This is a genomic window from Chitinophaga agri, assembly GCF_010093065.1.
Classification (GTDB): Bacteria; Bacteroidota; Bacteroidia; order Chitinophagales; family Chitinophagaceae; genus Chitinophaga; species Chitinophaga agri.
Window position 1 is genome coordinate 2,941,244 of sequence record NZ_CP048113.1, and the last position, 57,671, is coordinate 2,998,914.

Annotated in this window: 53 protein-coding genes (2 of these 53 running past the window's edge); 23 read left to right on the forward strand and 30 right to left on the reverse strand. The window is 45.9% G+C overall.

The genetic code is table 11. The annotated features are described in order from the left end of the window. Positions 1-154, reverse strand: the 5' portion of a protein-coding gene (locus GWR21_RS11505; protein WP_238430304.1) for a zinc-dependent alcohol dehydrogenase family protein. Its footprint begins 824 nt before the window's first position; 154 of the gene's 978 nt are visible here — the first part of the coding sequence; the start codon lies at positions 152-154; its stop codon lies off the left edge, out of view. A 491-nt stretch (positions 155-645) separates the two neighbouring features. Here GWR21_RS11505 and GWR21_RS31515 point away from each other — a divergent pair, with 491 nt between their 5' ends. Beyond that, positions 646-786 (forward strand): hypothetical protein, encoded by a 141-nt coding sequence (locus tag GWR21_RS31515; protein WP_238430306.1) that lies wholly within the window; start codon positions 646-648, stop codon positions 784-786. A gap of 87 nt (positions 787-873) precedes the next feature. Then, positions 874-1,209, forward strand: a complete 336-nt coding sequence (locus GWR21_RS31520; RefSeq protein ID WP_238430307.1) for a serine hydrolase domain-containing protein — start codon at positions 874-876, stop codon at positions 1,207-1,209. Between the two features lie 4 nt (positions 1,210-1,213). Here the strand turns inward: GWR21_RS31520 and GWR21_RS11515 are convergent, their stop codons facing one another. After that, a complete protein-coding gene (locus tag GWR21_RS11515; protein ID WP_162331893.1) occupies positions 1,214-1,462 on the reverse strand; it encodes a hypothetical protein in 249 nt (82 codons plus the stop codon). 122 nt (positions 1,463-1,584) lie between these two features. On the opposite strand from GWR21_RS11515, the gene GWR21_RS11520 reads away from it, so the two are divergent. After that, a complete protein-coding gene (locus tag GWR21_RS11520) occupies positions 1,585-2,835 on the forward strand; it encodes a WG repeat-containing protein (protein WP_162331894.1) in 1,251 nt (416 codons plus the stop codon). Between the two features lie 52 nt (positions 2,836-2,887). On the opposite strand, the gene GWR21_RS11525 is transcribed toward GWR21_RS11520, so the two are convergent. From GWR21_RS11525 to GWR21_RS11535, 3 genes are all read right to left on the reverse strand, one after another. Continuing rightward, positions 2,888-3,502 (reverse strand): hypothetical protein, encoded by a 615-nt coding sequence (locus tag GWR21_RS11525; protein WP_162331895.1) that lies wholly within the window; start codon positions 3,500-3,502, stop codon positions 2,888-2,890. Between the two features lie 483 nt (positions 3,503-3,985). Next, complete coding sequence (locus tag GWR21_RS11530; protein ID WP_162331896.1) at positions 3,986-4,981, reverse strand: PorP/SprF family type IX secretion system membrane protein; 996 nt, start codon at positions 4,979-4,981, stop codon at positions 3,986-3,988. A 4-nt stretch (positions 4,982-4,985) separates the two neighbouring features. Next, positions 4,986-9,458 carry a T9SS type B sorting domain-containing protein gene (locus tag GWR21_RS11535; protein WP_162331897.1) on the reverse strand — a complete coding sequence of 1,491 codons (4,473 nt, stop codon included), beginning with the start codon at positions 9,456-9,458 and terminating at the stop codon, positions 4,986-4,988. Between the two features lie 300 nt (positions 9,459-9,758). Here GWR21_RS11535 and GWR21_RS11540 point away from each other — a divergent pair, with 300 nt between their 5' ends. After that, complete coding sequence (locus GWR21_RS11540) at positions 9,759-10,193, forward strand: DUF2147 domain-containing protein (protein WP_162331898.1); 435 nt, start codon at positions 9,759-9,761, stop codon at positions 10,191-10,193. A gap of 136 nt (positions 10,194-10,329) precedes the next feature. Here the strand turns inward: GWR21_RS11540 and GWR21_RS11545 are convergent, their stop codons facing one another. The 7 genes from GWR21_RS11545 to GWR21_RS11575 form a co-directional block, all read right to left on the reverse strand. After that, positions 10,330-11,214 (reverse strand): DUF5777 family beta-barrel protein, encoded by an 885-nt coding sequence (locus tag GWR21_RS11545; RefSeq protein WP_162331899.1) that lies wholly within the window; start codon positions 11,212-11,214, stop codon positions 10,330-10,332. A gap of 7 nt (positions 11,215-11,221) precedes the next feature. Next, positions 11,222-11,764, reverse strand: coding sequence for a YceI family protein (locus GWR21_RS11550; protein WP_162331900.1), 543 nt, complete (start codon positions 11,762-11,764; stop codon positions 11,222-11,224). 11 nt (positions 11,765-11,775) lie between these two features. Further along, positions 11,776-12,171 carry a c-type cytochrome gene (locus tag GWR21_RS11555; protein ID WP_162331901.1) on the reverse strand — a complete coding sequence of 132 codons (396 nt, stop codon included), beginning with the start codon at positions 12,169-12,171 and terminating at the stop codon, positions 11,776-11,778. Between the two features lie 11 nt (positions 12,172-12,182). Then, positions 12,183-12,605, reverse strand: coding sequence for an OB-fold protein (locus GWR21_RS11560; protein WP_162331902.1), 423 nt, complete (start codon positions 12,603-12,605; stop codon positions 12,183-12,185). A 27-nt stretch (positions 12,606-12,632) separates the two neighbouring features. Continuing rightward, complete coding sequence (locus GWR21_RS11565) at positions 12,633-14,351, reverse strand: outer membrane beta-barrel protein (protein WP_162331903.1); 1,719 nt, start codon at positions 14,349-14,351, stop codon at positions 12,633-12,635. Next, positions 14,339-14,881, reverse strand: a complete 543-nt coding sequence (locus GWR21_RS11570) for an RNA polymerase sigma factor (RefSeq protein WP_238430309.1) — start codon at positions 14,879-14,881, stop codon at positions 14,339-14,341. Before GWR21_RS11570 ends, GWR21_RS11565 begins: the two co-directional genes overlap by 13 nt. 237 nt (positions 14,882-15,118) lie before the next feature. Then, entirely contained in the window at positions 15,119-16,357 is a 1,239-nt protein-coding gene (locus GWR21_RS11575; RefSeq protein ID WP_162331905.1) for a FecR domain-containing protein, read from the reverse strand. Between the two features lie 191 nt (positions 16,358-16,548). Between GWR21_RS11575 and GWR21_RS11580 the strand changes: the two genes are divergently transcribed. Further along, positions 16,549-17,361 (forward strand): SDR family oxidoreductase, encoded by an 813-nt coding sequence (locus GWR21_RS11580; protein ID WP_162331906.1) that lies wholly within the window; start codon positions 16,549-16,551, stop codon positions 17,359-17,361. Between the two features lie 126 nt (positions 17,362-17,487). Here the strand turns inward: GWR21_RS11580 and GWR21_RS11585 are convergent, their stop codons facing one another. Continuing rightward, a complete protein-coding gene (locus GWR21_RS11585; protein ID WP_162331907.1) occupies positions 17,488-18,099 on the reverse strand; it encodes a chemotaxis protein CheB in 612 nt (203 codons plus the stop codon). A gap of 100 nt (positions 18,100-18,199) precedes the next feature. Here GWR21_RS11585 and ligD point away from each other — a divergent pair, with 100 nt between their 5' ends. Both ligD and GWR21_RS31525 read left to right on the forward strand, forming a co-directional pair. Continuing rightward, positions 18,200-20,212, forward strand: a complete 2,013-nt coding sequence (ligD, locus tag GWR21_RS11590) for a DNA ligase D (protein ID WP_238430310.1) — start codon at positions 18,200-18,202, stop codon at positions 20,210-20,212. Positions 20,213-20,244: 32 nt separating this feature from the next. Further along, positions 20,245-20,682 (forward strand): DUF6496 domain-containing protein, encoded by a 438-nt coding sequence (locus tag GWR21_RS31525; protein ID WP_162331908.1) that lies wholly within the window; start codon positions 20,245-20,247, stop codon positions 20,680-20,682. 5 nt (positions 20,683-20,687) lie between these two features. On the opposite strand, the gene GWR21_RS11600 is transcribed toward GWR21_RS31525, so the two are convergent. Together GWR21_RS11600 and GWR21_RS11605 are read right to left on the reverse strand one after the other, a co-directional pair. Continuing rightward, complete coding sequence (locus GWR21_RS11600; protein ID WP_162331909.1) at positions 20,688-21,446, reverse strand: LytR/AlgR family response regulator transcription factor; 759 nt, start codon at positions 21,444-21,446, stop codon at positions 20,688-20,690. Then, positions 21,421-22,488 (reverse strand): sensor histidine kinase, encoded by a 1,068-nt coding sequence (locus GWR21_RS11605; protein ID WP_162331910.1) that lies wholly within the window; start codon positions 22,486-22,488, stop codon positions 21,421-21,423. The genes GWR21_RS11600 and GWR21_RS11605 overlap by 26 nt, the downstream gene beginning before the upstream one ends. 145 nt (positions 22,489-22,633) lie before the next feature. Between GWR21_RS11605 and GWR21_RS11610 the strand changes: the two genes are divergently transcribed. The 7 genes from GWR21_RS11610 to GWR21_RS11640 all read left to right on the forward strand — a co-directional run bounded on the left by GWR21_RS11610 (position 22,634) and on the right by GWR21_RS11640 (position 31,398). Further along, positions 22,634-24,955 (forward strand): TonB-dependent receptor, encoded by a 2,322-nt coding sequence (locus GWR21_RS11610; protein ID WP_162331911.1) that lies wholly within the window; start codon positions 22,634-22,636, stop codon positions 24,953-24,955. A gap of 5 nt (positions 24,956-24,960) precedes the next feature. Then, a complete protein-coding gene (locus tag GWR21_RS11615) occupies positions 24,961-25,770 on the forward strand; it encodes a DUF4249 domain-containing protein (RefSeq protein ID WP_238430312.1) in 810 nt (269 codons plus the stop codon). 552 nt (positions 25,771-26,322) lie between these two features. After that, entirely contained in the window at positions 26,323-26,715 is a 393-nt protein-coding gene (gene tssD, locus GWR21_RS11620; RefSeq protein WP_162331912.1) for a type VI secretion system tube protein TssD, read from the forward strand. A 63-nt stretch (positions 26,716-26,778) separates the two neighbouring features. Continuing rightward, positions 26,779-27,264 carry a type VI secretion system amidase effector protein Tae4 gene (locus GWR21_RS11625; RefSeq protein ID WP_202929079.1) on the forward strand — a complete coding sequence of 162 codons (486 nt, stop codon included), beginning with the start codon at positions 26,779-26,781 and terminating at the stop codon, positions 27,262-27,264. 6 nt (positions 27,265-27,270) lie between these two features. Further along, on the forward strand, positions 27,271-28,083 hold the full coding sequence (locus GWR21_RS11630) for a hypothetical protein (RefSeq protein ID WP_162331913.1): 813 nt from the start codon (positions 27,271-27,273) through the stop codon (positions 28,081-28,083). 70 nt (positions 28,084-28,153) lie between these two features. Beyond that, positions 28,154-30,007 carry a type VI secretion system Vgr family protein gene (locus GWR21_RS11635; RefSeq protein WP_162331914.1) on the forward strand — a complete coding sequence of 618 codons (1,854 nt, stop codon included), beginning with the start codon at positions 28,154-28,156 and terminating at the stop codon, positions 30,005-30,007. Positions 30,008-30,018: 11 nt separating this feature from the next. Continuing rightward, positions 30,019-31,398, forward strand: coding sequence for a hypothetical protein (locus GWR21_RS11640; RefSeq protein ID WP_162331915.1), 1,380 nt, complete (start codon positions 30,019-30,021; stop codon positions 31,396-31,398). A 30-nt stretch (positions 31,399-31,428) separates the two neighbouring features. Here the strand turns inward: GWR21_RS11640 and GWR21_RS11645 are convergent, their stop codons facing one another. Then, the gene (locus tag GWR21_RS11645) at positions 31,429-32,289 is read right to left on the reverse strand and encodes a DUF1266 domain-containing protein (protein WP_162331916.1); all 861 of its coding nucleotides are present in this window, start codon (positions 32,287-32,289) and stop codon (positions 31,429-31,431) included. Between the two features lie 330 nt (positions 32,290-32,619). Here GWR21_RS11645 and GWR21_RS11650 point away from each other — a divergent pair, with 330 nt between their 5' ends. Next, complete coding sequence (locus GWR21_RS11650; protein ID WP_162331917.1) at positions 32,620-33,258, forward strand: peroxiredoxin family protein; 639 nt, start codon at positions 32,620-32,622, stop codon at positions 33,256-33,258. A gap of 78 nt (positions 33,259-33,336) precedes the next feature. Then, entirely contained in the window at positions 33,337-33,630 is a 294-nt protein-coding gene (locus tag GWR21_RS11655; RefSeq protein ID WP_162331918.1) for a hypothetical protein, read from the forward strand. On the opposite strand, the gene GWR21_RS11660 is transcribed toward GWR21_RS11655, so the two are convergent. The 3 genes from GWR21_RS11660 to dnaK form a co-directional block, all read right to left on the reverse strand. After that, entirely contained in the window at positions 33,611-34,852 is a 1,242-nt protein-coding gene (locus GWR21_RS11660; protein ID WP_162331919.1) for a DUF6807 domain-containing protein, read from the reverse strand. The two genes, GWR21_RS11655 and GWR21_RS11660, sit on opposite strands and share 20 nt — an antisense overlap. Positions 34,853-34,882: 30 nt before the next feature. Further along, positions 34,883-35,893, reverse strand: a complete 1,011-nt coding sequence (locus GWR21_RS11665) for a dipeptide epimerase (protein WP_162331920.1) — start codon at positions 35,891-35,893, stop codon at positions 34,883-34,885. 86 nt (positions 35,894-35,979) lie between these two features. Then, the gene (dnaK, locus tag GWR21_RS11670) at positions 35,980-37,884 is read right to left on the reverse strand and encodes a molecular chaperone DnaK (RefSeq protein ID WP_162331921.1); all 1,905 of its coding nucleotides are present in this window, start codon (positions 37,882-37,884) and stop codon (positions 35,980-35,982) included. A 248-nt stretch (positions 37,885-38,132) separates the two neighbouring features. On the opposite strand from dnaK, the gene GWR21_RS11675 reads away from it, so the two are divergent. The 3 genes from GWR21_RS11675 to GWR21_RS11685 all read left to right on the forward strand — a co-directional run bounded on the left by GWR21_RS11675 (position 38,133) and on the right by GWR21_RS11685 (position 42,204). Next, the gene (locus GWR21_RS11675; RefSeq protein ID WP_162331922.1) at positions 38,133-39,479 is read left to right on the forward strand and encodes an OmpA family protein; all 1,347 of its coding nucleotides are present in this window, start codon (positions 38,133-38,135) and stop codon (positions 39,477-39,479) included. A gap of 51 nt (positions 39,480-39,530) precedes the next feature. Then, a complete protein-coding gene (locus GWR21_RS11680; RefSeq protein ID WP_162331923.1) occupies positions 39,531-40,130 on the forward strand; it encodes a porin family protein in 600 nt (199 codons plus the stop codon). A gap of 145 nt (positions 40,131-40,275) precedes the next feature. Then, positions 40,276-42,204, forward strand: coding sequence for an arginine--tRNA ligase (locus tag GWR21_RS11685; protein ID WP_162331924.1), 1,929 nt, complete (start codon positions 40,276-40,278; stop codon positions 42,202-42,204). A 76-nt stretch (positions 42,205-42,280) separates the two neighbouring features. Here GWR21_RS11685 and GWR21_RS11690 read toward each other — a convergent pair whose 3' ends face one another. The 5 genes from GWR21_RS11690 to GWR21_RS11710 form a co-directional block, all read right to left on the reverse strand. Then, positions 42,281-42,892: a tetratricopeptide repeat protein gene (locus GWR21_RS11690; RefSeq protein WP_162331925.1), complete on the reverse strand. Its 612-nt coding sequence runs from the start codon at positions 42,890-42,892 to the stop codon at positions 42,281-42,283. Positions 42,893-43,008: 116 nt separating this feature from the next. After that, complete coding sequence (gene cdd, locus GWR21_RS11695) at positions 43,009-43,494, reverse strand: cytidine deaminase (protein ID WP_162331926.1); 486 nt, start codon at positions 43,492-43,494, stop codon at positions 43,009-43,011. A 169-nt stretch (positions 43,495-43,663) separates the two neighbouring features. After that, positions 43,664-44,848: a signal peptidase I gene (lepB, locus tag GWR21_RS11700; RefSeq protein WP_162331927.1), complete on the reverse strand. Its 1,185-nt coding sequence runs from the start codon at positions 44,846-44,848 to the stop codon at positions 43,664-43,666. 212 nt (positions 44,849-45,060) lie between these two features. Next, entirely contained in the window at positions 45,061-45,717 is a 657-nt protein-coding gene (locus tag GWR21_RS11705) for an alpha/beta fold hydrolase (protein ID WP_162331928.1), read from the reverse strand. 116 nt (positions 45,718-45,833) lie between these two features. After that, positions 45,834-47,018 (reverse strand): sigma-54-dependent transcriptional regulator, encoded by a 1,185-nt coding sequence (locus GWR21_RS11710; RefSeq protein ID WP_162331929.1) that lies wholly within the window; start codon positions 47,016-47,018, stop codon positions 45,834-45,836. A 170-nt stretch (positions 47,019-47,188) separates the two neighbouring features. Here GWR21_RS11710 and GWR21_RS11715 point away from each other — a divergent pair, with 170 nt between their 5' ends. Beyond that, a complete protein-coding gene (locus GWR21_RS11715; protein WP_162331930.1) occupies positions 47,189-48,004 on the forward strand; it encodes a serine O-acetyltransferase in 816 nt (271 codons plus the stop codon). Continuing rightward, positions 48,005-48,886, forward strand: a complete 882-nt coding sequence (gene cysM / locus GWR21_RS11720) for a cysteine synthase CysM (protein ID WP_162331931.1) — start codon at positions 48,005-48,007, stop codon at positions 48,884-48,886. It begins immediately after the preceding gene. Positions 48,887-48,985: 99 nt separating this feature from the next. Here cysM and GWR21_RS11725 read toward each other — a convergent pair whose 3' ends face one another. After that, positions 48,986-49,969 (reverse strand): pyruvate dehydrogenase complex E1 component subunit beta, encoded by a 984-nt coding sequence (locus GWR21_RS11725; protein ID WP_162331932.1) that lies wholly within the window; start codon positions 49,967-49,969, stop codon positions 48,986-48,988. 187 nt (positions 49,970-50,156) lie between these two features. Between GWR21_RS11725 and GWR21_RS11730 the strand changes: the two genes are divergently transcribed. Then, positions 50,157-50,801: a hypothetical protein gene (locus GWR21_RS11730; RefSeq protein WP_162331933.1), complete on the forward strand. Its 645-nt coding sequence runs from the start codon at positions 50,157-50,159 to the stop codon at positions 50,799-50,801. 464 nt (positions 50,802-51,265) lie between these two features. Here the strand turns inward: GWR21_RS11730 and GWR21_RS11735 are convergent, their stop codons facing one another. The 4 genes from GWR21_RS11735 to GWR21_RS11750 all read right to left on the reverse strand — a co-directional run bounded on the left by GWR21_RS11735 (position 51,266) and on the right by GWR21_RS11750 (position 55,170). Further along, complete coding sequence (locus GWR21_RS11735) at positions 51,266-52,444, reverse strand: acetyl-CoA C-acyltransferase (protein WP_162331934.1); 1,179 nt, start codon at positions 52,442-52,444, stop codon at positions 51,266-51,268. Positions 52,445-52,517: 73 nt separating this feature from the next. Further along, a complete protein-coding gene (locus GWR21_RS11740; protein WP_162331935.1) occupies positions 52,518-53,177 on the reverse strand; it encodes a hypothetical protein in 660 nt (219 codons plus the stop codon). Positions 53,178-53,209: 32 nt separating this feature from the next. After that, positions 53,210-53,959, reverse strand: coding sequence for a DUF3575 domain-containing protein (locus GWR21_RS11745; protein WP_162331936.1), 750 nt, complete (start codon positions 53,957-53,959; stop codon positions 53,210-53,212). Beyond that, a complete protein-coding gene (locus GWR21_RS11750) occupies positions 53,959-55,170 on the reverse strand; it encodes an LVIVD repeat-containing protein (protein ID WP_162331937.1) in 1,212 nt (403 codons plus the stop codon). The genes GWR21_RS11745 and GWR21_RS11750 overlap by 1 nt, the downstream gene beginning before the upstream one ends. Positions 55,171-55,393: 223 nt before the next feature. Between GWR21_RS11750 and dnaG the strand changes: the two genes are divergently transcribed. Then, positions 55,394-57,373 carry a DNA primase gene (gene dnaG / locus GWR21_RS11755; protein WP_162331938.1) on the forward strand — a complete coding sequence of 660 codons (1,980 nt, stop codon included), beginning with the start codon at positions 55,394-55,396 and terminating at the stop codon, positions 57,371-57,373. Positions 57,374-57,440: 67 nt separating this feature from the next. Here the strand turns inward: dnaG and GWR21_RS11760 are convergent, their stop codons facing one another. After that, positions 57,441-57,671, reverse strand: the 3' end of a protein-coding gene (locus GWR21_RS11760) for a T9SS type A sorting domain-containing protein (protein ID WP_162331939.1). Its footprint extends 2,295 nt past the window's final position; 231 of the gene's 2,526 nt are visible here — the last part of the coding sequence; its start codon lies beyond the right edge, outside the window; its stop codon occupies positions 57,441-57,443.

Consider the following 57,671-nt stretch of genomic DNA (forward strand, 5'->3'; position numbering starts at 1 on the left):
CAAGCTCCGCTTCACCTGCTTTGATCTTCACATCCAGTGGATTCACACCACTTGCCTTTACTCTGATCAATACCTCTCCAAAGTCCGGTCTTGGCCTGTCTATTACCCGATAAACGAACGGGGCGCCGTAATCCTCCAGGATTAGTGCGCGCATGTGCTCACTAGTCATAATTAGTCGATTATTCTTTTATTGTGCTACTTTATATCTCGATAGTTAAGGATACATGACGATATACGACAGTTATTGTCTAAACGGGCAGTATGCTATAGTCAGCTTCCTATCAATTTTATCTATTGCCAAAAGTATTCCAGTTTGCAAATATCTGTAAAACAATACTTTCCACAAACGACAAGTTGACACGCTGACTATATTTCGTCAATTAGTCTATATTTCCACGACATATAACATATGCAAAAGATCATTATCTTACCCATATAAAACGCCTGCTCTCCTGCTTTATACGCTTAAGTATAGTCACGCTGCTTTTTGCACAATCCAAAAATGCTAAAAACTAGTAGTTACTTTCCACCAAAAGACGCCTGGCAGCAACGCTCTCCTCATACACCGGGGCTAAATGCTGCAAAACTGGCAGCTGCCATACAGTTTACATAAGCCAATGAGACGAGAGTCCCCGTAATAGGAAAGTGGCACAGGTACTGAGTTTCGGCAAAGAGCCTTTCAGCAATGGTGTCGGTACTTTCTCTACCCGTGGTGATGCGACAGGCATTATTGTATATAAAGGTTATATCGTGGCTGAATGGGAGCGCCCTTCCGGGTGGACATGACACACAGTGTGACAAAAAGTTTTCTGTCAGAGTTGGTAGGGCTGGCGGTGGCGTAAACCGTTACCATAGGCGCTTAAGAGCAGCATCATGGACGAGACAGGCGCCTCCAATACCTGGAGATGGACGGCGCTGACATTGCACAGAGGTAACTGGAACGGAAAACAGCTGCTTTCCGAACAGTGGGTGAAACAATCCCTGACACCTACCACTGTCAAACCTACCTATGGATACATGAACTGGTTCCTGAATACAGGAAAAGAGTTATTGCCTGGCGCCCCCGCTGATGCTTTCGTCCATATTGGTAACGGAACGAATTTCATCTACGTAGCCCCGGGTCACGATCTCATAGCAATCGTGAGATGGATAGAAAATAGATCGATGGACGAGATGGTAAAACATATACTGGCTGCCATCCCGCAATAGCCCTTTAGCAGGGTATTGCTTCCGGCATCAATAGTTTACCCAGATTGATGCGGGCGATTCTGAAATTACGCCATTGCTGGCTATCGCATTCCAGAGGAGATATTTTACTGATGAGCAGGTCGAGCTGCTCAAATAGTAAACGCTTGTTAGTAGCGATTTCCGCTGCGGCTGATACAATTGCTTCTACTGTCGTGTCGTTAAATGCCTTCTTTATATCTTCAATGACTGACAAAGCCTGTTCACTTGTTCTCATAATTTGTCGATACATTTTCGGCCGCAAATATACCGCTACCTTTTTAACCATCCAACACATTAAAGAGAAGATGAATATATTTATCAAAAACGTTATATTTGCCAGGAACAATCCTATACTTTATGAAAACCATCTACTTTCTCCCTGTTCTGCTCATGAGCGTATGGTGCAAGGCACAGGATGGCCTCTACCCGTATGCTGAAAAAAACAAATGGGGCCTTACAAACAAGAAACATAGTGTTATTGCTGCGCCGCAATTTGACAGCATACACCTGTTCAATGGTGATTATGCCCGTGTGGAAAATAACAGAAAAGTAGGATTGATCCATTCTTCCGGCAGGATCGTCTATGCGTGCAATTATTCGGATATGCCTTTTGTTGCACCTAATGGTATGGCGGTAGCGAAAGTGATGAAAGGATATGTACTGCTGGACCCTGCTACTGGTAAACAGAAAGGATCACTGATATTTGATGAAATACCGGGTATCAATCCGATGTCTAAAGCTACTAACCTGCTGCTCGTTAAAAAAGAAGGTGCAATCGGACTGATTGATATGACAACAGGTGATCTTGTGAATAAAAAGCTGAAATATGACGATGGTGAGTTTTTTGAAGAGAAGTCCCTGAAAGATCTACTGATTGTTGGTGTAGACGGCAAATATGGTGTGATCACTGCGGTAACTGCTAAAGAACTGATCCAACCGGTATACAGCGAAATAAGAGGTATTACGGACGGTACACGTGATTTTATCAAAGCGACTACAGATGATGAAAGAGTTGTTTACTTTGATGCCACCGGCAAGGTAGTACCTGCTGCACAGGCACAGGCAGCTGAGAAAGCAGATGAAAATGCACATGGAGATCATTCATCCTCAAACAATACGGGAGAGAAAAAAGACCTGCATATTTACAAAATGCCGGGTGCTGATAAATGGAGAGTTGTGTTGGAAATGACGGAGTTCCAGCGCCGTGGACGTCCGCTGGATAGTACGGATCTCAATGGCTATTCCAAACTGGAATACCTGTCATACAATGAAACCCTGCCTAAATTTCCGGGTAAGATAAAAGCGGTCAAAGATGGTAAAGCAGGTGTAATTGATATGAAAGGAAATGTACTCGTTCCATTGATCTATGATGATGTGACCTACAGAGAAGATAATATCGGGCACTATGCATTCATCGAAACAAAAGTAGGTAACAGAGTTGGCGTGATTCCTGCAGAAACCATGAAGGAACTGAAAAAGCCCGTACTCGTGCAGGTAATTGATGAAGATGTGAACCGCCAGGCGCTGCTGGTACAAACAGCCAGTGGTACAAGAGGATATATGGATAAGGCCTCCGGCGAAATCTATATCCCTGGTTACAAAGACTAATCAGCAGTCAATATAACCCAAAAGGCCTGTCTGTGACAGGCTTTTTTTATTCCTATTCCTCCAGTAAGGCATTCACGAGCGCCTTCCATTGCAGTTTCGAAATACCAATGGCGCCAGTGGCGCCGACAACGGCATTACGCACCTTGTCCAGCGTGTCTTCCACATCTGTATTAGGCATCTCATTCCTACCATATACGGTCGCCGTCACCTTTTCACCATCCCTTGTAATCACAAACGAACTGGTGGCTTCTTCCTTCAGAAAATGCGCGGTTCCCGCATGTTGCTGCTGCGGATGTCCCGAAGGGCGGGCCCTTATGAAAAATAGCTGCTGTGCATCATTCAGCTGTATTTCTTCCACTTGTTCTATCAGCACCCAGTCATATCCTTTGCCCACACTCGTGCCTGGTGCGGGAATATCAATGCGTATGAACAGTCCGGCATTGGCCGTTTCATCAATTTCTTCTCCCAGTTTATCAACCAGCTGGAAGGAGGAAGATAGCGCACCGCACATTTGTCCCCATTCATTCACTTGTTGCAGTCTTTTCACTGCCCGTTGAAAAATGGCACCAGCGGCCTGTTCGCTGGAAGCAACTCTCTCTGCGGATGTCTCTGTTTCCTCTCCCGTATACTGCACGGGTATAAAAGGCGCTGAAATTGGATCTGCCATATTATAGAGTTATGATAAGTTACCTGTAAAAATTTCATGCCAGAACAAACACTGTTGGAACACACAATGGAAGATGCGGTAGTGGTTATTGAATATACAGAAAGAAAGTCAGAAAAGAGATACAGGCAGTAGCCGGATAGTAATCATATATAAAAAAAACACCGGAATAGGACTATTCCGGTGTGCTGCTTAAACCTACAACTGTTACATTATCTGTAATCAAATATTTTTATGAAACAAAAGTACGGGAGCATTTCTGTACTGCTGCTGTACGAAGTCTGGAATTTATTGGACAAATCACGGTTTTTTACTTTTCGTCAGTTTCTTCATGTGTATTTATGCTTTTTCCTGCAATGAAAAACGCCGGCCCTGTAATGGACCGGCGACTTTCGCGGTGAGCTAAGAAAAATAACATTGATTATCAATCAAATAATGTATTAATAGGTTTTATGCTGCCGAAATCAATACTCTCCGGTTCCACGATTAAAAATACCGCGGACAACGTGCATTATCCACCTTGTTATTATGTGGGAATAATATCCCTATAGACAGCTCATGCGAGCCTCTCTGATATCTGGACATGCCATTGGTGGTAAGATCATAGGAATACCCCAGTCGCATATTATCAGATACAAATACTTCAGCCATTGCACTGATCGCATTGCCCATCCGGAGTTCGGAAGGCAGCGCTGGCTTCCCCCATAAGTTAAAGCCGGCGCGGTAAGATGCTCCAAGCCATAACCGCTCCTGCAACAGCATAAATACGTTGAAGTCGACATTTGTCGGACCTTTGAGATCTTCCTTAATCAGCACTGAGGGTTTCAGTTTGATATCGTTGCTCAGATATACTACAGTCCCCCCACTCAGGTAGATATGGCGGGACTTCCGTAAGGTAGAATAAAGTGTACCATTACCAAAGTAGATCTTTCCTCCTGTATAGGCAGAGAACAGGTCCATTATTGAGAATCCGATGAAAGTCCTGTAGGAATTGTAATAAACACCGAATCGGGCGTCCGGTACCAGGGTACTTTGTTTACCTAATACCAGCGCAGGATCATCAGCGTCCACATATTTCCGGGAACTGCCATCCACCGCATACTGTGTGGCACCTAGGCCCAGGCCGAAGGACAATCTGCTGTCATTCGGCAACGGAATACGATAGGAATAAAAGCCATACAGTGATATCGACTCCTGCGGCCCCAGTTTGTCCCATGTTACCTGTCCGCCCAAGCCGATCTTTTTGGAGTACACATCAGTTACACCATCCATTGCAATGGTGCCTGTCTGCGGAGCTCCCTGAAAACCGGCCCATTGCTGCCGATAGGCACTGTGCAGATACAGCTCCTCCCTGTATCCTGCATAGGCAGGATTCACACTTAAACCGTTAAATACATACTGACTGAACTGAACATCCTGTTGCGCCTGCAACTCACAGTTCGCAACGAGTAAAAAGATGAACAGTAGTAAGCCATTTTTCATAACACTATTTTTGGATCAGTTCTATGTATCCTTTGTAGACCTTTACTGCACGCGCCATATTAATCTTCAGCACGTAGTAATAAATGCCGCCTGACAGTCCTGCACCACTCCAGTTGTTTGAATAATTCACGGTGCGATACACCTGACTCCCCCAACGGTTATAGATTTCCAGCTCTGAACCAGGGTACTGCTCAATCCCTCTGATAAAAAAATAATCATTTTTACCATCTCCGTTTGCAGTGACCACGTTCGGAATGAACAGGTCAGGAGAGATCGTTACAGGCTGAATAGCAGACTCGTTATTGCTCAGGTCCGGATCTGTTTCCCGGCCTGATACCGTGGCCGTATTTTCCAGCATGCCACCATATACGATACGTGTGGTAAAGGATAGCTGCACTGGTTTATTTACATATACCGTATCAATATTCCAGACTACCTGACGTGTACGTGTATTAAAGAAAGCGCTACCTCCGGTAGCAGTCATGTTCACATCACTGATCTCTTCCACCATGCCGGAAATATCATCGGTGACAATCACCTGTGTGGCATGGTCCAGACCTTTATTATTCACCGTCAGTGTAAACGTTACAGGATCACCAACTGTTGGAGCCCGGGCAATCGTCACACTTTTTACAATAGACAGATCAGCTGAAATGCTGTTGCTGTATTCAATATACCTGGTGCAATTCCCCTTACTGGCAGGATCAGTCACTGTAACGATAATACGTCCTGTGCCTACTACATTGGAAGATAGCGTACTAAAGTTGCCCGATGCATCAGTGTGCGTTGTCGTGATGCTGCCATCAGGATAGGTAACCAGTATATCTGCCAGCGGTATAGCCGTACCAGTGATCCGGAGCAGGCCACCGTCCTGCTTGACAGGATCGTTGACAACAAATACCGGAAACAGTTCTGACAGTTGCACTTTTAATGAAGCTGCACAGCCCTTCTGATCGGTCACTGTAACTGAATAGTTACCTGCCGGCAAATTGTTAATCCTGGTATTGGTTGCACCTGTACTCCACGCCACACGGTATGGTGGTGTGCCACCAGTTGCCGATAATGTGAGCGCACCTGAGTTGTCGCCATGACAGGTGATATCTCTTTGAGTCACGATCAGCGCAATGTCCAGCGGAGCAGGCACTTTTACCGTCTGTACAACGGAAACGCACTGCTTTTCGTTCATCACCTGTACGGAGTAATCTCCCCCTCTGAGTCCTGAAAAAGTATTCACATCTTTCCAGTCACCACCATTCAGACTATATTTATAACCACTACCTGGCGCAGGTATGATAATATGTCCATCACTACTGTTAGCACAGGAAGTAGTGGTGGTATTTGTTGTGAATACCGGCATTGGTGGTACTTCTACTATAAAATCAGTTTTATTGCTGCAGCCGTTAACAGTGGTTACTTCATATACCACGTTAGCCGTTCCCGGCCCTATACCTGTTATATGCCCGGCAGCATTCACCCGCAAGATCTGTTCATTACTGCTGCTCCATACCCCACCCTTTGTCAAACAGCTCAGATCTGTTCCCAACGGATCAATACACACCATGTTATTACCTGTTATAGCAGCGATCACCGGCAGGCCCTCTACTGTCAGCGAAGTGGTGGTACTGTTAGAACATTTGCCATCGCTGAACTGATAAGTGACCGTGTAAGTGCCTGGCTGACTATTCACCAGATCGATCGATCCTGTATGCGTATCTATTGCCAGTCCGGTAGCGGCACTGAACATGCCTCCGGTAGTACCTGTCACCGTTACATCCGCCGTACCTACTACACAAAACACCTGTTTGGCATAAGTGATTGTCGCCTGTGGCAGCGGATCTACTGTAACAGTCGTTTGAATGCTGTCCTGACAACCATAGGCATCTGTTACCTGGTAGGTTACAACAGTGTTGCCGGCTGCCAATCCATTCAGCATACCATCATTACCAATGGTGGCTACTGACAGATCATCATTACTCCAGGTGCCACCAGTCAGTGTATTCTGTAATAACAGCTGGTCTCCCTGGCATACGTTCGCCAGGCCGGTAATGGCAGGTATTACAGGAAGATCATGAATAGTCAATGTTGTTGTAGTAGTATTAGTACACTGACCATTAGTAAAAGTATACATCACTTCATGCAGACCAGCAGTGCTATTCTGCAGATCAATCTCACCTGTCACCGCATCAATTGACAGTCCGCCGGAGCCAGTATATGTGCCACCGGCAGTACCTGTTTGCTTAACAGCTGCCGTACCCGTCTTACAGAGATCAGTTGTATAACTGATGGTTGCTTCCGGCAGTGTATATACATTCACCGTATCCGTCATAGCAGAAGCAGTACAACCTCTCGCATCTGTGGCAACGGCGATATATACATAGCTGCTGCCTGGAAAGGCTGGAACAGCTGTCGTTTGTTGTGCATGATCATCAGTAATGATACTTGCTGCCGCTGGCAACACTGACCATCTGAAGGTGTAGGGTGCCGGTGTGTTAGTGGCTGAGACAGATAATACAACCGTATCCACCGGACAAACCGCCTGGCTACCAGTGGTGGCCACCACATCAGGTAATGCATATACCGGCAATGTTGTAATAGCGGTGGCATTACAGCCTGTTGCATCGGTTACCGTATAGGTAATATCTGCATATCCAGGGCTTACTGCAAGCAGACGGCCATTGCTGTCTACTGTTGCTACCGCAGGATTATTGGTAGACCATGCACCACCACCTGTGCCATTAGTAATGATGGCCGTACTTCCTTCACAAATACCCGGTTTCGCCGGATTCAACATACTGGCAGGCAATATACCCGCCATTGGAATAACCGCGATATCATCCAGCGCAAGCTCATTACCATCAATACCTATGGCATTGTTCTGCAAATAGATATCCGCTGTATTGGCAGGGGCAATAAATGTAAACGTGTATTCAGTCCAGTTAGCACTGGTAATAGCTCCGGTCGCAAAACTGGTCACCATACTCCCATCGATAGCAGACATTCCCACCTGTACATCAGGCGCGACAGATGCAGCAGAATTGGTATTCGCTGCCCAGAAACTTAGTTTGTAGGGTTGCCCTATCAGCAGGTTCGTTAACCGCTTCCGGTAGAAATATTCTCTATGAAAAGCAGGTCTGACCAACATCATATTGCCGGTACCTGTTGTATGATCTGTCAATACACCAGCTCTGTCCGTCGGTTGAATAGTATAGTAACCATCGCTGATATCACTGGTGGGTTGATAATGATAGGAAGTCGCATTAAAAGGAACAGCAGCTGATGTACCAAAATCTTCAGTTGATATGACGCCACATGCCTGTGATACTGCCAGCGGATCTAGTAATGCCAGCTGTGCGATAACATGTACTGTTTCACCAGCGCTGACATTGATCGTCGTTCCGGGAGTTCCGGGTACAGGTGCTGAATTATTTCCCGGGTCATACAGTGTAAATCCGGACAAACCCCAGCCACCCGGTATGATGGTTGAAAGTGTATAAGTGCCGGCGTCTACAGGCAGTACGATCGCATTCCCCACCGTATTCAAAGCCGCCCGCTCATCATCGATCCAGCTACCGCCGCTGGTACGGCTAAAGATAATACCACTCCCGACCGGGACTGCGGATGTATTCCATACCTGTGCCGCTGCTGTCGTGCGGCTAAAAGAAGTATATCGGGTAACATCTGCTATCCAGTTCGTTCCGTTCCAGCTGTAACCATTTGCGTAGATAGTACCATCATCTCCGTATGCGACATCTGCTGTTCCCGGCGTACCCAAGCTGACGGCAGTACCTCCGGAAAAAGGTAATGTAAACACCTCGCCACTGAGTGCGCTGTAATAGGCAATATCGCCGGTTGCTGGTAGTAGGTCCAGCCGGGTGGCATTCACTCCCGTTGGAGTCAGTAATGTCCAGTCGTCTGTATAAGGTGCTGACAATCCATTGTTTTTCCAGATGGCGCCATCGTCCGTGACAATCACGATACGTCCTCCTCCAAAACTAATGCCTCTTGCCCTCAGACCACCATGTGTTCCCGGTGTATAAATAAGTTGCTGATCAATACCATCAAAGAAGTATGCATTCCCGTTAGCATCTGTATTCACAAATTGGCCGGGACCAGCACCATCAAGCGCAGTACCCGTCAATCCTGTCGGAACCCATTGACTGCTACCGGCTAACCGGTGACAGATCTGTGCGCCGGCCTGTAATGATATCCACAGTTCACCATCCCCCTGACCATTGGCGGTAACACCATGGCTGGCCCCGATATCATAAATGGCAGTAGTAGTAACAGGCTGGTCGTTGAGATAAAAACCGGGAATAGTAGTGGGACCTCCGTTTATAGAAAATTGAAAATCAGGCGAAGATTCTTCGTTGATCGCGCTGACATGTACATAGATGTATCCCTTTTGTGCTATGGCTGATGAGACAAAAAATAATACGGGCACTGAGATCTTCAATAATCTTATGGCAATTCGGTTCATAGGTACTTTGGGAACTACAGAAAACTGTAGGTGGATATTCACTTACTATACATCAATCCAGCGCGTAATATAGACCATATTTATGATATAAATGTAATATGATATCAAATTAGATACCCGTGACAGTTACGGAATACACGAAATCATTGAGACTGATTGTTTTCCATTTCAGCAGTTACTGATGGTGCTGATTTTAAAAAACCTTAATTTGGTAAGTGCCGTTGTGACTGACCGGCCTGAATATTGTAGTTTAATATGTAGTATCCCGTCTGAGGGAATTAAAACCTTAAAGATTATTCGATGAAAAAGCTCACTCTTCTACTTTTCGTCCTGGCGGTTGCCACAGGTAGTCTTTTTGCACAAAATGCGCCAGCAGATAAAATACTGGGTACCTGGCTCAGTGAAGAAAAAGATGGTAAAATAGAGATCTACAAATCTGGTAACAAATACTTTGGGAAGCTCGTGTGGGGTAAGAACATGTATGAACCAGATGGCAGTTCGCGCACTGATATCAAAAACCCCGATGAAAAGTTGCGCAGTCGCAAGTTGCAGGACCTGGTACTACTGACCAATTTCACCTATGATGACGGGGAATGGGAAGGAGGTAAGATCTATGATCCAAAGAGCGGAAAAACCTACAGTTGTGTAATGAAATTCAAGGGTACTACGCTACAGATACGTGGGTACATAGGCATCTCTCTGATGGGTCGTACAACTGTCTGGACGAGGAGTTAATGAGGAACGGGGAATTAGGAATTGGTCAGCCTTCCATGGTCTCACTATCAGCACCTTCCTTCATCTCTGTTAGAAACAGCCCTTAGCTAAGGTGGAGAGTTGTAAGCTGCAAATTCCTAATTCCCAATTCCTGATCCTATTTCCTGAAATTGAACGATCTGGAGATATTAAATCCGAAGAAAATATCTCCTTTATCCCAGCTGCCGTTTGTTTTAGACAGATAATAAGGTCCGATCATACCATTCGAATTGGTAAATACAAGCTGAAACACGTGTCCTCCAGTTTCAATATCTACGCCGAGGGAAAGTGAATTATATATTTTTGTTGACACTACCTGGTCAGGCAGCAGATAATTATATTCTGCTGTAAGGCTCATTCTTTTGGTAAACTTCATCCTGCCGCCTGCACTGATGGCAAACACGTCATTCTTATCTTCCGGTGTACCTACCAGATTATAATGGGTCCATGAAGGAGCCAGTTGCAGGGACAAGTTCCGTGAGAACTTCCGGGCTATGAGTAACTGAGAAGTATAACTGGTACGGAAACGTCCACTCAGATAAGGTTTGTCTGTATAGCGTTGTGTATAATGAGTCACCAGTTCATAAAGACTCAGTGAAACGGGTGTACCACCTGTGGATTGTTGTAATATCTTATACTTGATGTTGCCGTCAAATGCTTTGTCTACGGAGCTTCTTCCCACACCTGCGGATAACCTGTCAGTTATGCCATAATCCAGGCCAAATCGGATAGAAGCATTGTCCAGGCCAAACAGTTCGTATGCCCCTTCGTTGATCTTACCAAAGCGGTGCATAATCAGGAACTGAAGGCTTTTTTTACCAGGTGATTCTATAGTCGGAACGTTGATCAGCTGTGTTGCTTTGAATGTACCTGTCACGATATGGGATTTGTCCCCAGCGTTTTCAGATTCATTCAGCATTCTCAGCAGACTGGTGTCCTGCGCCGAAGCAGCTGTGTGTCCGAATAATAAACATAATATGATATAACAGGCTATCTTTTGCATATTCAAACTATTTTGCCGGCTGACATACCGCTGCTATTTGTATATTGATTTGTGACGCAATTTTATCCTTCACCAGCGAAGGTATTTTGATATTGTAATCCGATGGCTTTACAGCGAATGCTGCTTTCGCCGTCATCTTCCCTTCGTTCACTTCCAGTTCTGCTGGAATGTTCTGCACCTGTTGTGTTACACCATGTATGGTAAGTTGCCCGCTAACCTGTACTTTATAAGTACCTGGTGTAGTCTTTACATCACCAGTAAAGGTGCCTGCAAACTGTGCTTTGGGAAATTTTTCACTTTCAACATAGTTCTCATTGTAGTGCTCCTGCATCAACTGTTTGGGAAACAGGAAGTTTCTTTGCAACAATGTAAAGGCAACAGATCTCTTTGACAGGTCTACAGCAGCAAAAGCCTGTGTATTCTCTGCCTTGATGTCTTCCAGTGGCGTTTTGGAAAAGAAGCTGACATTGCCGTTCCTGGTCATGTATGTTTGTCCCTGCATAGGCAGATAGAACAGAGAGGCCAGTACAATAAAGCATATGGTTTTCATATTCACGTTTTTTAATTATTCTGTGCTCCGCGCGCAATCCACGCTTTTATTTTATTGATATTACAGTCGGAGAGTTTTGCACCACCCTGTGGCATTGGACTATATCCCGCAGCATGTGTAATAGCACCGATCAGATTACCATTATCTACCTGCGTTTTAACAGAAGCATAGTTACCCAGCGATACACCTCCGCTTACGTTACCATTACCATGACAACTGTAACAGTAGGTCTGTAAAATAGGCTGAACATTGGCACTGTAGGCCATATTTGCAGTATCGCAGGTAGTACCACCACCTCCGCCATTACCGGGGTTGGTAACATCCTGTTCATTATCTTTGGAACAGGAAATGATCAGGGTACAGCAGGTCATCGCTAATGCGATTAGCGTGAAAAACACTTTTTTCATAGTCTGAATTGTTACTTGTTATTTATAATAGTTGCGTCTACAATACTTACATCCATTAGTAAGCCGGTACACAGTCCTTTGATCATTACAGATTGTCCTACTTCCGGAAGAGGCCCCTCCTCTCCTGGCACAAGACTACAATTCACGCCTCCTGCACCATCTGCCTGTCCGGCCAGGAGGACGGACACTACCGCACCGTTTTTCTGCACGTCTGTTACAGTACCTTTTATTTCCAGTACTTTATTCACATACAGGCTATCCGCGTGCTGCTCGTTCATCGTAAATGCATCATACAGTTGTAAGGCAGAGAGATGTTTATCCGTATGCGCATGGGCAGCAGATGTCCTTGGCTTGTTATACAAATAGTATCCCGTACCCGCAGCGATAAGGCATAGCAACGCCGTTGCGAGAATGATCATTTTTCTTCGCGTCATGTGACTACTTATTAAATGTGCTGTTTCTTATTTCAGTCGTAAGGGCCGGGTCAGGCCAATGTTGATACCAACACTTGTTACCGGCAGATCACCTATACCAACACCGCTGGCAGGTATCTTGACATAAGGTTCTACCCGTAAAATGCCCAATATGCCCACTGGTCGTTCGTAACCAACGCCCAGGTGTACAATGGAGAACCAGTCTGCCATCGTCTTTTTATAGGTCCAGTTCCTTGTCTCAGTCTGTCCATAATACTCGTACGTGTAATCGTACTTTTGTCGCTTCATAATATATGAGGACATACCTCCATTCACATACCAGCTGCTTTTCTTACCTGTTGCGAAATTAAATCTCACATTCAGTGGTATTTCATACATGTTACACCAGCCGTCCACATTGAGTACCGTCATATCCTGCGGCCACGGTGTCTTCGTTTTATTAAAGTACTGTCCTGTGGAGTAATAATATTTGCGCTCATACAATACTCCTGTTTCTAAGGACAGTTTTTTCCCAAACCTGTAACCGGCCAGTAATCCTACGTTGTATCCCACATCAGATGTGCGCTGCATTTTGACAGTGGTCAGGTCAGGACTGAATACCAGGCCATAATACAGTCCTTTGTTTAAAAAAGCAGGTACCTGTTTACCCTGCGGCGATGGTGCCACTTCAGAGAGCGTGAATGCACTATCAGCCGGTTGGACGCTTCTGTTGATATGCCGGATATCGGTGGCTGGTGCTGCGTACGTATCTGCAGTACTGTGAATACAGTCGATGGACAGTGGTATACTGACAGCAGTTACCCCGGACCTGGCAGCAGGATAACTGCTGGTAGGAATACCGGTAGTTGCGCTGGTGCGCGAAGTGATATTCCCGTTCTCACTGTTCACGATGGATTGTTCACTGTTTCCTTTTACTGAATGATCTTTATTTCCTGCTACAGCAGTAGTGGTCTGCTGCCTTTTTTGTGCGGCGGCTACACGTTCATTCGTGTTCAGATGATCATCTCCGTCATTGGTAATATTGTTTCCGTTTACCTGATGGTTATAGGCATCGGAGAATTGCTTCCTGTCTGCTAAGGGTACAGGCTTCTGCAGTGTCTTTTTCTGATATGCTGCGTTCTTTTTTCTACCTGTCGTACCAGCTGCTGGTTTACCTGCTAACAGGTTATCAGTTCCCTGCGTAACAACACGGGCATCTTCCGCTTTGTCATTCACAGGAACAGGTGTAGCCGGCTCACCTGCCTGTGCCGGTTTATTTACCGGCGTGATGCTCCTCGCTGGTAATCCCTGATCAGGTGTTTCGGTTTTGCCAGTTGAAACAGTTGCTGCTGCTGGATCAGCTACTGATGTATTCGTGACTGTTGATGTATTTGCTCCGTTGTTTTCTTCAGCAGTAGTGAAACTGGTTCTTGCTTTTTCACTATCACCGCCTGTCAGTTGCGTACTTTTTTCCGCCCCTTGCTCTTGTCTGTGTTGGTCAATATATCCCTCACCAGTATGCTTACGGGCACCGTTGAATAATACACCTACGGCTACGATTAACAAAATAGCGATGATAATAACCAGGAAGTGAGGTCTTGACCACCAGCGCCCTTTATTCCTGTGTATAGCTGTCCCCTGCTGATTGTTATCAGCCTGCTGCAACTTATTCCTCATAGCTTCCCAGTCACCACCTCCTGTATTCAGGGGGTAGTCTGAGGCCGCATTGCGGAACAGTTCATCCATATCGTCATCTAGGAGCTGCATACGTCTATTTCAGGTATATCTGTGTTTAATTTTTTCTGCAAATATGCTCTCGCTTTCGAGAGGTTCGACTTGGAAGTACCGATGCTTATATTCAGTTTATCGGCGATTTCCTGGTGGGAAAATCCGTCAATTATATACATATTGAATACCACCTGGTAAGAAGGCGGTAACTCCTTCACTAATATGATCAACTCCTTATAATATAACTTCTGTTCTGCAGACGGTCCCATATCGGGTACTTCCCATACTTCTTCCGGTATGCCACCGATCTCCGGTATCATATTTTTCCTCCTCAGTTCATCAATGGCTGTATTCACCATGATCCGCCGGATCCATCCCATCAGTATTTTTTCCTGATCTTCTGAATCCTCCACACTGAATTTGTCGAAGCGGGTGAATACTTTTACAAAGCCATCATTTACAACATCTGCAGCATTTTCGTACCTATAGATGTACCGGAACACGATCTTAAAAGCATAGCCATAGTATTGTTCATACAATAACTTCTGGTATTTGGGTTGTTTCCCCATGCACCCTTGTATTATGGTCGAAAGTTGTTCCAATGTTTTTGTAAATAGATCGCAGTGTCCTTATACCTAATAAATACGGAACCTGTCAGGAAAGGTTGCCTTGGGAGAGAAATATTTTCTAATTAATATTTTACAATTAGGCAATGTATTGAAAATCAAAATAATAGAATACTTGTATATTCCAAAGTTGTCGGCATTTTTGTGAACAACATAGATAGGTTGAGGGTATTTCGGCAGCTACTGCAGCACCTGCCGTTTCCAGGCGGCAATATTGGCTGTGTCTGCCACACTTATAGCAATTTTTCCTTCATGGGAGAGTTCTGCCTGTTGCCCCGGAGCAACTGCCAGTTGCTTACTCCCTGATCTCAATGTGACCGGATAATCCATGGCTGTTATAACCAGGCGGGCGGGTGAGGGGTACGTATGTATGTTAAATGAGGAGCCTGTTACATTCACGGCCAATTCATGGGCCCGTACCAGAAAGGGCTGATCCTTATAGCCCGGAACATTAAAACAGGCTTCCCCGGCCACTTCAACCTCTCTGTTGGCTGGCGTGTAAGCGGCGGGATATTTCACGGTACTGGAAGTATTGAGCCAGACCTGTGTCCCATCAGGCAATGTATCTTTTGAAAGTTGATCAGAAGAGGCTGACAGTGTATGAAAAGAGGCCGATTTTTCCGAGCGCATTGTCATCAGATAGATACCGGGACCTATGATCAGGAAGACCAATGCGGCGCCTGCATACAGGTAGTTTAACCGGTTCGAATAGATCCGCCGGATGACGGGCGTACTATCTGCTGGTATAGGACGATCTATTGCCATCGCCTTAGATACCACGGGCATCCAGTGCGGATCAAAGGCTATTGTGACAGGAGGGTTTTCTTCCAGCAGCCTTATTTTTTCCACCACCCAGTTATTATGTCTTGAAGAGACGCTGCTATGCGATGCATCTTTCAGGCATTGTCTTACGGACTGATGAACCGCATTGATAGCATGGGTCACTGTATCTACAGATAGTTGCATGTCGGCTGCTATCCTCGCAGGCGGCATGCCTTTCAACCGGTGCATTTCGTAGATCAGCCTTCTTTGTGCTGGTAACGACAGGATCGTGTCATGGATCATTGACTGGTAGGCCTGATAATGCTGCACTTCCGGCAACTCTTCCTCATACTGGGGCACCGGCATCAATTCCTCAGAGGAGGTATCCTGCAGATAATTATAACACTCCTGTAAGGTGACGGACCGTAAATAGGCATCTATGTCCTTTACATGAGGCAGCTTATCTCTGTGCAACCAGATAATGATAAATGTCTCCTGTAGTACCGCCATTATACATCGGTTATCATTCTTCATAACAACGGCTATATCCGCATGTACAAGGGGAGCTACAGCCCTGAAGAAAAGGGCGAAAGAAGATTCATTGCCATCGGCAATACTTTGGAGCAGTTCTTTGTCGTGATAGTTTATCTCCTGCATAACGCGGATGATCTTGACAGGAATATACGAAGAATAATCAGGAATCAGTAATTAGAATTGTGAGCAATATGGTTTTACAGATCTTCCACATTGTATCTTCCGGATAGTCGAAAGGCGTTTCATTATGAACCGTTATTATCGATAATTACGAATTCTTCTACCTTTGCCACCAATCTTCAATCAATACCCACATGCATTTTGAGAACAAAGTAGTCTGGATCATTGGCGCCTCATCCGGCATAGGCGCTGCACTGGCGAAGCAACTCGCGCAGCAGAAAGCCCTGCTGATCCTTACCGCCAGGGACTCAGACAGATTACATTCTCTTGGAAAAGAATTAAATACGCTGACAAGTTGCGTAGTGCTTCCGGCGGACATAGCCCGCCGGGATACACTACACATTATAGTGCAAGATACTCTCCGTAAATATGGACATGTTGATATCGTTATTCACTCTGCCGGTATTGGTCAACGCTCACTGGCCATCCATACAGATATCTCAGTATATGACCGGTTGATGGAGGTAAATTTCTTCGGGCCACTCACCATTACCCAATTGCTACTCCCACATTTTAAGGAGCGGAGCGGCGGGCATATCGTCGCTGTCAGCAGCATGTCCGGACTAATGGGCTTCCCGGGCCGCAGTGGTTATGTGGCCTCCAAACACGCATTAAAAGGATACTTTGAAACCCTGCAGGTAGAACATGATATTCCTGGTTTCCATATTACAATTGTAAGTCCTGGCAGGATCAATACGCCACTGCCATTATCCGCACTTACGGCAGACGGCCAGCCTTACAACAAAATGGATGATGCACAACTGAACGGTATTCCTGTTAATACCTGCGCAAAAAAAATACTACATGCTGTCCAACACAAAAAACAACACCTCATCATCGCAAAGAAAGAACGGTACCTCTACTGGCTAAGGCTTCTATTACCTGCTGCCTATTACCGGATAGCCAGAAAGGCTGGTGTGAAAGAACGTCATACTGCCAGCATGTAAACGCTTTTCATTTGTCCCTCACAAAAGTATCACTTTCCGCATGTTTCAAGACCTCAGCAAGCAAATGAATAATATTGAACAAGGTGCAAAGCGAGCGAACAGTAATGAATAAATAAACTATTTTTATCAACCTGCCGCCTCAATCTCTTGTCCAGCGCTACTTTCGCCCTTTCTGCAATGTCTTAGCAACGCCTCTACCAACTCAGCCGGCGGCAATATCACATGCGGACTGTTTTGTGTAATCACTGTCATAGGCATTCCCTTAAATACCGCTGATGCCGGCTCCTGCACAAATACACTCCCTCCGGCTCTCTCAATGGCCTTCGCCCCCTCCGTACCGTCCGTTCCCATGCCTGTCAGCACAATGCCTACCGCCTTATTGCCTGCATATGCCGCCAGCGAGGTAAAAAATATATCCACTGCAAAGTTAACTACCTGCTCTAGCGTTCGTGGAATCAACGTCAGTATGCCATCTCTGATCAACAGGAACTTGCCCTCAGGCAGCAAATAAATATGATCCGGTTTGATCTCCATATCCTCCAACACCCGTACAATCGGCAACCTCGCATGTGTCTGTAGTAACTTGTCCAGTATACTCGTATAGTTCCTTGATAGATGTTGTACCACTACGAACGCAATCCCCGTCTTTTGCGGCACGTGTGTAAAGACTGTCTTTAGCACATCCAGACAACCTGCAGAACATCCTAGTCCTACGATAAAAAAATCAGGCTTCACCATCTCTCTTTTACGTTTTCTACAGAGTCATTCAAATTTGGGGCTAAACCGTTCCTCCTGAGGCTGCTTCCCTTACTGGTAAGGTCTTTGCTCTTGTTTTACCATGCGCAGAAAAGCTACGGATATTAAACTCCCCGCAGGTCAACGCAAAAAGCTTCCTGCTACCATCGCACCCATGCTGGCTACGTTGGTTGATGAACCTACAGATGCATCAGGCTGGCTCTATGAGGTGAAATGGGACGGGTATCGCGCTATAGCCCTGCTGCAGAAGGGAAACGTCCAGCTTATTTCCCGCAATAACAAACCTTTCGAAGAGAAATTCTACCCCGTATTTCAGGCTTTACAGAAATGGAAAATTGATGCTGTACTGGACGGCGAAATCGTTGTGCTAAACCCTTCCGGCATTTCCAGCTTTGCCAGTCTGCAAAACTGGCGAAGTGAGGCTGATGGAGAACTGATCTACTATCTATTCGATCTGTTGTGGCTAAATGGGTATGACCTTACACAACTTCCCCTTATTCAGCGACGGGAACTACTGGAACGACTGTTTCCCGCTCCTGATATCATCCGGTTGAGCACTGCCTTCAGAAACACCTCTGCTACTGCATTCCTGTCGGCCGCCAATGACCTGGGGCTTGAAGGCATTATTGCCAAAAACGAAGAAAGCCTGTATCATTCGGGGCTGCGTACCCGTGACTGGCTGAAAATTAAGATCAATAAACGACATGAAGTGGTAATAGGTGGATATACGCGTAATGAAAACTCTTCCAAGCCCTTCAGCTCTTTATTGGTAGGGGTATTTGAGAAAGGTAAACTACAGTATACCGGGAAGATCGGTACAGGCTTCTCCACTGCCCAGCAAAAAGAAATGATGCAGGCATTTAAGCCACTCATTAGAAAAACTACGCCTTTCACCACTACTCCGGATATCAACAAACCTTCCCGCTTCCGGCCTAATCCGCCGAAAGCTGTAGCGACCTGGCTTGCTCCTGAACTGGTATGTGAAGTCAGCTATGCAGAAATCACGGACGATGGAGTGATGCGTCATCCTTCATTTGAAGGCATGCGCATTGACAAAGCGGCGAAAGATGTTGGGAAAGAAGAAGCTATTCCTGTCACTAAAGCTGTTAAACGTACAGCCGATACTATTACCAAACAAATGCTTACCCCTGTGATAAGTGGTGATCGTAAGACCCTGCTTAATCCTTCTGAAGCCACTCAGGTCAGGAAGATCAACCGGCATGAGTTAAAATTTTCTAACCTGCATAAGGTATTCTGGCCGGATGAAAAGTACACCAAACGGGATATGCTGAACTATTACTACCAGGTAGCGCCTTATATTATGCCCTACCTGAAGGACCGTCCTCAGTCGCTGAACAGATTTCCTAACGGCATCAAAGGAAAGAGTTTCTATCAGAAAGATGTAACGGGACAGGCACCTGACTGGATCAAAACATTTCCGTATCATACCAGTACAGGGGAAGATAAAAATTTCATGGTACCGACAGACGAAGCCAGTCTGCTGTACATGGCCAATCTCGGTGCCATTGAAATGAATCCCTGGAACAGCAGGATCTCCAAACCAGATCATCCTGACTGGTGTATTATTGATCTGGATCCAACAGAAAAGAATACCTTTGAGCAGGTAATCAAAACCGCACAGATTACGAAAGACGTACTGGATAGTATCGGTATTCCGGGTTATTGTAAAACGTCCGGCTCAACAGGCATCCATATCTACATACCATTACACGCAAAATATACATACGACGAGTGCCAGTTGTTCGGCAAATGGATCGCTACACAGGTACATCACACCTTACCCGCTTTTACAAGTATTGAACGTATGACACAGAACAGAAAGGGTAAGATCTATGTTGATTATTTGCAGAACAGACCAAAAGCAACACTTGCGGCGCCATATTCGCTCCGTCCGAAACCAGGTGCGACCGTCTCCATGCCGCTGCATTGGGACGAAGTAAAGAAAGGTTTAAAGATGAAAGATTTCAATATTACTAACGCCATAGCCCGTATCAACGAAATGGGCGACATCTTCAAACCGGTATTGGGCAAGGGTATTGATATGAAGAAAGTACTACGTACTATACAACCATAAATAAGTATTTATTAACCTTTAAATTCCACACCATGGCAAAGTATTCAAAAAAGAGCCAGGACAAGGTAGAAGAAAACATGCATGAAATGAAAAAGGGGAAACTGAAAAGCGGCAGAAGCGGCAAAAAGGTAACCAACCCCAAACAGGCCATTGCAATAGGTTTATCTGAAGCCCGCGAATCCGGCGCCAAAGTACCTAAAAAAGCCGCCGCTAAGAAGGCAGCTCCAAAGAAAAAAGCGGCAGCTAAGAAAGCTACGCCTAAAAAAGCCGCAGCTAAGAAAGCGGCACCTAAAAAAGCCACTGCTAAAAAAGCGGCACCTAAAAAATCGGCTGCTAAGAAAGCGGCGCCCAGGAAGAAGGCTGCTGCAAAAAAAGCCGCACCAAAGAAAGCCGCTGCAAAAAAAGCTGCTCCTAAAAAGGCCGCTGCTAAGAAAAGAGCTACTCCTAAAAAACGGGGAACAAGATCGTAACGGAACTACCGTCCTCCCAGCCAGGATAGGAACTGAGGCGTCTTTTCCTTGCTGACCGTAATTACCTCCTTAAAGGACACCGTCAGATTGACACATAACTTGCGTGACAGGTAGTGTGATGCATCTTTTATGGCTTTACGGTTCACAAGAAACTGTCTGTTCACACGGAAAAAATATTCTCCGCAGAGCTGCTCCGCCTCCTCCAGTGTTTTTTTAAGCTGATAGTGCTGCCTGTCGAACGTCATCAGGCATAGTGCTTCTTTTTCAATATAAAACAGCGCTATACTGTCCAGTCTTAACGGAACGATCTTGTCCTTATAGTGAACAAGTATCGCTTCCGGTTTGGGTGCGTGTTCAAAGATCGCCGACAGCGGACTGCCGGCGCTGTTATCTTTTATGGTAAAATTGCGACGCAGGGTGTTGTACTTTCTGATCGCATCTGCAATAGCTGCGTCTGTAAAAGGCTTCAGTATGTACTCAATACCATTTGCCTTAAATGCCTGCAATGCGTATTCATCATATGCTGTACAAAAGATGATCGGCGCCGTCACCTCCACCTGCCTGTAAATATCAAAGCTCTCCCCATCTCCCAGCTGAATATCACTAAAGATCAGGTCAGGCATCGCATGCGATTTAAAATAAGCCACTGCCTCTTTCACGGATTTCAGTACAGCTGTTACCTGCACGTTGTTGTCCACTTGCTGGAGGCTCTCCTGCAGGTCCTCAGCCGTCAATACCTCATCCTCTATGATAACCACCTGCATGTTGTAATATTTTAATTTTTACTGTAAATGTCTTTCCATCATCATCTATCAGGATATCTTCTCCGGCAAGCATCCGGTAACGCTCGGAGAGATTCATCAATCCACTGCCGGTAGACGCTTCAGTGATATTTTTTAACTGCAGATTATTCACCACTTTCAGATAGTCGCCCTCCTCGATCACTTCCAGGTATAACGGCTCCTCTGCTGTCAGTACGTTATGTTTAATGGCATTCTCCAGTAAAGGCTGTAATGAGAATGCCGGTAACCATTTATCAGACATCTGCTGCTGATCAATCCGGATGTCAAATTTCAATGCTGCCCCTGCCCTTACCTGCTGCATTTCCAGGTAGTCCATGCTGATCTTCAGCTCATCCCTGAGTGAGATAATATTCCGTTGCCCATTCGAAATACTTGCCCGTAAAAAATCAGACAGATGGATCAGATACTCCTCTGCCTTTTCAGGATGCCGCCGGATCAGTGACTTCAATGTATTCAATGCATTAAAAAGAAAATGAGGGTGGATCTGCTGACGTAACAACTGGTTAATTGCTTCTGTATTTGCAAACTTCAGACGGGCATTCTCCAGTTCAGCATGATTTTTAGCATGTAATAAAGTAATGTAGTTCTGTAATATCAATACCATGATATTGCCCACAAATCCATGAATGAGAAAAAGTACGGGCCATACAGACCTGTTCCGGATCAGCCCATACCACTCAGGAATCACATAATTCTTTAGCTCCGTCTCCATCACAATTCTGAACAACAGATGGTTAAATAATGCGGCACCGGCGAAACTGAGCGTAAATCTGACTATCTTGTACTTTCGGGAACCATATGCTATCCTGTTGGCAAGCCAGAGCATCAAACCGATGTTATAAAGGCCCATTATCAATATACCGAGAGAAATCAGTCCTGACTTTAACAGTACTATATTAAGGGAATACTCTTTCACTGATGAGGTCAGTGCTACAATTATGGCAACGCCCAGCGGCCCGATGATGCTGACGCGTATAAGACTTCTGACAGGTATATTTTTCATGTGTATCAGACCGCAAATTACACACTATGGACCGGACGGCTTAATTTTTCCCTGTCCGATTCAGCCGTAATTTTGTCTGTTTCAGCCTGGGTACTTTTTGTATATCAGATAAATATTATTTGTTTCGCACTAAATTTAAAACCGGATGAAATCAAGATTGTTGCTGATTGCTGTCTCGCTGATGGCCCTGCAAGCCACGGCACAGCAGAAACACACAATTAGCGGAACCATTAAGTCCAAAGCCAAGGGAGAAACCCTTATTGGTGCTACCGTAAGAGTCAGCGGTGGCGGAGGAACAACCACCAACGAATACGGATTTTATTCCCTAACCATCCCAGATGGCAAACATAAACTGGAGTATACTTCTATGGGGCTCCAGGCTGCCAGCCTGGAATTCACCCTTCGGAAAGATACCACTATCAATATCTCCCTCGAAGACGAGTCCGTTTCCCTCGGGGCAGTGACCATTACAGGTACCAGCACCTCCAAAAGAAGCCTCAGTGCGCCACAAATGGGTCTGGAGAAGCTGACTGCCAAAGAGATGAAGAATGTGCCCGTATTACTCGGGGAAAGGGATGCGATTAAAGTCATCCAGTTACTGCCGGGTATTAAGTCCGCTGGAGATGGTAATGCCGGCATGTTCGTTCGTGGCGGTGCAGCCGACCAGAACCTGATCCTTCTGGACGAGGCACCTGTATATAACGCCTCTCACCTGCTGGGCTTCTTTTCTACCTTCAACTCGGATGCTATCAAGGACATCGCTGTGTATAAAGGTGGTATGCCTGCCCAATATGGCGGACGCCTTTCCTCTGTACTGGATATCAAAATGAACGATGGTAGCAATCAGGATTATGGTGTAAGCGGTGGTATCGGACTGATCTCAGCAAAGCTGAACGTGGAGGGACCTATTCAGAAGGATAAATCGTCGTTCCTGATAACGGGTCGCCGTACCTATGCGGATATGTTCCTGAAATTATCCAATGACTCCAGTCTGAATAATAACAAGCTCTATTTCTACGACATCAATGTCAAAATGAACTATGAGCTGGGTGATAAAGACAAGATCTACTTTTCAGGTTATTTCGGTAAGGATAAACTGGGTGTAGGCGATCTTTTTGGTCTGACATGGGGTAACACAACCGGTACTTTACGCTGGAACCACATTTTCAACAATAAATTGTTCTCTAACACCTCATTGATATACAGCAACTACGATTATACCGTTTCAATTAACAGCGGTTCTGTAAGTGCGGATATCTACTCCAAGATCAGAGACTACAACCTGAAAGAAGAACTGCAATGGTATCCTTCTTCCAACCATAGTGTACGCTTCGGTTTCAATACTATCTATCATACAATTACACCAGGTCAGGTCACTACTTCCGAAACTTCACAGATCAACTCGAGGACACTGGAAGACCGTTACTCATGGGAAAATGCGGTGTATATCACTGACAACTGGAAAATGTCTGATAGGCTCAGTATGACCTACGGTCTGCGTGCATCTGCATTCAGCGTACTGGGTAAAGGTGACTTCTTCAACATCGACCAGGAGGGCAAAATACTGGACACCCTGCACTATAAGAAAGGTGACTTCGTAAAAACCTATGTGAACCTGGAACCAAGACTGGCGATCAGTTACAAACTGAATAACACTTCTTCCCTGAAAGGATCCTATGTACGTAATACCCAGAACCTCCACCTGATATCCAACAGTACAACGAGCAGTCCGACTGATAAATGGGTGGCCAGCACCAACATTATCAAACCAGAGATCTCTGACCAATACGCTGTTGGTTTCTACAAAGACCTGTTGGGCGGGGATTATGAACTGACCGTTGAAACCTACTATAAATCCTTACAGAACCAGATCGACTACCGTGATGGTGCAAACGTGAATTCCGTAAGCAACGCGATCGAATCGGAACTGTTGTTTGGTAAAGGACGTGCCTATGGTATCGAGTGGCTGTTCAAAAAGAGAGTAGGTAAATTCAACGGATGGGTAAGCTATACTCTATCCAAGACAGAAAGAAAGATTGATGGTATCAACAGTAATGAATGGTATAATGCACGTCAGGACAGGACACACGACATCGCGATCGTGGCTATTTATCAGCTGAGCAAGAAATGGACACTGTCTGCCAACTGGATTTATTACACTGGCGACGCGGTGACCTATCCTTCCGGTAAATATAATATCGATGGACAAACTGTTTATTACTACACCGGCCGTAACGCGTATCGTATGCCGGACTATCATCGTCTGGACCTCGGTGCGACCTTACAGCTGAAACAGCGTAAACGCTGGTCCTCCGAACTGGCTTTCAGCCTCTATAATGCTTATGGCAGAGAGAATGCATACACTATTACATTTACTGACGACAAGGACGATCCAAGCAAAACAGTCGCCAAACAGACCGCTTTGTTCAAATTCATTCCTTCCATCTCTTATAACTTTAAGTTCTAATGACCATGCGTAACAGTTTTATATATACCATCCTGGGTTCAGCGCTGTTGCTGGGCACAGCTTGTGAAAAGGAGATCGATCTTAACCTGAATGGCAATGATAATAAGTATGTAATAGAGGGTGTACTTACTGACATTAAAGGGGATTGTTCAGTGAAGATCAGCCGCACTAAGGAATTCAGCAGCGATAACGCCTTCAATGGCGTATCGGGTGCAAAGGTGCAGATCTGGAATGGCGGAGATACGACTTTACTGACAGAAAGCAGTACAGGCGTGTACACCGCACCTGAGCTATCGGGCGGCAACGGTAATACTTACGGATTACTGGTGACTATCGATGGAGAAACATTTACAGCGACGTCCCGCATGCCTAATAAGGTAGCATTTGACAGTCTGGTAGTAGTGGAAGAAGACCTGTTTGGCGACATGACCAAGATTGCCAATGTGAACTTCAAAGATCCTGCGAATGAAACCAATTACTATCGTTTTCGTCAGTACCTGAATGGTGTAATGATAAAAAGCTATTGGGTAAGAAATGACGACCTGACCAATGGTAATAAAATCAGTGCAAGATTGTACATCCTGGGAGATGCGAATGATGATGATGAGAATAAGATTGAATCAGGTGATAAAGTGACAGTAGATATGATGAATATCGATGCGGATGTCTATAAATATTTCTACAGCCTGAGCAACAGCGCTACCGGGGAAAGTAATTCGGCTACGCCTGCGAATCCGGTAAGCAATATCAAAGGTAATGCTATCGGCTATTTCAGTGCGCATACAATAGAAACAAAGACAATAACAGTACCGTAATTAACACAACATAGCAACCATGGTAAGAAGCCGGATCGTTCGCGGTCCGGCTTTACTATTTTATAAGGGGCCATACCTTCGGATTATTGACCTGACAGTAAAAAGCAGACCCTGCTTTAAAAAAGTATTCTAACCCCAAAAAGAAGAGTCTGGCCATAGTTGCAGATATTACAGCTTACCTGGATAGTACAAATCTCATCCTGGATCAAAAAACAAAGACCACCTATCTATCAATGAACTTTTATATTCAGATAATGCTACTACAGCATCTGTTATCCAAAGTAACACTACATCAACAAACAGAACAATAGCATCTTTTATAATCTGTTTTTTTTGATCAAATAATTCACAATATGTACCGAAATCGGTATTTTCGCATAGACCATTTATCTTTAATTGACTAGTATAATCGTTAATCCGGCATTTGAAATGCGTAACGATGGAAAAACCTGCCGTTGTTAATCCGGTCCCCAATTTCCATTCACATCTTCATCTGCTGTACCAATAAAATATTGTTTTTAATACCATATTAATCAAGCTAAACCTCAAGGTATGTCATTCAAAGCAGTTATGCGTTTAGATGGAGAAGAGATCAATGTGCTGGATTGTCACTTTTCATTTGCCCAGCACACCGACCACAATGGGAAGCCCGCTGCCCGTCCGACGGGAGGAGCATTGACTGTGCTACTGGAATCGGACGGTAATACTAATCTATTCGACTGGATGATCTCCAACACGCAGACTAAAAGTGGAAGTATTGTATTCTATCGGAGGGACGCTATGTCCAAAATGAAAGAACTGAAATTCACAGATGCCTATTGCGTAGCATATGAAGAGCATTTCAAGGCTGTAGGCGATAACCCGATGCAGATTAAACTCGTGCTGTCTGCCAGAGAAGTACAGCTGGGTAGTTCCGTGTATCAGAATCCGTGGCCACAATCCTGACCGTATAGTTACCTATAGGTCACATCCGTATGACAGCTGATCACCGCTAAAAACATTGTATTTATGGCCCTGAAAAAATTCCCCGCATTCAGCACATTATGGAGCAGTTATCCACACGATTCCGGCAATCAACATGCCATGCCCTGTGATGAAAAAGATAGGAATGGTGTCTATTACTATGAGAACCAGTGTGCGATCCGGATGTCCTATTGCCTCATCAAAGCCGGCATTACACTGTCCAACTATACGGATCCAAAATGTAAACACGGCTACGCAAGGGGAGCAGAAAGCCTGGCCACCTGGATATGGCGCAACTTTGGTGAACCGGAACAGGTCAACTGCAGTAATGCCAAACAAAAAAATGATTTCCTGATGGACCAATACTGGTCGAAGAATGGGATCATTTTTTTCAAGGATTTCTATGGCACTAATAACACAGGAGATCATATCGACCTGTTATATCATGTAAACAGACAGATCCTGACGGCCACCGGCGATTATACCAATGATAGCAGGGTGAAAGCAATATGGTTCTGGGAAATAAACTGACAGTGTATGAAGCTATTACTTCTCATATGTATCTCACTGCCGGGTATTCTTGCCAGTGCCTGTGCACAAAGCCGGACCGGTAAAAAGGTTACGGTGAAAGATGCCGTATGGATGCCCAGGGCTTACCTGGAAGCCCGTAAGGTCCATCCTCCACAGGATACATTCTGGAAAACGGTTGATTTCGCCAGGTACCTGAGCCCTGTGAGCTCACTCCGCACCAGGACCGTCAACCAGCAACAGGACATCAGCGTGTATACATATGGCGCAGAGAACTTCCCGATTGCTGTTACCGGCACCCGACACGCCGGAACACGAAAAGAGTGGCTGCTCGACAAACCCATCTTTACCGGTGGACAATCCGCCCTGTATGACAGCGTACACTTCAGTCTGATCAGCCATAACAATGATCCGCAGGACCTTTGGATCGGCCTGGCCTATACCGACGGCAAAAGAGATTCTATACAGCTGTCCACTGTTTCCAGAGAAGACAATAATGCACCCCTATGGATGCATGCCAATAACTACCTGTTCTACTATTTCAAAGGTAAACAGTTTGATGTATATGATGATAAAGGTACCTTACTTTACAACGATGTGGTGACCGACGAAAACGGGCACCTGAACGGTCTGCCCGGCTACACCTCCTGGAATATCACTGCCACTAATATATTCCAGGTTACATCCGGCAAACAGGGAGAAGCAGGCATTTCCAGCTTTACAGTGGCATTTAAAGGAGAAGATATTTCGCTACAGCCACAACAGGCAGAAGGCCATGTTAACAGACCATTGGTACTAAAAGAGAAGCATCATAAAAATTAGGAGACGGGCATCAGGCTATCTACTGTTATATCTTTCCTGACGCCCGGATCTGACACCCAAAATTTTTCTTATGGCACTGAACACCAGTACTTCATTTTCCATAGCCGGACAAAGGTTTCAGACGTTCAATACGATCGAACTGAGACAGTCTATTGATAACCATCACGAGTTTGAAATATATGTGAGCTATGACTGGTTTGAAAAACTCGGCGGCGGCATTTCCGGCGCTGCCAATAAATTCCTGGGAGAAGAAATAGAGATCACTGTTGCGCCAGCGGAACAACTGCCTGGTGTGAAAGACCTTATATTTAAAGGGATCGTGACCAACATCACTACAGGTAAGCTGGGTGACGGTACACACGGACATTGCATCATCCGCGGACATAGCCCCAGCATCCTGCTGGATGACGATCCACATATCACACATTACGAAAGCAAGTCCCTCACCGACATCGTTTCTGCTACGGTGAAAAGTTATCCACCCAATATACTGAAGACAGCAATCAGTCCTGAAACAAAGGAGTCGCAGAAATACGTGGTGCAGTATAAAGAGTCGTCATACGATTTTATACGCCGTCTTTCTGAGCGCCATGGTGAATGGTTCTTTTACGATGGACAACAACTGATCTTTGGTAAATACTCTCCACAGAAAGCCACCCTGACACACCAGGTGGATCTGCTGGAATTCAATATTGCACTATCTGTTAAACCTAACAACGCCAAACTGAATGGCTATGACTACCGGCAGGATAAAGTCGTGGAAGACACCACACAGTCTAAAGAAACCGGCAAACTGAATGCCTATTCACAACATGCAAGTGACATCAGCAGCAAATTATTCAGCCGTGAAGGCTTGTACAAAATGAATTATCCATTTAACAGCAGCGCCAAATCGCAGATGGATAAACTGACCACGCTGCAGAAGAAAGGGAAGCTGGCTAAAATGGTCACAGTAAAAGGCAGCAGTACCAACCCTTCATTCAGAATTGGTGATACTGTCAGCATCAAGGAATCGGCGATGGGAATGGAACAGCATCATGGCGAGTTCATGATCACCAGCATCCGTCACTATTGCGGCGCCAATGGCAGTTATCATAACATGTTTGAAGGTATTCCTGCGGATGTAGCCGCACCACATGTCGACCTGTCAAACATTCCCTATACAGAACCTCAATCGGCTGTCGTAACAGAAAACAACGATCCTAAAGGACTGGGACGTATACGTGTACGGTTCCGCTGGATGCAGCAGGGACAAACACCCTGGATCAGGGTTGTATCAGCATCTGGTGGTGGAGATAAGGGTATGTTCATCATGCCGGAAGTTGGAGAAGAGGTGATTACGGAGTTTGAAGGTGGTAATCCCGAACAACCATTTGTGATCGGCGCTACCTATAATGGCGGTGCAAAGAGTAGCTATGGTAATTCAGGTAATGATATGAAAGCACTTAAGACCCGCAGTGGTAATACTATTCTGCTGAATGATGCAACAGGCAGTATCACTGTGACAGATAAGAATGGCAGTTGTATGGCGATGGATGGTGCAGGCAACATTACTGTAAGTTCGCAGACACTGATCACGGTGAAAACGGAAGATCATATTGTTGTCGAGGCCCCTAATAAAATTGAATTCAAATCCAAAGAGATACATATTGTCGGTACAGAGAAGGTGGTGATCGGAGAGAACAACGCCAGTATACTCGTGGATAATGCGGGTAATAATATTGAAAGTGGCGCCAAGACCATTACATCTGCTGCAGAATCAGCCAATACCGTTTCGAGCGGATCTAATCTCTACATCGATACTAAAAACTTCTATGCAGCAGGTGAAAATGTAGTCAACATTGACAGCAGCAAAGGAAATGTAAAAGTAAACGGAAAAGTGACGACGGACATTGTTGGTGGCATGCTGAACCTGAACTGTTAATCCATACATACATGAATGAGCATAATTCTATAGCACAGTTAGTAAATCAGATCCAGCGGGAATGGAAAACGAAGACTGCAGGTAAGCCATCTGCCAGATTTGTACGGTTCATTATCAAACCGGAAGAAGCACGTGTCTATGAGGGATTCTGCAAACTCGAGTCTTCCGAACATGGAAGTTTGCCGGAGGTATTTGTTACACAGCTGACTGACTTTGAAGATGAAGATACTTTCAGTGCTGCTTTGATCAGAGACTGGCTGGATACCTACGACAAAAGTCAGGATCTTCTGGAGAAAGTACAACAGCAAACGGCCTTCACCTGGGATACACAACCTTACCGCCAGGCATTGGAAAAGACCGACGGCACTCCAATGGATGATACATTGCTGGCGATGCTGGCAAGTTTCGTACGGGCATTACCACAGGAACAGAAGGAGCTGGTGCTTGCATTGATACCACGACAGGTCAGTCATACCAGGCAAATGAAAGAATGGATCAGCACATTGCTTAAAAAGGGTATTCCTGCCGGTGTGAAACTACTGGTCATTGATCATGTGAATGCGGAACATTTTGCCTTTCATGAACGGCAGTTCCCCGATCTACTGCTGAACATTCATATTCCCATGGACCTGCATGGCGCTATTAAAAAACTGGCGGCAACCGGTAATCCCAATGACCCCGAGATCATGCTACGCAAGTGTGTTTTTGAGATGGGCGCAGCCTTACAGGACAAAGATGTAAAACGGCTGCATCGCTGGGGGCAGCAGGCATTAGATACCACACAGCGAAGTGGCAACAAGGGACTTTTCGCCACCGCACACATCATGTATGCCGGCATGCTGTTTCATTTCAAAAAAGACCCTAAAATACCTGAACTGCTGGAGCGCGGACAACGTATTGCCAAACAGGGTACACAGCAGGGCGATAATGCCTGTTTGCCACTGATGGTACAGTTTTACGGGTATCATGGCGCTTATGCACAGATACGCCGTCGCTTTACAGAAGCGATCAACTGGTTTATACAACAGGCGGAACTCGCCACAAAACATCAATTTTCGCAACAGGCACTGAATGCCTGGTATCAGGCAGCAGAACTGTGCAGGAGGAAAGACAGCAGCCGCTATTATGATGTGCTGGAAAAAGGCTATCAAACGGGATGGTGCCTGCCGGATGAAGAGATCACCGCATCCATTTATATCTATCTGCTCCGCGATTATTATGATTATGTACAGATAAAACGAAAACACGACATTATAAAGGAGATAGACGACAGAATGATCCGCCTGTTTGGCAAAGAATGGAAAACCGACGTAGATAATATCCGAAAGAAAAGAGAACCATTGATCCTACCATTAGAAACAAACAAAACGCCCGTTACAGCTGGGCTGTAACAGGCGTTGGCAATCAGTTATATCTGCTGTTTATTTCACCGGCATATAGGTATAGATGCTGTATTTACCTTCCAGCATTCCGGCTACTTCCTGTTTAAATGTAGCGTTATCGCTTTCTCCGCCACCCCAGAACTCACGTCCCAGCAGGAAGTCATTAAAGTAAGCGCTCCAGTTACTGTAACGGGACTGTGCTGCCTGCGGTGCTTTCATCAGCCAGGCCATCGCTTCCCCCCTGTTGAAGTAACCTGCCTGATAAGCTACACAGATGTTATTAATATAACGGGCAAGGTCCCAGGCTTTGATACCAGCACTGCTGAACGCGGTATAGTGATCTTTAACGAACTGTATACCTGGCAGATCCTTCTTCGTAAGCTTATATTTAGTCAGGTCAATAGTATTAATATCCGCGGATGCACCACCATTTTCATCCAGTACCTTGCGGAACTGTGCATATTGGGTCTGGTGACCTTCATCCAGTAACCAGGTCAGGGTCTTTTCCAGTTCTGCTACATTGTGAACGTTCCAGTAGTCCGCCAGGGTCGCTTTTGCATCTTTTTCCCCCGCAGCATCTCCCGGTTTGAAAGGGAAGATGAAATAACGGCTGTAGGCAGCGACCATTTCCTTAGAGAAGCCTTCTGTCCCAGGCTCACTCTTCACAGAAGGCTTGATCAGACCATCAAAAGTCTGGGCAGGTCCTCCGTAACCATGTACAAAATAAACACCAGCCAGCATGAACGGATATAACTCATCGTTTTTGATGGTGACCGCTTCTGCTGTGGCAACTGTCTTCTCCTTTTGTTCCTCCTTACCGGCATTGCTGTTGTTGCATCCCGCTGCTGTAAAAGCCAACAGGCTGATAGCAGCAATGATATTTGTATACATTCCTTTCATGTGGTATTTATTTAATAAACAAAGTAGCACCAAATATAGAACTTTTCAAATTTTATAAAATATACACTATGATTATCAACACCTTAATAAATACCCTACAAAAGTAGTAGGGTATTTAAAAAATATACCTATATTTGTGTTGTTAATAACAGGCAATCACATAAATGAAGTTCATATGCCTAATGTTGTCAAGCCAACGATTACTGAATACACAATGACTGTAGCTATTGCCGTCTGTTGTTGCTGTAACTGATTTCAACGTTTCTAAAAATCATTACAACCATTCATTAATTATTCACTGTTTACCAACCATCCCTTAAAAATTATTTTATGTCTATCAACATCAACAGATACGCAGATTTCTTCCCTGAATATGAACTCGAATATGTGAAGAAGCCTTTTAAAGACAGAACGCCGATCAGCCCATTGCATACTGGTGACAGACTGCCTTCTTTTAACATTAACAAGAAAAATATCATTGCTACTTCCGATATATTGAAATCAGTAAATGGCTCGCAGCCGGTAACACAGTTGCTGGACCGTCCGCTGGTAGTCGTATTCCATTCTATTCACTGGAACGGTTATGGTGACAAACTGCTGGCAGACCTGAAAGATATCTATGCAGATATCCGTGTGATGGGTGGACAGCTGTTACTCGTAACTGCAGAAGAAAAGAAATACTTTGATGAGGTTACTGCTGATTTACAGCTGCCGTTTGCTACCATCTGGGACCAGCAGTTCCAGATCGCACGTAAAGCGGGCCTCTACTCTCCTTCTGATCCGATCTGGGACAGACTTTCAGGAGTAAATGAAGATGTACCAACTCCGGCGATCTACGTGCTGACCCCGTCACTGAAGATTGCGTATAGCTCAGTAGATCTGTACATGGAAAAGTCGCTGGAAAAAAGAGATGTACTGTCGGCAGTATATGACGCAAGTCATCAGGATGCTCACGGCATTGCGATCTAAACATATTATGCAGAGAAACAGAAAGGGTTGGACGCTACTGCTGTCCAACCCTTTCTGTTTTTATTTGTAACTTAAAGCATGCAAACTACCCCTGAACAACCCATGTCTGAAGAAAAAGAACCCGCTTCCCGCAGTACATTGATCTGGATGATCGTCATAGCCCTGATTGGTTTCGGATTTGCCATTTTCCGGTTCGTACAGTTCACCACACAGGAGCATCCGCTGAGAAGCGTCAGGCTGACGCGTATAGAGCTCTATATTTACCGCGCTACCGGTTACTGGGGCGTTATTGTCATATTTCTTTTAATGGGCGTCTTTGGGCTCTATAACGCCATTAAAACTTCGAGGGCGCTCAGTTCCAGTAAACCGTAACTTCCGGCGGCTCGATATAATCCTGCCACATATGCTCTATTTCTTCGGTTGTCAGATCGTTCATGAAGGAGACAACGCGGTAATACAAAGCATAAGCCTTGCCGTACTGCAGCGTCCAGGGCTTCATTTTCGTCGGACTATAATTCATCATGATCTCTCCTCTTTCTGAGTTTTCCGGCCATACGCGTACAGGCTGGGGAGAATCGTAATTGCCAGGAAAGTTCATGACCAGGATACCGGCCTTTCCCTTTTCTGTACGTCCGGTGATCTTGATCCAGCGGGCACGGGTACTGTCAGCATTCGCCCGTGTCTTACCTTCGGAAGTCAGCACTTCACTATTATTAGCCGTCCAGGCGGCATTGGTCCTTAATCCGAAGCCACCGCCGTAACGATATTGCAGGAAGGTAATACCCGCTGTGTCTGCGCAATTGAGATAATCGTAAAAGTCCCATATAAACCGGGTGGTATCTGTACCCGCACGGTATGCCCTTACGGCCCATTCTTCACTGATGGCTACCGTTTCCGTTCCACCTGTAAAGGCAATATGATCGTGCAGCACTACAAATCCGGCAACTACCGGCCCCTGCATCCTGGAGACAATTCCTTTAAAACGTACAGTACCTTCTTTCTTCTGTAGATTCCAGAAATCAGTTTCATTTCCTTTAAATGAAGTATGTGTCCAGGGGTTCCAGATACCCATATGATGCCAGTGCCCTTTAGGGTGGATATTGGTGATCACCTGGCCGTCCGGCGCCCATAGCGGATGAATAAAACCACTACGACGATACATTTTGTCAATGCCTGCCGGAGGCTCAACAGTCTGATAGTTATATTGCAATAGCTTACGGGCTCCCTCTCTCAACAATAAGGTGCCCGCAGTATCTTTTACCTGCATATAGGAACTTGCCATCAGTGGTGCGCCTTTGATCAGTTCATAGATACGGGTGGTATCCCGCTCCGTTGTCCCGTCCAGTATCCAGTGCAGCGTGTTGCCGTACAACTGGAATGGTACAGGAATACGCTGGTCATTGCGTACTTCAACCAATCGCAGAGAATCATACATGGGAGAGCGTGTGGTGCGCAGACTGGTAGATACCATTGTATTAACACGCTTAGATGCACCGGACCTTACATCTATCCTGGCGACCACCTGTGCCTGTACTGAAGGGGCGACAACGAACAGCAGGAGTGCAATAACACTCCACATACATTTGTTTTTCATAACAGTGTTCTATTTGAGGGTAATGGGTTCCTATCTTAAAATAGCGCCTGTACCGGGCCTGTCAGCATAGATAATACGGCCGTCCAGGATCTTCACGCCATCAGCAGTATCTTCTGCCAGCAACAAAGGACCATCCATATCCACATAATCAAGGTAAGGCAGGAGGTGCGCAACAGCCGAAGTACCCACAGTGCTCTCATTCATGCTGCCGGTCATGACCTGCATGCCCAGTTGCTTTGCATGTGCGATCATTCTTCTGGCAGGAGTGATACCTCCACATTTGGTCAGTTTGATATTGATGCCATGAAAGAGTCCTTTACACAGAGCGACATCAGCTTCAGTGATACAGCTTTCATCCGCTATCAGTGGTAAAGCTGATTGTTCATATACACGTTTCATCCCTGCCGTATCAGCGGCCGGCATGGGTTGCTCTATAAATTCTACTCCGAGTGATCTGAAAGCAGTGGCATTACGCAGGGTCTCTTCTACTCCCCAGGCACAGTTCGCATCTACCCGGAAGATCGCGTTCGTATGCTTTCTGAGTTCCTGTATGATAGCAATGTCATCTTTCGTGCCCAGTTTGATCTTATAGATCGGCCAGGGAAATTCTTTCAGTTTGCTGACCATATTGTCTACCGTATCAATGCCGATGGTGTAGTCAGTCATTGGGTTATGGGAAATATCCAGTCCCCAGACTTCATACAGCTTTTTACCCTGCTTTTTCGCATAGAGATCATGGGCAGCCAGGTCGATGGCACAAAGCGCGAAGAGATTGTCTTTAAACAGGGGATAAAGCCTTTCCCAGAAGGCCTCCGGGGTATCGAGCATATATCCTTCTATGAGGCTGCGGTGTGCATTGATATCTTCCATCAGGCGGGGTACCGTCATATTATAATATGAGTTATCCGCCGTCTCTCCGAGTCCACTGATACCATCCTGTTCAAGTTTCACTACAAGCAATGGTTGTACATCTTTGGACTTACGCGAGATGGTGAATGTATGCTTAAACTTTAGTTCAAACGGATATAGTGTCAATTGCATACCACAAAATAAAAATAAAGCGGCATAAAAAAAGGGCTATCCACTATATAGCAGATAGCCCTTTTTCTTAAATATTCCTAAGTTACTTACTTAACTTCTTCAAATTCAGCATCAGTTACGCCTTCGTTACCGGCAGCGCTTCCCTGAGGCTTACCTTCTGCACCTGCACCACCGTTAGCCTGGGCTTCCTGGGTTGCTTTGTACAGTTCTTCAGAAGCAGCAGTCCATGCAGTGTTCATCTCTGCAACAGCCGCATCAACCTGTGCTGCGTCACCGCTCTTATGTGCTTCTTTCAGTTTATTCAGGGCAGTTTCGATAGTGCCTTTTTTATCAGCAGGGATCTTGTCACCATATTCTTTCAGCTGTTTCTCAGTCTGGAAGATCAGGCTATCAGCCTGGTTCAGTTTCTCGATCTTTTCGCGCGCTTCTTTATCTGAAGATTCATTAGCTTTCGCTTCTGCTTTCATTTTTTCGATCTCATCTTTGCTCAGACCACTACCAGCTTCGATACGGATGTTCTGGGTCTTACCAGTTCCTTTATCTTTCGCAGTTACGTGCAGGATACCGTTCGCATCGATGTCGAAGATCACTTCTACCTGAGGCACACCGCGTGGAGCTGGTGGGATACCATCCAGGATAAAGCGACCCAATGTACGGTTCTGGCTTGCTAAAGGACGCTCACCCTGCAGTACGTGGATCTCAACGCTTGGCTGGTTATCAGCAGCAGTAGAGAATGTTTCCGATTTTTTGCTTGGAATAGTCGTGTTAGCTTCGATCAGTTTAGTGAACACACCACCCATGGTTTCGATACCCAGAGAAAGCGGGGTAACGTCCAGCAGCAGTACATCTTTCACCTCACCGGTCAGTACACCACCCTGGATAGCAGCACCGATTGCTACAACTTCATCCGGGTTTACGCTTCTGTTAGCTTTTTTACCGAAGAATTTCTCTACTACTTCCTGGATCTTAGGAATACGGGTAGAACCACCTACCAGGATTACCTCATCGATCTCAGAAGGATTCATGCCTGCATCTTTCAGTGCTTTACGGCAAGGTTCCAGTGTTCTCTCCACCAGGGTATCAGCCAGCTGCTCAAATTTAGCGCGGCTCAGTTTTTTCACCAGGTGTTTAGGAACGCCATCAACTGCAGTGATATAAGGCAGGTTGATTTCGGTTTCCTGAGAAGAAGACAGTTCGATCTTTGCTTTCTCTGCTGCTTCTTTCAGACGCTGCCATGCCATTGGATCCTTGTGCAGGTCAACCGCTTCATCCTTCTTGAATTCTTCAGCCAGCCAGTCCATGATCACTTTATCGAAGTCATCACCACCTAAGTGAGTGTCACCGTTAGTAGATTTTACTTCGAATACGCCGTCACCCAGTTCGAGAACGGAGATATCGAAAGTACCACCACCAAGGTCAAACACAGCGATCTTGCTGTCAGCGTGTTTTTTATCAAGACCGTAAGCCAGTGCAGCAGCAGTAGGCTCGTTGATGATACGGCGAACAGTCAGACCTGCAATCTCACCAGCTTCTTTAGTAGCCTGACGCTGCGCGTCATTGAAGTAAGCAGGTACAGTGATTACGGCTTCGGTTACTTCCTGACCCAGGTAATCTTCCGCAGTTTTCTTCATCTTCTGAAGGATCATTGCAGAGATCTCCTGTGGAGTATATAACCTGCCATCAATATCGATACGTGTAGTGTTGTTTTCGCCACGTGCTACTTTGTAGCTCCAGTGAGGAATTTCATTGGATACTTCGTCAAAGTGACGACCCATGAAACGCTTTACTGACATAATGGTGTTCACCGGGTTAGTGATAGCCTGACGTTTTGCAGGGTCACCCACCTTTCTTTCACCATTCTTTAAGAAACCCACAACGGAGGGCGTAGTTCTGCGTCCTTCATCATTGGCAATCACTACCGGTTCGTTACCTTCCATAACGGCAACGCATGAGTTGGTAGTTCCTAAGTCAATACCTATTATCTTTCCCATAATTATAAATATTCTCGCTTGTAGTTGTAGATAGATTTTGTCTCCGATGAACCAAATGTCAATGATTATGCCAACGGATGTGTCATGCAATTATGTCAGTCAACGGTGTCAGTTCACCGCCAGTAACCGACAAAAGCGGCATTCCGACTGAACAATTTTCATGTAAAGGGGTTGTATGGGGTAAATCATGGCACCAACCATGTCTGACGAGTAATGTAAATTCAGTTAATCTTTAACCCTGAACAATTATGAAAAGCTCCTCTTTTTTCCGGGCAGCCTGTATGCTGGCCCTTTTTGCCCCGTTATGCACATTAGCCCAGACCACCGTTAACGGCCCCATTTTTACAGATGGCCCTGGCTACAGAAGATGGTCGGTAGGCATCAATGGGGGATTGCTGGCCCCGGTTGCAGCCAGTGGCGGTAGTAATGATTTCACAAAATGGAAAGCCTCTGCCGGCTATGGGGCGTATATAAAATGGCAATTGTTACATTCCCTGGGTATCCGGGCCGATTATACAGGTGGCAAGCTGGCAGGAAACAATGACCGCAAACTGGGGAACGGCGATGCACCCGGCCGGGCGTTAAACTCCTTTGAGACCAAACTAAAGTGGTCCGCCAGCGTAAGCGCAGTAGTTAACGTAGCTACCATTAACTGGATGTATAAGAAGAACGCCGTACAAATCTATTTGTCTGGCGGTGGTGGACTGGCCGGCTATTCACCAAAGATCAGCACCCAGCTGGAAGGTGGTCTCACAAAATATAGTCAGAACAGTACCATCAAAGAATTCTATGTTCCTATCGGTGCCGGCCTGAAGTTCAAATTGTCTGAAGCCGTTAACCTCGATCTCGGGTATACTATGTATTACGTAGACGGAGATAACCTGGATGGCTTCAATTATGGCCCCGACAAGGATAAATTCTCTTATGGTTATGCCGGTCTTGAATTTCCTTTGGGCAAAAGGACCAAACCTCAGTTAAGCTGGCAGAACCCTGCCAGGGTCATGTATGATGAACTCGCCCAGCAGAAAGCGAACCTGCAACAGGAACTGGAAGCGTCCAGGGCGGCCAACGTCCGCCTCACAGCAGATGTGGATAAGCTGATAGCAGATGCAGATGGCGACGGCGTATCTGATTACTTTGATAAGTGTCCGGGTACAATGGCAGGGGCCAAGGTAGATGGCAGCGGCTGTGACCTTCCTAAAGATACCACCCCTAAACAGATCATCACCAAAGTGACCATCACAGAAGATGACCGCCGGCTGATCAAGGACGCTATTCAGAACCTGGAGTTTGAATTCGCCAAATCAAGTCTGAAACCCAGCTCCTACCCTACACTGAATAAAGTAGCGGAAATGCTCCGCACCAAAGGCTTTAGCCTCAAACTCGGTGGTCATACCGACAATGTAGGCAGCGCCACCAGGAATATGGCCCTTTCCAAAGACAGGGCTGAAGCCGTGAAACAATATCTGGTGGAACAGGGTGTAAATGCATCTAAGATTGAGGCAGTGGGCTATGGCGCCAATCAGCCGATAGCCAGCAATAAAACAGCAGCTGGCAGACAGAAAAACAGACGGGTGGAATTTACCATATATTAAAGAATACGGGCATAGATTTTGCTCACCTTGGCAAATTTCTATGAGGCTATTATGAAAAAACTGATCCTTTCTGTAATGCTGGCAGCTTGCGCGGCGTTTACAGCAAAAGCACAAACACTGTCTTTCGGCGTTAAAGGCGGTCTGACCATATCAAAACTGACCCAGTTTAATGATTCGAAAGTTCGTCCATCCGTTTATGCAGGTGGTTTTGCAAATATTGCTTTCACCGAAAGCATTGCGCTGCAACCGGAATTACTGTACTCCGGCCAGGGCACAAAATATGAACCACTGAACCAGACGATCACCTACCGCCTGAACTATATTAATATTCCGGTGATGTTCCAGTATCGCATTGTGCCTGAGTTCTTCCTGGAAGCTGGTCCGCAACTGGGTTTCATGGTGGCAGGAAAAACACATGCCGGTAAAGTAACTATAGATATCAGCGACGATACCAAGGCTGTCGATTTCGGTTTGGGCTTTGGCCTTGGATACCAGTTCCCTGTAGGTCTGGGCGTCTCTGCCCGTTATATGTTCGGACTGACAAACGTATTCGAAAGAAGCCTGGATGATAACAAGAACTCCGTCGCACAGATAGGCCTGTTCTATACGTTCAAACATCAGCATACAGCTTCGAAGAAGCGTAAACGATAATCGCCTGAAGGGCCGGCAGCACATTCTGCCGGCCCTTTTTCTTGTCCGGATACCGCTTTTCTTTGTTATATTATTATCTCTCCCCCTTACCCCGCTATATTTTTTATACCTTTGACGTTACTTTTTGCATTAACAGTTTATCAGCATGAGTGTTGTACAATCCATCAGAACTGCTGCTGCCGCAGCAATTAAGGCGCTTTTTGACCAGGTGATCCCTGCGCAGGACATTGCCATTAATACCACCAAACCTGAATTTGAAGGTGAATACACCATCCTGGTGTTCCCTTTGACTAAAGTCAGCCGCTTAAAACCCGAAGAAACTGCTGATCGACTGGGTAAATACCTGCAGGAACATAATCCTGACATCGTAGCAGGATATAATGTGATCAAAGGCTTCCTGAATATCCAGGTGAATGAACAATACTGGGCGCAATACCTGCAGCAACACTTCAATAACCGCAATATCGGTAAGAAGCCATCTAACGGTAAGAAAGTGATGGTGGAATACTCTTCTCCCAATACTAACAAACCGCTGCATCTGGGCCACCTTCGTAATAACTTCCTGGGTTATGCAGTATCAGAAATACTGAAAGCCAATGGTTATGAGGTGATTAAAGCCAACCTGGTAAATGACAGGGGTATTCATATCTGTAAGTCCATGCTGGCATGGCAGCTGTTTGCTCATGGTGATACCCCTGAGTCAACAGGTATAAAGGGTGACCACCTGGTAGGCGACTACTATGTGAAATTTGAGTCCATCCTGAAAGAACAAACAGAGCCTATCATCGCGCGTGCCCTGGAAAGAGACTTCAAAGACTTTGAAGGCGCAGACCTGGAACGTATAGAGAAACTGGTGACTGCCTTCCATAAACCTGAAATACAGGCTGACGGAGAAAAACTGGCTAAGCTGAACGACGATATCAAAGAACTCGCACGTAAGCAGACAGAGATTATGCAGCAGGCCAAGATCATGCTGCAGCAGTGGGAAGCAGGTAACCCTGAAGTAAGGGCACTCTGGGCAACCATGAACAGCTGGGTATATAAAGGTTTTGACCAGACCTACAAACGTCTCGGTATCGACTTTGATAAAATGTACTATGAAAGTGAGACCTACCTGCTGGGTAAAGACCTGGTAGAGGAAGGACTCGCAAAAGGCGTATTGTTTAAAAAACCAGACAACTCCGTATGGATCGACCTGACTGCCGACGGACTGGATGAGAAACTGCTGTTGCGTGGAGACGGCACATCCGTATACATGACGCAGGACCTGGGTACCGCCCGCCTGAAATACGACGATTACCAGATGCAGCAAAGTCTGTATGTGGTAGCGGACGAACAGAACTATCACTTCAAGGTATTACAACTCATCCTGAAGAAACTGCAGGAGCCTTGTGCAGATGGTATCTATCACCTGTCTTACGGTATGGTGGAGCTGCCAAGTGGGCGTATGAAAAGCCGCGAAGGTACTGTAGTTGATGCGGATGACCTGGTGGATGAAATGATCGCAACTGCAGAGGAACAGACCAGATCCTCTGAGAAGCTTAATGACATGAGTGAGGATGAATTGGGCTTACTGAATAACATGATCGGTCTTGGCGGATTAAAATACTTCTTGCTGCGTGTAGATCCTAAGAAGAAAATGATCTTCGATCCGAAGGAATCTATTTCCTTACACGGAGTAACAAGCGCCTTCGTACAGTATGCCCATGCACGTATCAAGTCCATTCTGCGTGAAGTAGCACCGGATGTTACCAAATTGGAAGGTTACTGTCATAAGGGCAGCCTGCTACCACTGGAAAAGGAACTGATCGTGTTGAACGAGCAATATGAAAACGTACTGGAAGAAGCAGCGAAAGAAATGAGTCCGTCTGTGATTGCTAACTATGTATATCAGCTGGCACAAACATTCAACTCTTTCTATGCGGAGAAAGTAGACGGTGTGCCTACTTATTCAGTACAGAGAGCCGCTACACCTGAACAACAGAAACTGCGTGTGCAGATCAGCATGCTGACTGCTATGACTATTTCAAAAGCAATGAAACTGTTAGGTATCGACGTTCCTGAAAGAATGTAGTCTATCTGATAGATATAAAAGTAAAGGGTTCGCCAAAAGCGAACCCTTTACTTTTATATCTATCAGACGTTTATGATCATGGTACTACCGCCAGAGCCCTATCACACATCGCCTCTCCTTTTGCCACCTCTCCCTGACCAATATACGATTTACCCAGCATGAACATAGCAAATGCATTAGCTGGTTGTATCCGAAGCAGCTTATCCCAATAACTGATAGCTGCTGTAAACGCTCCGGACAGATAATACTGGTGCCCTAATGCCTGTATCGCCCGTGTTTCATCGGCACGTAGTCCCAGACAAGCCTCCAGTTGCTGTATACCTTTAGCTGTTTCTTTGATATGCAGATACGACATTCCCAGGGTCAGACAAAGGTCTGCATCTCTTCTACGTCCTCTCTTAATTGCTGTTTCAAACGACTGTACTGCGGCAGAAAAGTCCTTCGTATTGAAATATAAAACGCCTATTGTATACCAGGCATCAGCCTGCTTTCCTTCCAGTTGTAAATACGCTTTATAGTAGCCAATGCTCTCCGGATATGTCTCTTCGAGTGCCGCTATCTCGGCCAGTTGCAGGTAAGCATTGGCGTAACTACTATCCAGCAATAAGATCTCCTTAAAGCATTGCCTGGCAGCATCAAAAGCTCCCGCATGACGGTAGCTGATACCTTCTTTGTAAAGAGTTTTCAATTTATTTCCTGGAAAAGCCATAGCAACTTGCACAAATAGTGTAGTCCATAACAGTAGACATAAGATACGGAAATTCAGCATAGCGTGTTATAGGGACCACTACAAAGATAGTGATTTTATTGCATATCTTCTGCGGTGAATCCCAGCGGCAGGAGGTGCCTGATAGTAGGGATCACAAAGACTTTACCCGTCTGCCCGCCCATAATGATCCTGATAGCCTGCTGCTGACGACCCTCGTACTCTGACAACGTCTGACGGCAGATGCCACACGGCGAGATCGGTGCGTCATTACTGCCTTTGGGATTGTGATAACTGACCGCGATCGTGAGTATGGGTACACCCGGGTATAATGAGGCAGCAGTAGACAATGCCACTCTTTCAGCACAGATACCTGCCGGAAATGATGCATTTTCCTGGTTAGTGCCACGTACCACGATACCATTGGCCAGCAGGATCGCTGCGCCTACATAAAAGTTGGAATATGGCGCATACGCCTGGGCGGTTACTTCACGTGCTTCTTCCAGTAAACGCAGATCAGCAGTAGGTAAGGCTGCGCTATCGGGGTAGGAATGGTATTCGAAGGAATGTTTGCGGATATCCATGAGAGAAATTAGGAATTAAGAATTAGGAATTGAAATGCAGCGAAGATCACTATGTAAAGTAATATAAAGAAAAAGGCGCTTCAAATGAAACGCCTTTTTCTTTATTTATTTAACAGGAAGTGATGAATTGCTGCATTGATACGGTTCAATTTGCCATCCCGATTCCTGATTATTTGATTGTCTTGAACAGTCTGTTCCAACGGATGCTTCCGTGGCCATAACTCATCCATATCAGCCATGCTTTACCTACGATATGATCTTCAGGAACAAAACCCCAGAAACGGGAATCCAGTGAGTTGTCACGGTTATCACCCATCATCCAGTAGTAGTTCATTTTGAAGGTATAGCTGCTTGACGGCTTGCCATTGATATAGAACTGACCATTTTTACCTTCCAGTGTATTGCCTTCATATACGCTGATGATACGATCGTAGAAAGCAATATTGGTGCTATCCAGCTGAACAGTCACTCCTTTCTTCGGAATATACAGCGGACCGAAGTTATGCTCTGTCCATTTGTAATGCGCGGTATCATGCGGGAATACACTCAGCAACTGTTTAGATGGGTTTACAAAAGGCTCAACACCTTTTACTACCGGCCATGTTTTTAACAGGTTAGCTACTCCCGGCGTGAGGTCATACAGGAAACGGCCGGCTTCAAACTCGCCTCCCATTGGGTTCGTATCCATATTCAGCTCATCCAGACGAACAGGATTCAGCTGCTCACCAGAAGTCGTTACAATATAACGACGCTCACTCTCAGGAGGGATCGGCGCCTGTGAACCATTGATGAATACCACTCCATCTCTGATAGACAGGGTATCACCCGGAATAGCCATACAACGCTTAATATAATTCTCACGTTTATCTACAGGACGGGATGTCACATGGTTCTGCGCCCATACGTTCTCACGTCCATTATTTCTTACCAGCTGGTAGTAGCTCTGCTCCTGTTGTTCCAGTGCTACTGTATCACCTTCGGGGAAGTTAAATACAACAACATCATAACGTTCCACATCTGAAAAACCTGGCAGACGTCTGTATTTCCACTGTACTGCTTCAGAATATGCCTTACTATACCTGGTAAAAGGCAGTGTATGATGGGTAAAAGGCACAGCCAGCGGCGTCATAGGAACACGTGGACCATAACTGATCTTACTAACGAACAGAAAATCGTTCACCAGTAAGGTCTTTTCCATAGATGGGGTTGGGATAGTGTACGCCTCAAAAATAAAAGTGCGTATCAAAGTAGCAGCGATGATGGCGAATATCGCAGCATCAAACCACTCTCTTATAGCAGATTTCTTCTTCTTTGGCTGACCCTCTTTATTTCTTCTCCAAAAAGCCAGGTTCATTAAGATTTGTTTAAGATATTTTAAAGATCAAATATAAGATACTGATTCTGCAAGCTAATTAATACTAACCAAAAGTTTTGCTAAAATAATAGGATTAGATTGATTTAATAAAGTTTTTTACATGTAAAAGCATTGAGAAATATGCACTTCGGAATACCTCTCCCTCCTTTCACCTCACCCCCGCATACCCTTTAAACGCAGTAGGGGCCTGCTTATACCAGCTCCTTTCGCAGTATTTCATTGATCTGAGGCGCACGGTTATACACCATAAAATGCCCCCCATCGGGAATAGTATAATCAGCCTTGATAAAACGGAGCGGGAAAGTCCTGTCCCTGCCACCATGAATATGTACAATAGAAGCCGGCATAAAATCATTGGCCCAGTTCACGACCACCCTTATCCCCCAGCGCAGGTAACCGTAGGAGGTTTTCTTCATATAGTCCGACAACAGCTCCATTTCTTCTGCTGTTTCTGCATTCAGGAACAGCTTCACCACACCTTTCCGGCGGGTAAAAATGATCGCATCCGGTAACCGGAGCAATGCCAGTAAACCGGTTCTCCGCACCCAGCCCAGATATGGCGGACGCTCTCCGGTATTCTTGATACTGCTGATCAGGATCACTTTACTGACCGGGCGCTGACGGGCTATCTCCACTGCCAGCATTCCCCCAAAGGAGACACCTACCAGTGTCACATCCTCGTGTTCGATCCTGGCAGCCATACGGGCGGCATATTCCGGAAATGTCTCCTCCGGTACAGGTGTTAACCAGTCAAGATAATGTACGGTATAAGCTGCGGGGAAACTAAGGTGTTTGAAGATCCGTTCGTCTGCTCCCATTCCGCTGAGCAGGTATAGGTGCTTGTCCATAATACGGTAACTAAAATGCAGGATTATTAATGATGCAATGAGGCTGGCGGGTTACTCCTGACTGGTATATGATGAAAATGGCTGTCCACCGTATAGTGAACAGCCATTTTCCTTTATTAAGCGTTCATTTTCTTCTTGTCCCTTGCAGGCAATACATAGTCAAATACATCCTCGGCAGTGATGGTCTTACCGGAGAGGATGACCAGGCGGGCTACCACGTTACCCAGTTCGCGGATATTACCAGACCAGTTATGTTGCTGTAATGCCTTCATGGCCTCCTTATCTACTGTCTTCCTGGCCATGCCGTATTCCTGACAGGCACTTTCCAGGAAGTGCTCTACCAGGGCAGGAATATCATCACGGCGATCATTCAGTGAGGGTACATGGATCAGGATCACACTGAGACGATGGTACAGGTCAAGACGGAAGTTCTTGTCCTCCACTTCTTTCAGCAGGTCTTTGTTGGTAGCTGCTACCACACGTACATCCACGCTGATCTCTTTATCGCCCCCAACCCGGGTGATCTTACCTTCCTGTAATGCCCTTAACACCTTGGCTTGCGCACTAAGGCTCATATCACCTATTTCGTCCAGGAACAGTGTACCACCATTCGCCTGTTCGAACTTACCGATACGTTGTTTTACTGCGGATGTAAAGGAACCTTTCTCATGACCAAACAGTTCACTTTCAATTAGTTCACTAGGTATTGCGGCACAGTTCACTTCTACAATAGGACCGGCTGCACGGTTGCTCAGCTCATGTAACCAGCGGGCTACCAGCTCTTTACCCACCCCGTTCTCACCTGTCACCAATACACGGGCATCCGTAGCGGCCACCTTTTCAATGGTCTCCTTTATCTTCAGAATAGGCGCTGACGTCCCGATCATTTCCTGTGTCTTGTTCACTTTACGGCGCAGCGTCTTGGTTTCAGTAACCAGGTTGCTCTTGTCCATCGCATTACGCAGGGTGATCAGCAGTCTGTTAAGATCTGGTGGTTTAGAGATATAATCATAAGCTCCTTTCTTCACGGCATCTACCGCTGTGTCAATATTACCGTGGCCTGATACCATGATGATAGGCACATCGGTATTGATCTCTCTGGCCTTCTCCAGAAATTCCAGCCCATCCATTTTGGGCATTTTAATATCGCAGAGCACAGCGTCATACTGCTTATCCTTGAACAGCTTAAATCCTTCCGCACCATCAGCTGCTTCCTCTACCTTATACCCTTCATAACTCAGAATTTCAGATAGCGTTTTACGTATGCTTTTCTCATCATCAATTATCAGAATGCTGGCCATATCTTTATTTTAGTGAACAACGAACAAAATTAAGGCAAAATACTTGATAGTGCCCAAGATAACAAATGCGACACCAACCCCTGCCATTTGTCTACAGTTTCTATGGACTTTCGACATTAATCCGTAATTTCAATGATCGTTTTCCCTCAAATCCTGTAATTCACTTGGATATGCAACAACTTTTAGAAGAATTAAGGCGGAGGCACCAGCTGGCTGCAGCGACTGCTTATCCTCCTACCAGTGCGGTGAACGACTTTGCCAACAACTTTATAAACTGGCTCTTCCCCGAGTACACAGGGAAAGTGATGGCTGATATTGTATTACTGGAGGAATATGCCCACATGCTGCAAGGGGAACTGCAGCAATTGTTGCTGCCCATGCAGCAGCAGCTACCCTCGTCCGCCGAAGACCTGAGCGTACAGTTCATGGAACAGGCGCCCGTTATTTACGACGCTTTGCAGAAAGATGCAGAAGCCATCTATAAAGGCGACCCTGCTGCCACCTGTATGTATGAAGTGATCCGGGCATATCCGGGCTTCTACGCCATTGCGTTCTACCGCATTGCACATGCCCTTCACCAGCTGAAAATACCACTACTACCCCGTATGATCACTGAACGGGCCCATAGCTGTACCGGCGTAGATATACACCCGGCGGCGGTGATCGCTCCGTATTTCTGCATTGACCACGGCACCGGCATCGTGATAGGTGAAACAACGGTGATTGGTGCAAATGTCAAACTCTACCAGGGGGTGACACTGGGTGCCCTGAGTGTGGATAAAGACATGGCACGCAGCAAACGCCATCCTACTATTGAAGATAACGTCATCATCTATGCAGGAGCTACCATCCTTGGTGGCGATACCGTGGTCGGGCATCACAGTATTATCGGCGGAAATGTTTGGCTGATCAAAAGTACTGCGCCTTTCAGCCGTATCTATTACCGGGCTGACGGGAGTATTAATGTTGTAGAAAACAGTTATTAAATGCATTCGATATTAGATCTTGTTGGTAACACGCCCATGGTTGCGCTTAAAAGTGTCAGCGCTAACCCGAATGTGACCATTTACGCAAAACTGGAAGGGAATAATCCGGGAGGAAGTGTGAAAGACCGTGCAGCCTATGGTATGATCAAAGGTGCACTGGACAGGGGAGAGATTAAACCAGGCATCAAACTCATAGAAGCGACCAGCGGTAATACCGGTATCGCACTGGCCATGATCGCCAGCCTTTTTGGGGTGGAAATAGAACTGGTCATGCCGGAAGATGCGACCCGCGAAAGGGTGCTCACCATGGAAGCATTTGGGGCAAAGGTGATCCTGACGCCAAAGGAGGCCTCTATGGAAGGCTCCATCGATTATGCCAATGCACAGGTGGCAAAAGGGGGCTATCACATGCTGAACCAGTTTGCCAACCCGGACAACTACGGCATGCACTATAAGACCACCGGACCTGAAATATGGCGGGATACTCAGCAGGGAGTAACGCATTTTGTGAGCGCCATGGGGACCACCGGGACCATCATGGGTGTGTCCAAATACCTGAAAGAGCAGAACAACCAGGTACAGATAGTGGGTTGTCAGCCGACTGAAGGCAGTAAGATACCCGGCATCCGCAAATGGCCTGAGGCTTACCTTCCGAAGATCTTCGACAGATCGAGGATAGACCGCGTGATGGACATCTCCGAGGAAGAAGCAAAAGCTATGACCCGCAGGCTGGCCAAAGATGAAGGTATTTTCTGCGGTATGAGCAGTGGCGGGGCGGTATCAGCAGCGGAAAGGATCTCCAGGGAACTCGAGCATGGCGTGCTGGTATGTATTATTTGCGACAGAGGAGACAGGTACCTGTCCTCCGACCTGTTTGGTTGAGTCAACATTGATCCCCCTGCTGGAATTACCGGCAGGTTGTAAAATAAAAAGAGGCCGCATCTGAGATACGGCCTCTTTTCTTTTATAACAAAGTAGCTGTTACTTCTTCATGTACATCACTTCTTTCACCAGTTTCACAGTGCGCTCTACATCAGGCAGATAACCTTTTACCAGGTTAGGAGCATAGTGCATTGGAGCATCAGCAGCAGTGATACGGCGGATCGGAGCGTCCAGATAATCAAAACCTTCTTTCTGGATACGGTAAGAGATCTCAGAAGAAACGCTCGCAAATGGCCATTGTTCTTCTACGATCACCAGGCGGTTGGTTTTCTTAACAGACTGCAGGATGGTGAACCAGTCCAGCGGACGGATCGTACGCAGGTCAATCACTTCGGCCTCGATACCTTCTTTCGCCAGTTCTTCAGCAGCACCCAGCGCAACTTTCATCATTTTGTTGAAAGAAACGATCGTTACGTCTTTACCGGCACGTTTGATATCAGCTTTACCGATCTCAATGATGTATTCTTCTTCAGGTACTTCGCCCATATCACCATACCCTACCTCGCTCTCCATGAAAACAACCGGATCGTTATCACGGATAGCCGCTTTCAGCAGACCTTTACCATCATATGGGTTAGATACTGAGATAACTTTTAAACCTGGGATATTTGCATAGTAGCTTTCGAAAGCAGTTGAGTGCTGTGCACCCAGCTGACCCGCGGAACCGTTAGGTCCACGGAAAACGATAGGACAACCTACCTGGCCACCACTCATTGCCAGCATCTTAGACGCTGTATTCAGGATCTGGTCCAGTGCTAGTACGGCGAAGTTCCAGGTCATAAATTCAACGATCGGGCGAAGACCATTCTGAGCAGCACCAACAGCGATTGCAGTGAAACCCAGCTCGGCGATTGGCGTATCAATTACTCTCTTAGGGCCAAATTCGTCCAGCATTCCCTGGCTAACTTTGTAGGCTCCGTTATATTCGGCTACTTCCTCTCCCATCAGGAAAACGCGGTCATCACGACGCATCTCTTCCTGCATGGCTTCTCGTAAGGCTTGTCTGAAAGCTATCTGACGCATGCTGTTACTCTTAAAGTTTGAAAGTTAAATGCCCTAATTTATATTAAGGCAGGGGCAAAATTATTGTTTGTTGACGAAAAAGCAAAGTAAAACTTCAGAGTAAAATCCACCAGATTTTAAATACTATATATTAAATATTACATATATTAGCGGGTAGACTGCCTGTTATAAGTTAATATCCTGTCCTATGTTTACGATCACTGTCCTATCCTTCTGCTTTCTGGCTGCCATTTCGTGCAAGATTAAAAAAGTAAAAGCGCCCATTATCACCAGTCTGACCTGGTATTTCCACCTGGCAATGTGTGTATTTTCCGTTATCTGTGTCCTCCTGCTGGTCAGCGGTTACGGATTTAAGGGCGGGTATACCGAAAGGGTGTTTTTCACACTGTATGCAGGCTCCGGCATCATTTTATACGGGCTGACACCAAAGGAAGTATCGGGTAAATGGGTCTATCTCTGTACTTTTTACGGATTTCCCTTTGCCCTCCTTTTCGGATTGCTACTCCCTCCTCTTCGGACGCTGACCGTGATCACCGGACTCGGATTACTGTCTGACGGCGATCTGAAGCGTTATCCTATCGATGACGACTACGCCATACAAACCAAAACGGTGGATATCATCTACCGCTACCCCACCTATAGCCTGGTAGAAGACAAATACTGGTTATTCGAAAAGATCTCTCCGGATGTGGTGAAAACTGCCGGGCAGCTGACTACGCTGAAAGCGCAGAAAGCAGGCGAGGATAGTGTGAAACTGAGCCTCAACCTGGTGAACGAACCAGGTGAAGTATCTAAACTGGACACGGTGATTGCCCTCCAGCTGAGACGTTAGTGTACGTTCGTTTTTCCTTTATACAACATAAAGTGACAATAGTGCGCTGGCAGGGTAACACCCCTGCCGGCTGATACCCTGTTATTCATATTAAACTGGTACCAAAAGGTCACTTCAAGGGCACTTCAATATCCCAGGGATATTGAAGTGCCCTTGAAGTGACCTTTTGGTGACCTTATAGTAGCCTGCTAATAACGGTATTTCACCCTGATTAAAGCGGCTGCTCTACATCATAAATACTGATAATCACCAGTTTGAAAAAAAAGACACTCCCATTTCAGACAATAGGGAGGAACTATAACCCCTAAATATCTGATAATCAATAAAAAAGAAAAGGGCATCCACTATCAGTGAACGCCCTTTTCCAATCAGAGACTCAGGGTAATATCTTAAAGATCAGGTCTGTTATATGAGAAAATAATTAGATTGATCGGAAATGAATGATAAAATGCAGGAGCAATCAATTAGTTATTAACCGCTTCTATGACGATCGCGCTTGCGCCGCCGCCGCCATTACAGATACCTGCCACACCGTAGCGGGCATTATTATGACGCAGGATAGAACTGAGTGTTACCACGATACGGGCACCACTACACCCTATCGGATGGCCGATGGAAACAGCTCCTCCCCATACATTTACTTTTTCGGGAGACAGGCCCAGATCACGTTCATTGGCAAGTGGAACACAGGAGAATGCCTCATTGATCTCCACAAAATCAATATCCGCGACAGTCAGTTTTGCTTTCTCCAGTGCTTTATTCACGGCCTTTACAGGTGTGGTAGTGAACCATTCCGGCGCCTGTGAGGCATCTGCAAAACTGATGATCTTTGCCAGTGGCTGTAGTCCCAGTTCCTTTACTTTTTCACCGCTCATCAGGACGACTGCGGCTGCCCCGTCATTGAGATTAGAGGCATTTGCCGCGGTAATGGTACCGTCTTTCTGGAAAGTGGGTTTCAGGGTAGGGATCTTCTCGAAGTTTACTTTTTTATAATCTTCGTCTTCCGCCACTGTCACCACCTGTTTACCAGGTACTTCCACAGGAACGATCTCATTTTTGAAATAGCCTTTTTCAGTAGCTTCCGCCGCTCTTTTATAGCTCTGGATAGCGTAAGCGTCCTGCTCTTCGCGGGTGATCTTATATTCGGTATTACACAGCTCTGCCGCATTACCCATGTGAAAATCCTTGTAAGGGTCCCAAAGGCCATCGCGGATGATACCGTCTGTTACTGCACCATGTCCCAGTTTGTAACCGCTACGCGCTTTGTCGAGGTAATAAGGTACATTACTCATGCTTTCCATTCCACCTGCTACGACCACATCATTATCGCCTGACAGGATGCTTTGTGCACCCAACATAATGGCTTTCATGCCGGAGGCACATACCTTATTGACAGTAGTACAAGGTACATTTGTAGGAATACCGGCATAGATACTGGCCTGATTAGCGGGTGCCTGTCCCAGGTTGGCACTGATCACATTACCCATGTACACTTCATTCACCGCAGTAGCAGGTATACCTGCTTTCTCCAGCACGGCTTTCATAACGATGGCTCCCAGTTGTGTCGCTGATAAAGCTGACAATGCGCCATTAAAAGAACCGATGGGGGTACGCACTGCTGAAACTATAAATACTTCTTTCATCCGTAGAAATTTAAGTCACGCCAGTAGGCGGGGCTGTTAAGATTGTTTGGTTTTCACCAAATATAACGGAATTTCACAAACGGTAGCCCAGCTTAAATCCGAATGCGAAGCTTGGACTATATCCATCTTCATCGATAGAAAGACGCAGGAAACGGTCAGTATCACGGTAAGAATCATAAGGATCTCCCGGTGTCGTACGCCGATGTCTGAATCCACAACCTGCATACAGCTCTATCAGTATACGACGGTCCGGACCGACATATCGCTGTACCCCCATATTGGCAGACAGTGCACTTACTGCTTTCTTCTGCCTTACTGTATACATGTTGGTATTAGTGCCGTCGAAACTGTAAAACTGTTCATTGTAACGGATCTCTTTATAGAGCCCCATCAAACTGACATAAAAACTCCTGTGTTCCTTTTGCCAGAAGGAAGGAAAGAATTTAATCTCAGGACGTACACGAAAGCCTCTTCTGTCACGACTGTCTTCGTAGGTGTCAGGCAATACATAGAGCAGCGCTGTCGCATCAAGCCCAACGGCCACCGTTTCAGAGAAACGGTACTCCAGGCCCAGAGAAGGGCCTCCCTCCGGCTCTGTCAATGAACTAAGCGTCGTATTAAGAAAGACGCCTTTCTGTGAGGGGAGCACTTTCTTTTGTGTCTCCTTTTCCTCCTGCGCCGTAGCAATGCTACCAACAAACAGCAGACAACATGCGAGTAATAAATGTTTCATAAAAGCTGTATTATTTTTTGGGGATGATTGTACTAGAAACGGTAACCTATTTTGATGGCCATTGGAACAGCAGCCGTCCATGCGTAACGCTGATTCTTTGCTTCATCAAAGCTATAATCCTTATCCTCCAGATAGCTTGTCGCAGGTGGCTGATGCGTATAAGCGTAATCCTTGTATTTAACTCCCAATCCTATAAACCCTTCAAGCAGGATACGGTGCGCAGGACCGATCAGGAACTGTGCGCCAAACTTACTGGCAGTACTATACACCTGCTTGGTCTTCTCATAAGGAGTGATCTGCTCATAGTCATAGTGTCCCCATTGATCAAGACCGATCTGCTGGATACGCTCCTCGAGGAAGTTGACTTTCTTGTAGGAGATCTCCTGAGCAAAGAACATCCTATACCGGCTACGCTTGCCAGTCAGATAATACCTTACCTCAGGACGGATGGCATATCCTTTCGCTTTAGGGGTATACCTTCCCCTGATATCAAATGCGTTCTTCGAATCGATGAAAATCCAGGTAGCCTCTGTCAGCACGCTCCAATGATTGTTAAAACGGTATTCTCCAGCGAGAGAGATCCCACCATCCGGTGCTACAAGCGACACAAGGTTTGTACTGATCCTCCAGCCCTGCAGTACGCTATCGGGGATACCGCTGTGGGAATACGACGTCAGATAAGTGGTGATACCCGGTTCACCTGGCTTTCCGGCTGGTCTTCTCTGCGCTGACGCAGCTATTGTCAATAGGCAACAAAGAGATGTTATGTACAGATATTTCATTAATAGGCCAGTTTGGAAATGAGTGTAATAGATGCAGGAGATGATATATCATAACACGCTATCCATGTTGCACTGCGTGCGAATAAAAGCGTGCCTTCAATGATCATATCTGTATAAATATCTCCCTGCTTTTCCGCAAAACGGGTAATGACCGGCGGCGCTGAAACATCCACTATGCTGATACCCTTAGTGGTACCTGCATACAGATAATTGCCACCGCGGATAACTGCATAAGTGGTATCAAATTGTAAGGAACCTGCCAGTGTTAAGGTGTTATAGTCGGCCGATAGTTCATAGACGTTCACTTCCGGCTCCTTTGATGGACTGCACATCATAAAGTTGTAGTTACCCACCGAATAAACATATTTGCCGGCCGGTACCAGTATCTCACAGGCATATGGCGGCGTTAAACCTGTCTTGTAGTTGATTATGGCAGGATTGGAAAGGTCATATAATGAGATGCGGCTTCTTTCTTTCCTAACCGTAGCCAGTAACTCATTGAACATATAGATACTGTCAATGCGATCAGTTCCTGTCAGTTGCTGCTTTAACACCGGCGCCGTCGGTTGCGCAATGGAATAAGACATCAGATTTCCCTTATCACTGACGTAGAGATATTCACCTTCCACTACTATACCGGCACTTAGTTTCAACTGTGAGGGATCAGTATCCTTATGTCCTCTATCCGCACGACATTGCGGGTTGTTCACTATTCCTTTCTGCCATCCGATCACGGCTCCTTTCGAATGGTCCACACATTCAAAGTAAGCACCCTCAAAAGGCGGAAAATCTTTCTGTGTCCACATACCAGGTACTCGTCCCACATGCGAAAGAGAGGGCAGCTCTTTTAAAGGTATGACGACCAGGTCATTGTAATTATCTGCGTAGAGATAGTCTCCTTTCACAGTAGCTGTCCGAAAACCAGGAATACGGAGAAAGGCCGTTCTTACAGGATGCGCGGGATCCTGGTAAGAGATCAGGTGTAATCCGGAGTCAGATTCTGCCTGCAATACCAGCTTGCCGTATGTATACAGCTTACCGGGATGGACGCTGGACCTGGCAGGTTGATAGCTGATCTGCTTGAAAGTCGGATTATTATCATAAACAGGTAGATAGCCTTCAACAGCTCCACGCATCCAGGGATCCTGGTCACATCCCCCCAATAGGAAACAGGTCGCTAACAGTACATAGGTAAATAATAGGCGGGTCATTAAATAGGCATTTTACAATTAAGCGGACAAAGGTAGCGGGAAGTTACAAACGAGGGGTTAAAAAATCGTTAAGGCATACCTTCCATCCGCCATAGGCGAGCACGATCGTACCCTATCATATGGCTGCTGCTATCACATGAAACCGGCAACAGTACTGCATCAGAGACACAAACCCCGCCAAACGGTGAATTTTAGTTAAATTCGCGTTCTGAAAATATAGCCATTGATTTCACAGAATACCATACAGCAGATACTTAGCCGGATTGACATTGTGGAGATAGTGGGCAATTTCGTGAAATTGAAAAAGCGGGGCGCCAACTACCTTGGTCTCTGCCCTTTCCATAATGAAAAATCCCCTTCCTTTACGGTCACTCCCAGCAAGGAGATCTTCAAATGTTTCGGATGTGGCCAGAGCGGTAACGCCATCAAGTTCCTCATGGAGCATGAAAAGTATTCCTATGTCGAAGCCCTGCGGTGGCTGGCACAGAAATACGATGTACCCATTGAGGAGACAGAGGTAAGTCCGGAGGTCCGTCAGCAGCAGATGATGGCTGACAGCCTTTACATCATCAACAACTTTGCACGCGAATACTTTTCCAATACCCTCTTCAATACTGAAGAAGGCCAGAACGTTGGCCTGAGTTACTTTGAAGAACGTGGATTTACACAGGAGACCATCCGGAAGTTCCAGCTGGGTTACAGCCTGAACACCTGGGATGCATTCACCAAGGCAGCGTTAGCCAAGGGATACAACCTGGACTATCTGCAAAAAACGGGTCTTGTCACTATCAGGAATGAACAGCCCGGTGATAATTACCGCGGCCGTGTGATCTTTCCTATCCACAACCAGAGCGGCAAGGTACTGGGATTTGGTGCACGTATCCTTGTTAAAAACGATCGTGCGCCCAAATATGTCAATTCCCCGGAGAACGAGATATACGTCAAAAACAGGGTACTGTATGGCACCTACTTTGCCCGCCACGCCATAGACAAGCTGAATGAATGCCTGCTGGTAGAGGGGTACACCGACGTGATATCCCTGCATCAGGCCGGGATTGAAAACGTAGTTGCCTCCAGCGGTACGTCTCTGACGCAGCACCAGCTGCGACTGGTGAAGAAGTACACCAACAACCTGACCATCCTCTTTGACGGGGATAATGCCGGCGTAAAAGCAGCGTTGAGAGGTCTGGACATGGCGATTGAGGAAGGATTGAACGTAAAGCTGGTTTTAATCCCCGATAAGGAGGACCCGGACAGTTATGTACAGAAGATAGGCGCAGATGCTTTCAGAGAGTTTATAGCTGCTAATAAACAGGATTTCGTACTGTTTAAGCTGCGGCTCCTGGAGCAGGAAGCAGGTAATGACAGTACCCGTAAATCACAGCTTGTAAATGAGATCGCTGAAACGATCTCCAAGATTGACAAAACGGAAGACTTCACCCGTCAACAGGATTATATCCGTCAGTGCAGTCAGCTACTGAAGATCGATGAGCAGGGCCTGATCAACCTGGTCAATAAGTTCATACGTGAACGTTTCCAGAAAAAAGAACAGCAGTTCAACCGTGAGCATACCAGCAACACACCTGCTGTAGACGATGATCTTTCACCGGAAGCAATTGCCGCCATGGAGGCCATGGAAAATGGTGGAGAACCTGCGGTCAACTTCTTTAATCCGGATGAAAAACAGGAACGGGAACTGGTGAAGATACTCCTCCGCTTCGGAGATAAACCTTTCAGTGAGGAAGAGCAGAGCACTGTTGCGGATTACATCTTCCACCTCCCCTATGACTTCGAATCACTGGCAGATAATGAGCTGGTTAAGCGGATATTAAGGGAATATAAACTGCTATATGACCAGGATAGCCTGCCAGATAAAAAATGGTTCCTGTACCATAATGACCAGGAAATAGCCACACTGGTAGTAGGGATCATGGAGGATAAGGAAGCAGAGCTCAGCGCCGCCTGGAAGGATAAATTTGAGATCGATACCGTCTATGGCGACAATGCATATCTCAAAGACACCATCTCTACCACAAACTATCTGATGCTTAGAAAGATCCGTAAGATGATCATAGAGAATCAGCAGGAACTGGAAAAATCGACGGTGTTTGAAGAGCAGCTCAAATGTATGGAGATGCATAAACACCTGAAAGTGCTGGAGAATGAGCTGACACAGGGATTGGGAACCGTAATATTCCGGTAATGATCATTTGGTATAAAGACAAAGGCCTGACTGCATAACAGTCAGGCCTTTGTCTTTATACCAACGGTTATTGCAGGAGCAATGACCGTGTCTGTTTCACACCATTGCCTGTCAGCTCTATTATATAGTAACCTTTGGGCAGATGAGAGAGTTCAAGCAATTGCTGCTGCGCAGCGGTAGATCGTGTATAGACGACACCACCCTGTAGGTTATACACCCTGATCAGCATTGCCTGCTGCAATGGTTTATCAAACTGTATATATACCTTACCTGTGGATGGATTCGGATAGGTCTTTAT

Coding starts and splice junctions, on each gene's coding strand:
- GWR21_RS31520 (WP_238430307.1), top strand. CDS start 874: ATGGACGAGACAGGCGCCTCCAATACCTGGAGATGGACGGCGCTGACA.
- GWR21_RS11515 (WP_162331893.1), bottom strand. CDS start 1,462: ATGAGAACAAGTGAACAGGCTTTGTCAGTCATTGAAGATATAAAGAAG.
- GWR21_RS11520 (WP_162331894.1), top strand. CDS start 1,585: ATGAAAACCATCTACTTTCTCCCTGTTCTGCTCATGAGCGTATGGTGC.
- GWR21_RS11525 (WP_162331895.1), bottom strand. CDS start 3,502: ATGGCAGATCCAATTTCAGCGCCTTTTATACCCGTGCAGTATACGGGA.
- GWR21_RS11530 (WP_162331896.1), bottom strand. CDS start 4,981: ATGAAAAATGGCTTACTACTGTTCATCTTTTTACTCGTTGCGAACTGT.
- GWR21_RS11535 (WP_162331897.1), bottom strand. CDS start 9,458: ATGAACCGAATTGCCATAAGATTATTGAAGATCTCAGTGCCCGTATTA.
- GWR21_RS11540 (WP_162331898.1), top strand. CDS start 9,759: ATGAAAAAGCTCACTCTTCTACTTTTCGTCCTGGCGGTTGCCACAGGT.
- GWR21_RS11545 (WP_162331899.1), bottom strand. CDS start 11,214: ATGCAAAAGATAGCCTGTTATATCATATTATGTTTATTATTCGGACAC.
- GWR21_RS11550 (WP_162331900.1), bottom strand. CDS start 11,764: ATGAAAACCATATGCTTTATTGTACTGGCCTCTCTGTTCTATCTGCCT.
- GWR21_RS11555 (WP_162331901.1), bottom strand. CDS start 12,171: ATGAAAAAAGTGTTTTTCACGCTAATCGCATTAGCGATGACCTGCTGT.
- GWR21_RS11560 (WP_162331902.1), bottom strand. CDS start 12,605: ATGACGCGAAGAAAAATGATCATTCTCGCAACGGCGTTGCTATGCCTT.
- GWR21_RS11565 (WP_162331903.1), bottom strand. CDS start 14,351: ATGCAGCTCCTAGATGACGATATGGATGAACTGTTCCGCAATGCGGCC.
- GWR21_RS11570 (WP_238430309.1), bottom strand. CDS start 14,881: ATGGGGAAACAACCCAAATACCAGAAGTTATTGTATGAACAATACTAT.
- GWR21_RS11575 (WP_162331905.1), bottom strand. CDS start 16,357: ATGCAGGAGATAAACTATCACGACAAAGAACTGCTCCAAAGTATTGCC.
- GWR21_RS11580 (WP_162331906.1), top strand. CDS start 16,549: ATGCATTTTGAGAACAAAGTAGTCTGGATCATTGGCGCCTCATCCGGC.
- GWR21_RS11585 (WP_162331907.1), bottom strand. CDS start 18,099: ATGGTGAAGCCTGATTTTTTTATCGTAGGACTAGGATGTTCTGCAGGT.
- ligD (WP_238430310.1), top strand. CDS start 18,200: ATGCGCAGAAAAGCTACGGATATTAAACTCCCCGCAGGTCAACGCAAA.
- GWR21_RS31525 (WP_162331908.1), top strand. CDS start 20,245: ATGGCAAAGTATTCAAAAAAGAGCCAGGACAAGGTAGAAGAAAACATG.
- GWR21_RS11600 (WP_162331909.1), bottom strand. CDS start 21,446: ATGCAGGTGGTTATCATAGAGGATGAGGTATTGACGGCTGAGGACCTG.
- GWR21_RS11605 (WP_162331910.1), bottom strand. CDS start 22,488: ATGAAAAATATACCTGTCAGAAGTCTTATACGCGTCAGCATCATCGGG.
- GWR21_RS11610 (WP_162331911.1), top strand. CDS start 22,634: ATGAAATCAAGATTGTTGCTGATTGCTGTCTCGCTGATGGCCCTGCAA.
- GWR21_RS11615 (WP_238430312.1), top strand. CDS start 24,961: ATGCGTAACAGTTTTATATATACCATCCTGGGTTCAGCGCTGTTGCTG.
- tssD (WP_162331912.1), top strand. CDS start 26,323: ATGTCATTCAAAGCAGTTATGCGTTTAGATGGAGAAGAGATCAATGTG.
- GWR21_RS11625 (WP_202929079.1), top strand. CDS start 26,779: ATGGCCCTGAAAAAATTCCCCGCATTCAGCACATTATGGAGCAGTTAT.
- GWR21_RS11630 (WP_162331913.1), top strand. CDS start 27,271: ATGAAGCTATTACTTCTCATATGTATCTCACTGCCGGGTATTCTTGCC.
- GWR21_RS11635 (WP_162331914.1), top strand. CDS start 28,154: ATGGCACTGAACACCAGTACTTCATTTTCCATAGCCGGACAAAGGTTT.
- GWR21_RS11640 (WP_162331915.1), top strand. CDS start 30,019: ATGAATGAGCATAATTCTATAGCACAGTTAGTAAATCAGATCCAGCGG.
- GWR21_RS11645 (WP_162331916.1), bottom strand. CDS start 32,289: ATGAAAGGAATGTATACAAATATCATTGCTGCTATCAGCCTGTTGGCT.
- GWR21_RS11650 (WP_162331917.1), top strand. CDS start 32,620: ATGTCTATCAACATCAACAGATACGCAGATTTCTTCCCTGAATATGAA.
- GWR21_RS11655 (WP_162331918.1), top strand. CDS start 33,337: ATGCAAACTACCCCTGAACAACCCATGTCTGAAGAAAAAGAACCCGCT.
- GWR21_RS11660 (WP_162331919.1), bottom strand. CDS start 34,852: ATGAAAAACAAATGTATGTGGAGTGTTATTGCACTCCTGCTGTTCGTT.
- GWR21_RS11665 (WP_162331920.1), bottom strand. CDS start 35,893: ATGCAATTGACACTATATCCGTTTGAACTAAAGTTTAAGCATACATTC.
- dnaK (WP_162331921.1), bottom strand. CDS start 37,884: ATGGGAAAGATAATAGGTATTGACTTAGGAACTACCAACTCATGCGTT.
- GWR21_RS11675 (WP_162331922.1), top strand. CDS start 38,133: ATGAAAAGCTCCTCTTTTTTCCGGGCAGCCTGTATGCTGGCCCTTTTT.
- GWR21_RS11680 (WP_162331923.1), top strand. CDS start 39,531: ATGAAAAAACTGATCCTTTCTGTAATGCTGGCAGCTTGCGCGGCGTTT.
- GWR21_RS11685 (WP_162331924.1), top strand. CDS start 40,276: ATGAGTGTTGTACAATCCATCAGAACTGCTGCTGCCGCAGCAATTAAG.
- cdd (WP_162331926.1), bottom strand. CDS start 43,494: ATGGATATCCGCAAACATTCCTTCGAATACCATTCCTACCCCGATAGC.
- lepB (WP_162331927.1), bottom strand. CDS start 44,848: ATGAACCTGGCTTTTTGGAGAAGAAATAAAGAGGGTCAGCCAAAGAAG.
- GWR21_RS11705 (WP_162331928.1), bottom strand. CDS start 45,717: ATGGACAAGCACCTATACCTGCTCAGCGGAATGGGAGCAGACGAACGG.
- GWR21_RS11710 (WP_162331929.1), bottom strand. CDS start 47,018: ATGGCCAGCATTCTGATAATTGATGATGAGAAAAGCATACGTAAAACG.
- GWR21_RS11715 (WP_162331930.1), top strand. CDS start 47,189: ATGCAACAACTTTTAGAAGAATTAAGGCGGAGGCACCAGCTGGCTGCA.
- cysM (WP_162331931.1), top strand. CDS start 48,005: ATGCATTCGATATTAGATCTTGTTGGTAACACGCCCATGGTTGCGCTT.
- GWR21_RS11725 (WP_162331932.1), bottom strand. CDS start 49,969: ATGCGTCAGATAGCTTTCAGACAAGCCTTACGAGAAGCCATGCAGGAA.
- GWR21_RS11730 (WP_162331933.1), top strand. CDS start 50,157: ATGTTTACGATCACTGTCCTATCCTTCTGCTTTCTGGCTGCCATTTCG.
- GWR21_RS11735 (WP_162331934.1), bottom strand. CDS start 52,444: ATGAAAGAAGTATTTATAGTTTCAGCAGTGCGTACCCCCATCGGTTCT.
- GWR21_RS11740 (WP_162331935.1), bottom strand. CDS start 53,177: ATGAAACATTTATTACTCGCATGTTGTCTGCTGTTTGTTGGTAGCATT.
- GWR21_RS11745 (WP_162331936.1), bottom strand. CDS start 53,959: ATGAAATATCTGTACATAACATCTCTTTGTTGCCTATTGACAATAGCT.
- GWR21_RS11750 (WP_162331937.1), bottom strand. CDS start 55,170: ATGACCCGCCTATTATTTACCTATGTACTGTTAGCGACCTGTTTCCTA.